Annotated in this window: 52 protein-coding genes; 28 read left to right on the forward strand and 24 right to left on the reverse strand. The window is 66.7% G+C overall.

The annotated features are described in order from the left end of the window. Together C7402_RS46995 and C7402_RS19245 are read left to right on the forward strand one after the other, a co-directional pair. The coding region (locus tag C7402_RS46995) for a beta strand repeat-containing protein (protein ID WP_165841921.1) at positions 1–2,076 on the forward strand (2,076 nt) is incomplete at its 5' end. A 104-nt stretch (positions 2,077–2,180) separates the two neighbouring features. After that, positions 2,181–2,378: a DUF6447 family protein gene (locus tag C7402_RS19245; RefSeq protein WP_112172420.1), complete on the forward strand. Its 198-nt coding sequence runs from the start codon at positions 2,181–2,183 to the stop codon at positions 2,376–2,378. Between the two features lie 599 nt (positions 2,379–2,977). On the opposite strand, the gene C7402_RS19250 is transcribed toward C7402_RS19245, so the two are convergent. The 4 genes from C7402_RS19250 to C7402_RS19265 form a co-directional block, all read right to left on the reverse strand. Continuing rightward, on the reverse strand, positions 2,978–3,307 hold the full coding sequence (locus C7402_RS19250; protein ID WP_112172421.1) for a hypothetical protein: 330 nt from the start codon (positions 3,305–3,307) through the stop codon (positions 2,978–2,980). A gap of 359 nt (positions 3,308–3,666) precedes the next feature. Further along, positions 3,667–5,151 carry a TolC family outer membrane protein gene (locus C7402_RS19255; protein ID WP_244314879.1) on the reverse strand — a complete coding sequence of 495 codons (1,485 nt, stop codon included), beginning with the start codon at positions 5,149–5,151 and terminating at the stop codon, positions 3,667–3,669. A gap of 1 nt (position 5,152) precedes the next feature. Beyond that, complete coding sequence (locus C7402_RS19260; protein WP_116611711.1) at positions 5,153–6,517, reverse strand: HlyD family type I secretion periplasmic adaptor subunit; 1,365 nt, start codon at positions 6,515–6,517, stop codon at positions 5,153–5,155. Between the two features lie 16 nt (positions 6,518–6,533). After that, positions 6,534–8,342, reverse strand: coding sequence for a type I secretion system permease/ATPase (locus tag C7402_RS19265; RefSeq protein WP_116611712.1), 1,809 nt, complete (start codon positions 8,340–8,342; stop codon positions 6,534–6,536). 225 nt (positions 8,343–8,567) lie between these two features. Between C7402_RS19265 and C7402_RS19270 the strand changes: the two genes are divergently transcribed. The 6 genes from C7402_RS19270 to C7402_RS19295 are packed head-to-tail and all read left to right on the forward strand — an operon-like array spanning position 8,568 to position 16,721. Continuing rightward, positions 8,568–9,797 (forward strand): glycosyltransferase family 4 protein, encoded by a 1,230-nt coding sequence (locus C7402_RS19270; protein ID WP_112172424.1) that lies wholly within the window; start codon positions 8,568–8,570, stop codon positions 9,795–9,797. Between the two features lie 57 nt (positions 9,798–9,854). After that, positions 9,855–10,637, forward strand: coding sequence for an ABC transporter permease (locus C7402_RS19275; protein ID WP_112172425.1), 783 nt, complete (start codon positions 9,855–9,857; stop codon positions 10,635–10,637). After that, positions 10,634–11,890 carry an ABC transporter ATP-binding protein gene (locus C7402_RS19280; protein WP_112172426.1) on the forward strand — a complete coding sequence of 419 codons (1,257 nt, stop codon included), beginning with the start codon at positions 10,634–10,636 and terminating at the stop codon, positions 11,888–11,890. Before C7402_RS19275 ends, C7402_RS19280 begins: the two co-directional genes overlap by 4 nt. Next, positions 11,887–13,212, forward strand: a complete 1,326-nt coding sequence (locus C7402_RS19285; RefSeq protein WP_116611713.1) for a methyltransferase domain-containing protein — start codon at positions 11,887–11,889, stop codon at positions 13,210–13,212. Before C7402_RS19280 ends, C7402_RS19285 begins: the two co-directional genes overlap by 4 nt. Next, positions 13,209–14,243 (forward strand): glycosyltransferase family 4 protein, encoded by a 1,035-nt coding sequence (locus C7402_RS19290; protein WP_116611714.1) that lies wholly within the window; start codon positions 13,209–13,211, stop codon positions 14,241–14,243. Before C7402_RS19285 ends, C7402_RS19290 begins: the two co-directional genes overlap by 4 nt. A 6-nt stretch (positions 14,244–14,249) precedes the next feature. Further along, positions 14,250–16,721: a glycosyltransferase family 4 protein gene (locus tag C7402_RS19295; RefSeq protein ID WP_116611715.1), complete on the forward strand. Its 2,472-nt coding sequence runs from the start codon at positions 14,250–14,252 to the stop codon at positions 16,719–16,721. A gap of 48 nt (positions 16,722–16,769) precedes the next feature. Here C7402_RS19295 and C7402_RS19300 read toward each other — a convergent pair whose 3' ends face one another. The 4 genes from C7402_RS19300 to C7402_RS19315 all read right to left on the reverse strand — a co-directional run bounded on the left by C7402_RS19300 (position 16,770) and on the right by C7402_RS19315 (position 21,831). Then, complete coding sequence (locus C7402_RS19300; protein ID WP_112172430.1) at positions 16,770–17,024, reverse strand: hypothetical protein; 255 nt, start codon at positions 17,022–17,024, stop codon at positions 16,770–16,772. 133 nt (positions 17,025–17,157) lie between these two features. Then, entirely contained in the window at positions 17,158–18,627 is a 1,470-nt protein-coding gene (locus tag C7402_RS19305; RefSeq protein ID WP_133254506.1) for a tetratricopeptide repeat protein, read from the reverse strand. Further along, a complete protein-coding gene (locus C7402_RS19310; RefSeq protein WP_112172432.1) occupies positions 18,614–20,500 on the reverse strand; it encodes a CHASE2 domain-containing protein in 1,887 nt (628 codons plus the stop codon). Before C7402_RS19310 ends, C7402_RS19305 begins: the two co-directional genes overlap by 14 nt. Beyond that, complete coding sequence (locus tag C7402_RS19315; RefSeq protein ID WP_244314880.1) at positions 20,488–21,831, reverse strand: FecR family protein; 1,344 nt, start codon at positions 21,829–21,831, stop codon at positions 20,488–20,490. The genes C7402_RS19310 and C7402_RS19315 overlap by 13 nt, the downstream gene beginning before the upstream one ends. Before the next feature lie 264 nt (positions 21,832–22,095). On the opposite strand from C7402_RS19315, the gene C7402_RS19320 reads away from it, so the two are divergent. The 3 genes from C7402_RS19320 to C7402_RS19330 all read left to right on the forward strand — a co-directional run bounded on the left by C7402_RS19320 (position 22,096) and on the right by C7402_RS19330 (position 25,781). Continuing rightward, positions 22,096–22,920 (forward strand): Crp/Fnr family transcriptional regulator, encoded by an 825-nt coding sequence (locus tag C7402_RS19320; RefSeq protein WP_112172434.1) that lies wholly within the window; start codon positions 22,096–22,098, stop codon positions 22,918–22,920. 117 nt (positions 22,921–23,037) lie between these two features. After that, on the forward strand, positions 23,038–24,258 hold the full coding sequence (locus C7402_RS19325) for a glycosyltransferase (protein ID WP_112172435.1): 1,221 nt from the start codon (positions 23,038–23,040) through the stop codon (positions 24,256–24,258). Positions 24,259–24,260: 2 nt separating this feature from the next. Beyond that, positions 24,261–25,781: a mannose-1-phosphate guanylyltransferase/mannose-6-phosphate isomerase gene (locus C7402_RS19330; protein ID WP_116611718.1), complete on the forward strand. Its 1,521-nt coding sequence runs from the start codon at positions 24,261–24,263 to the stop codon at positions 25,779–25,781. 84 nt (positions 25,782–25,865) lie between these two features. On the opposite strand, the gene kynA is transcribed toward C7402_RS19330, so the two are convergent. Genes kynA through kynB form a run of 3 tightly spaced genes read right to left on the reverse strand, consistent with a single transcriptional unit; the run spans position 25,866 to position 28,776 of the window. Further along, complete coding sequence (gene kynA, locus C7402_RS19335; RefSeq protein ID WP_112172437.1) at positions 25,866–26,816, reverse strand: tryptophan 2,3-dioxygenase; 951 nt, start codon at positions 26,814–26,816, stop codon at positions 25,866–25,868. Between the two features lie 10 nt (positions 26,817–26,826). Further along, positions 26,827–28,077, reverse strand: a complete 1,251-nt coding sequence (gene kynU / locus C7402_RS19340; RefSeq protein WP_116611719.1) for a kynureninase — start codon at positions 28,075–28,077, stop codon at positions 26,827–26,829. Positions 28,078–28,134: 57 nt separating this feature from the next. Beyond that, a complete protein-coding gene (gene kynB, locus C7402_RS19345; protein ID WP_116611720.1) occupies positions 28,135–28,776 on the reverse strand; it encodes an arylformamidase in 642 nt (213 codons plus the stop codon). Between the two features lie 131 nt (positions 28,777–28,907). On the opposite strand from kynB, the gene C7402_RS19350 reads away from it, so the two are divergent. Beyond that, positions 28,908–29,414: an Lrp/AsnC family transcriptional regulator gene (locus tag C7402_RS19350; RefSeq protein WP_112172440.1), complete on the forward strand. Its 507-nt coding sequence runs from the start codon at positions 28,908–28,910 to the stop codon at positions 29,412–29,414. 52 nt (positions 29,415–29,466) lie between these two features. Here the strand turns inward: C7402_RS19350 and C7402_RS19355 are convergent, their stop codons facing one another. Beyond that, positions 29,467–29,979, reverse strand: a complete 513-nt coding sequence (locus C7402_RS19355) for a flavin reductase family protein (RefSeq protein WP_112172441.1) — start codon at positions 29,977–29,979, stop codon at positions 29,467–29,469. A 402-nt stretch (positions 29,980–30,381) separates the two neighbouring features. Here C7402_RS19355 and C7402_RS19360 point away from each other — a divergent pair, with 402 nt between their 5' ends. From C7402_RS19360 to msrA, 3 genes are all read left to right on the forward strand, one after another. Next, positions 30,382–31,509, forward strand: a complete 1,128-nt coding sequence (locus tag C7402_RS19360; protein ID WP_116611721.1) for an acyltransferase family protein — start codon at positions 30,382–30,384, stop codon at positions 31,507–31,509. A gap of 77 nt (positions 31,510–31,586) precedes the next feature. Continuing rightward, positions 31,587–31,763, forward strand: a complete 177-nt coding sequence (locus tag C7402_RS47000; RefSeq protein WP_165841922.1) for a hypothetical protein — start codon at positions 31,587–31,589, stop codon at positions 31,761–31,763. Positions 31,764–31,875: 112 nt separating this feature from the next. Further along, positions 31,876–32,415, forward strand: a complete 540-nt coding sequence (msrA, locus tag C7402_RS19365) for a peptide-methionine (S)-S-oxide reductase MsrA (protein WP_112172661.1) — start codon at positions 31,876–31,878, stop codon at positions 32,413–32,415. A gap of 49 nt (positions 32,416–32,464) precedes the next feature. Here the strand turns inward: msrA and C7402_RS19370 are convergent, their stop codons facing one another. From C7402_RS19370 to pdxH, 6 genes are all read right to left on the reverse strand, one after another. Further along, positions 32,465–33,067, reverse strand: a complete 603-nt coding sequence (locus tag C7402_RS19370; RefSeq protein ID WP_116611722.1) for a DUF7024 domain-containing protein — start codon at positions 33,065–33,067, stop codon at positions 32,465–32,467. Further along, on the reverse strand, positions 33,064–34,254 hold the full coding sequence (locus tag C7402_RS19375) for a mannosyltransferase family protein (RefSeq protein ID WP_116611723.1): 1,191 nt from the start codon (positions 34,252–34,254) through the stop codon (positions 33,064–33,066). The genes C7402_RS19370 and C7402_RS19375 overlap by 4 nt, the downstream gene beginning before the upstream one ends. After that, on the reverse strand, positions 34,251–35,393 hold the full coding sequence (locus C7402_RS19380; RefSeq protein WP_116611724.1) for an acyltransferase family protein: 1,143 nt from the start codon (positions 35,391–35,393) through the stop codon (positions 34,251–34,253). Before C7402_RS19380 ends, C7402_RS19375 begins: the two co-directional genes overlap by 4 nt. Before the next feature lie 175 nt (positions 35,394–35,568). Next, positions 35,569–36,990 carry a DUF72 domain-containing protein gene (locus tag C7402_RS19385; protein ID WP_116611725.1) on the reverse strand — a complete coding sequence of 474 codons (1,422 nt, stop codon included), beginning with the start codon at positions 36,988–36,990 and terminating at the stop codon, positions 35,569–35,571. 118 nt (positions 36,991–37,108) lie between these two features. Then, positions 37,109–38,323 (reverse strand): SAM-dependent methyltransferase, encoded by a 1,215-nt coding sequence (locus C7402_RS19390; protein ID WP_116611726.1) that lies wholly within the window; start codon positions 38,321–38,323, stop codon positions 37,109–37,111. Between the two features lie 220 nt (positions 38,324–38,543). After that, positions 38,544–39,185: a pyridoxamine 5'-phosphate oxidase gene (gene pdxH / locus C7402_RS19395; protein ID WP_116611727.1), complete on the reverse strand. Its 642-nt coding sequence runs from the start codon at positions 39,183–39,185 to the stop codon at positions 38,544–38,546. Between the two features lie 236 nt (positions 39,186–39,421). Between pdxH and tcdA the strand changes: the two genes are divergently transcribed. Beyond that, the gene (tcdA, locus tag C7402_RS19400) at positions 39,422–40,297 is read left to right on the forward strand and encodes a tRNA cyclic N6-threonylcarbamoyladenosine(37) synthase TcdA (protein ID WP_116611728.1); all 876 of its coding nucleotides are present in this window, start codon (positions 39,422–39,424) and stop codon (positions 40,295–40,297) included. A gap of 113 nt (positions 40,298–40,410) precedes the next feature. Here tcdA and trxA read toward each other — a convergent pair whose 3' ends face one another. Together trxA and C7402_RS19410 are read right to left on the reverse strand one after the other, a co-directional pair. Further along, positions 40,411–41,259, reverse strand: coding sequence for a thioredoxin (gene trxA / locus C7402_RS19405; RefSeq protein ID WP_112172449.1), 849 nt, complete (start codon positions 41,257–41,259; stop codon positions 40,411–40,413). Positions 41,260–41,383: 124 nt separating this feature from the next. Then, on the reverse strand, positions 41,384–42,265 hold the full coding sequence (locus C7402_RS19410; protein ID WP_112172450.1) for a pirin family protein: 882 nt from the start codon (positions 42,263–42,265) through the stop codon (positions 41,384–41,386). A gap of 204 nt (positions 42,266–42,469) precedes the next feature. On the opposite strand from C7402_RS19410, the gene C7402_RS19415 reads away from it, so the two are divergent. Beyond that, positions 42,470–43,366 carry an EamA family transporter gene (locus C7402_RS19415; protein WP_116611729.1) on the forward strand — a complete coding sequence of 299 codons (897 nt, stop codon included), beginning with the start codon at positions 42,470–42,472 and terminating at the stop codon, positions 43,364–43,366. Between the two features lie 103 nt (positions 43,367–43,469). On the opposite strand, the gene C7402_RS19420 is transcribed toward C7402_RS19415, so the two are convergent. Together C7402_RS19420 and tsaE are read right to left on the reverse strand one after the other, a co-directional pair. Next, positions 43,470–45,053, reverse strand: a complete 1,584-nt coding sequence (locus tag C7402_RS19420; RefSeq protein WP_116611730.1) for an N-acetylmuramoyl-L-alanine amidase — start codon at positions 45,051–45,053, stop codon at positions 43,470–43,472. Then, positions 45,035–45,625: a tRNA (adenosine(37)-N6)-threonylcarbamoyltransferase complex ATPase subunit type 1 TsaE gene (gene tsaE / locus C7402_RS19425; protein WP_112172453.1), complete on the reverse strand. Its 591-nt coding sequence runs from the start codon at positions 45,623–45,625 to the stop codon at positions 45,035–45,037. Before tsaE ends, C7402_RS19420 begins: the two co-directional genes overlap by 19 nt. Positions 45,626–45,642: 17 nt before the next feature. Here tsaE and queG point away from each other — a divergent pair, with 17 nt between their 5' ends. From queG to C7402_RS19475, 10 genes are all read left to right on the forward strand, one after another. Next, complete coding sequence (gene queG, locus C7402_RS19430) at positions 45,643–47,031, forward strand: tRNA epoxyqueuosine(34) reductase QueG (RefSeq protein ID WP_116611731.1); 1,389 nt, start codon at positions 45,643–45,645, stop codon at positions 47,029–47,031. Positions 47,032–47,133: 102 nt separating this feature from the next. Then, positions 47,134–47,622, forward strand: a complete 489-nt coding sequence (locus tag C7402_RS19435) for a methylated-DNA--[protein]-cysteine S-methyltransferase (RefSeq protein ID WP_112172663.1) — start codon at positions 47,134–47,136, stop codon at positions 47,620–47,622. A 118-nt stretch (positions 47,623–47,740) separates the two neighbouring features. Further along, positions 47,741–48,679: a site-specific tyrosine recombinase XerD gene (gene xerD, locus C7402_RS19440; protein WP_373864440.1), complete on the forward strand. Its 939-nt coding sequence runs from the start codon at positions 47,741–47,743 to the stop codon at positions 48,677–48,679. A 63-nt stretch (positions 48,680–48,742) separates the two neighbouring features. Next, complete coding sequence (ybaK, locus tag C7402_RS19445) at positions 48,743–49,234, forward strand: Cys-tRNA(Pro) deacylase (RefSeq protein WP_116611732.1); 492 nt, start codon at positions 48,743–48,745, stop codon at positions 49,232–49,234. Positions 49,235–49,389: 155 nt separating this feature from the next. Then, positions 49,390–50,010, forward strand: a complete 621-nt coding sequence (gene plsY / locus C7402_RS19450; protein WP_112172456.1) for a glycerol-3-phosphate 1-O-acyltransferase PlsY — start codon at positions 49,390–49,392, stop codon at positions 50,008–50,010. 241 nt (positions 50,011–50,251) lie between these two features. Beyond that, a complete protein-coding gene (locus C7402_RS19455; RefSeq protein ID WP_116611733.1) occupies positions 50,252–52,051 on the forward strand; it encodes a methyl-accepting chemotaxis protein in 1,800 nt (599 codons plus the stop codon). Between the two features lie 261 nt (positions 52,052–52,312). Beyond that, positions 52,313–52,561 (forward strand): DUF4160 domain-containing protein, encoded by a 249-nt coding sequence (locus C7402_RS19460; RefSeq protein ID WP_116611734.1) that lies wholly within the window; start codon positions 52,313–52,315, stop codon positions 52,559–52,561. Continuing rightward, positions 52,548–52,988 carry a DUF2442 domain-containing protein gene (locus C7402_RS19465; protein ID WP_116611735.1) on the forward strand — a complete coding sequence of 147 codons (441 nt, stop codon included), beginning with the start codon at positions 52,548–52,550 and terminating at the stop codon, positions 52,986–52,988. The genes C7402_RS19460 and C7402_RS19465 overlap by 14 nt, the downstream gene beginning before the upstream one ends. Before the next feature lie 93 nt (positions 52,989–53,081). Then, complete coding sequence (locus C7402_RS19470) at positions 53,082–53,405, forward strand: ArsR/SmtB family transcription factor (protein WP_116611736.1); 324 nt, start codon at positions 53,082–53,084, stop codon at positions 53,403–53,405. Then, positions 53,398–53,886, forward strand: coding sequence for an SRPBCC family protein (locus C7402_RS19475; RefSeq protein ID WP_116611737.1), 489 nt, complete (start codon positions 53,398–53,400; stop codon positions 53,884–53,886). The genes C7402_RS19470 and C7402_RS19475 overlap by 8 nt, the downstream gene beginning before the upstream one ends. A gap of 107 nt (positions 53,887–53,993) precedes the next feature. Here the strand turns inward: C7402_RS19475 and C7402_RS19480 are convergent, their stop codons facing one another. Beyond that, a complete protein-coding gene (locus C7402_RS19480; protein ID WP_116611738.1) occupies positions 53,994–54,479 on the reverse strand; it encodes a YajQ family cyclic di-GMP-binding protein in 486 nt (161 codons plus the stop codon). A gap of 228 nt (positions 54,480–54,707) precedes the next feature. Here C7402_RS19480 and murB point away from each other — a divergent pair, with 228 nt between their 5' ends. Then, positions 54,708–55,763 carry a UDP-N-acetylmuramate dehydrogenase gene (murB, locus tag C7402_RS19485; RefSeq protein ID WP_116611913.1) on the forward strand — a complete coding sequence of 352 codons (1,056 nt, stop codon included), beginning with the start codon at positions 54,708–54,710 and terminating at the stop codon, positions 55,761–55,763. Positions 55,764–55,822: 59 nt separating this feature from the next. Here murB and C7402_RS19490 read toward each other — a convergent pair whose 3' ends face one another. Beyond that, a complete protein-coding gene (locus C7402_RS19490; protein WP_112172462.1) occupies positions 55,823–56,650 on the reverse strand; it encodes an EAL domain-containing protein in 828 nt (275 codons plus the stop codon). Positions 56,651–56,856 lie beyond the last annotated feature (206 nt).

Here is a 56,856-nt window from a genome sequence, read left to right on the forward strand (position 1 = left end):
TCGGCAGCTACGGGTGCAGTCAACCTGAGCGGCGTGGAACTCTCGTCGAACGGCTCGACCGTCACGGGCGGCGCTGGTCTGCTGACCGTTGCTGGTGGCGCGGATTCGGGTCACAGCGACGTGATCACCACGGGCACGGGTGGCGGCGTCATCACCATCGGCGACGGTGGCAACTGGACCGGCACCGCTTACGGCGCAGGTTCGGAAACCGTGGACCTCACGGCATCGGCTTCGGCAGTGGACACGCTGGTTGTCGGCGAAAACACCGTCGCAACGTTCAACGGTTCGACCGGTGGCGTGAAGGGCTTCGAGATCACCTCGAGCGCGAAGACGACCGACCGCCTGGCTATCGTTTCGTCGGGTAGCGCTGTGAACGTCGTGGCTAACGCCGCATTGCAGAACGCGTCGGTCGCTGGCCTGGCATACACGATCTCCAATGGCATCGTGACCTTCAGCGGCGCTGGTACGCACAACATCAACGAGTTCAGCGCAACGGATCTGATCGCAGCAGCGCAAGCGATCGCTTCGGGTGCTTGGGCGCTTGGTTCGGCTACGGTGCTCGCGTTTGTCGCAGGCGGCAACACGTACGTTGTTTCGGCAGAAGGCAATCTCTCGAATGACACGTCGGTGACCGAACTGGTCGGCGTGACGGGCGTTGCAGGCTTCGGTACGACGGCAGCTGGCAACACGATCGTGCTGGCCAACACTGTCACCTCCGAAACCAACGTGCTGGACGTGGCAACGGCCGGCGCCAAGACGCTGTCGTACGACGAAACCGGCTATGCGCGTGCAGTGCTGAACACGACGTCGGTTGACGTAGCGGCGGCGACCTCGGTTTCGCTTTCGAACCTGGCCGCATCGGCCGTGCTCGAAGTGAACGCCGATCTGTCGAACGTCGCAGTTTCGACGACGCAACTCGGTACCTCGGGTTCGGACAGCCTGTCGATCCAGTTCGACTCGGCCGAAACGATCAAGAGCCTGACCGTGAGCGGCGACAACGCCCTCGCGATCCACACGAGCGGTGCTGACGTCATCACGACGCTGACCGACGCGACCAACACCGTGGCGAGCATCACCGTCGACGGCGCCGGCTCGCTGTCGATCGCCACGCTGACCGACACGGCGCTCAAGTCGTTCGACGCAAGCCACCTCGTTGGCACGCTGGCCCTGACGGCTTCGCAAGACGGCCTGACGATCCTGGGTTCCGTCGCTGGCGACGTGATCAAGGCAACCGGCGCGGCGGATACGATCACCGTTGGTTCGGCGACTGCCGCGGCAATCGGTGCAGTATCGATCACCGCAAGCGGCGCAGCTGACGCGATCTCGCTCACGACGCAGTCGGCCGTGTCGACGAATCACGTCATCCAGGCGGCCGGTGCAGGCGACACGATCACGCTCAACGGCGGTTCGTTCGACAACGTCTACCTCGGCGGCACGGTCAACGGCAGCAATGTCGCGACCACGGCGCTTGGTCATGGCGATACGCTGAACCTGTTCGGCAGCGCCACGGATAGCGTGTGGCTCGGCGGCAGCTCGACCGTGAACCTTGGCTCGGCAACGAACCACTTCGGTGGCACGGCCAACCTGTCGGTGCAGGGCGATGTGACGGGTGCAGCGTCGAGCGGCAGCTACGCGCAAACGCTGATCAACGTGAACAACGCTGACGCGACTGTGAACCTGGCGTTCAACAATGCTACGACGTACGAAGGTCTGGCTGGCAACTCGGCAACCGCTGCACAGGTGAACGTCGCTTCGGCTACGTCGCTGTCGCAGGCTCTCGATCTGGCGATCAAGCAGGCGCTCGTGACGGACTACCAGGCGAACGGCTCGTCGCACGTTTCGCTGGTCAACGGTGTGCTCGAACTGAACGCCAACACGGGTCTCGTGTCGACGTTCCAGTACGCTGGCAACACGTACGTGGTGGAAGCGGTCAACAACACGAACGCGGCAGCTGCTCACGCAGCGCTCGGCGCGAACGACGTTGTGGTCGAAATCACGGGTACGTCGACGGTGTCGAGCGTGGGCTTCAGCGGTCACACGCTGAGCGCGCACCTCAGCGCTGGCTCTGCTGCCTAAGTCTGAGTAGCACTCCAGTCGTACCGTAGTGCCTCAAACCCCGCTCCCTCGCAAGAGGGGCGGGGTTTTTTCAAATCAGCACCCAACGTTTTGAGTATCCGGAAATGAGCACGATCATCATCGACGACATCGCTTACGATCTCACCGCCTTGAGCGAGGCCGCGAAGCAGCAACTCACGAACGTGCAGGCGGCCGACGCCGAAATCCAGCGCCTGCAAGCGCAACTGGCCATCGCAACGACGGCGCGCGCCGCTTACGCTCGCGCGCTCAAGAACGCGCTGCCCGCGGCGGTTTCGCACTGAGCCCGATCGAGGCTTCAGCGCCTCGATGCGACGCCCTGCAAGCAGATGCCGGCGGCCAAAAAAAGCCAGTTCGTGAACCGGCAATTGTGAGATAAATCACAGCGCTGAATTAAGGACGCCATGATAATCATGTGTGTCAACACCTCCCGGCCCCTGTACTTTTTAGTTCATCCGGGAGTTCAGCGCCGAGCATGGCTCGGCGCTGCTTTTCCATGCGCCATCCATTGAGCCCGGGGCACGCCACCATGCGACGTGTCGGGCCACGCGCGCTTCTCTCGGCTCTTCCGCACTGGCCTCGAGCACAATGGCGGAGGAGCTTTTGCGTCGGGCTTATGCCCGGCGCCTTTTCCCTTTGAACTGATCAGGTATGCAAAACGTTTGCGCGCGCTTAAGCGGCAAGCGTGGCGTCTGCGTATCGTCGGATGGGGTGGGGGAATGGCCGTAAGAGGCGGCGCAGCCTGCGTCGCTTAGGCCCGCTACGGCAGGTCGTAGGCGGCGTGCGCTTGCGCCCGCTCCGGGGCGCCGCGTGAACTCAAACGAGGGGTATTTGCTGCGGTGTGCCTGCGTTGCGCGGGCGCAATGTTGCGCGCCCGGGGAGATCAGTTGCCCACGAGCCCGTAAGCGCCCAATGCGAAATGATTCGACATCGGATCGGTGTCTTCGGCCTCGCCTTGAAACGCCGCATAGCCGCCAAAACCATCGGCGTTGTCACGCGCGGCAGCGCCACCGCCCAGGCTCGCGATCGCGGCGCAACCCTCCAGCGCTGCCTTCAGGTCCTCGATCAGTTCCGCCGCGCTCCCGCTTGGCAGCAGGAAGCGCCGGGTAATGCAGCGCGCTTCCTCGTCCTCGCTGTTCGACCGCATGACGAGCGAGACACTGACATGATCCGGCGTATGAGCCTGCTCGATCGTCCATTCTGCGACCAGCATTTCGGAGCCCGGCTTTCTGCTGCGTGCCGGCTTTCTCTTCGCGCGTGACCCGATCGTCATAGTTGTCGTTGCTTGCATGTGGTGGGCGCTCGCGGCGCCATGATAAGGACTACGCGGATATGCGCATTGGTGGGAAATTTATCGTAACCAGATCAGTGCGGCTGTGCGGTAGAGCACAATTTGAAGAATCGGGCGGCTATGGGGCAGGTTTTGGCGGTCTGCGCCAGCCAAAAGAAAATCCCCTGCAAACAGGACGTTTGCAGGGGATTGCGATGGAGCCGAGGGCTCCGGTCGTGCGGTCGGCGGGAGCGGCGCGTGGCTGAGCCTGGCGGCTCGCGAGGCGCCTTTGCCGCGCTAGATCACTTCACGCTGACGATCGTCGGCATATGCGCCGGGTTCGCTTTCGAGAGCGCGCCCGCGCCGTCCGGGCGGAACCAGTCCGCGAGCACGTACAGGTCCTGCTCGTTCAGGATGCCGGCTGCGCGCTTGAGTTGCAGGCTTGCGATCATGTACTGGTAGCGGGCTCTCGCCAGGTCGCGCTTGGACTGGTAGAGCTGCTGCGTGGCGGTCAGGACGTCGACGTTGGTACGCACGCCCGCGTCCACGCTCTTGCGCGTCGCGGTGATCTGGAGCGTGGCGGATTCCACCGCTTTTTCCAGCGCCTGGATACGCGTCATGCTGCTGTTGCACAGGTTGTACTGCTTGCGCAGTTCGAGCAGCACCTTGTTCGTCTTGTCGCGCAAGTCGTCCTGGGCGTGATCGTAGTTCGCGCTCGCCTGTTCGGTGCTCGCCTTGACCATGCCGCCCGAGTAGAGCGGAATCGTGATTTCGATACCCGCCTGCTTCGTGAAATAGCGCTGGCCGATCGTGTCGAGCGAGTTCGACTGGTTCTTGCCGATGCTCGCCACGAGGTCGACGTGCGGGTAGTAGCCCGCGCGCGCAACCTGCATCTGCTGGCGCGCGGCTTCGACCGAGTGGCGCTGGGCGATCAGGTCGGAGTTGCTGTCGAGCGCGATGTCGCGCCACTGGTCGAAACCGGCGGGCGAGGGCAGCGTCGGCTCGAAATGCTCGCTCAGCCGGTCGAGGCCCGCCACGTCGAGCGTCGCGCTCAGCCCCGTGATGGCTTCGAGCGCGTGCGCGCTGTTGTCCAGGTTGTCCTGGGCGTCGGCGAGGTCGGCGCGCGAGATTTCGAGCTTCGAGTTCGTTTCGAGAATATCCGTGCGCGTGCCCTGGCCGTTCTTGAACTGCGCCTCGTTGCTGGCGAGCTGCGCCTCGAAAGTCTTTTGCTGTGCGGTCGCGAGCGCCACCTGGTCGAGCGCGAACAGTGTGTCCGTGTACGCGCTCAGCACGCGCACCAGCAGGTCTTCGCTCTTGCCCATGAACACGGCGTCGCTGGCGAGCGCGGCGGCTTTGCCGTAGCGATAGCGCGCGATGCCTTCGAGGTTGATGATCGGCTGGCGCACCTGCACGCTGGCCGAATACGCGTGGTACACGTTGTACGACGACGGGGGGCCGCTGGTCTCCCCGAGGTAGGTCGTGTTGGTCCAGTCGCGATAGGTGCCATACGAAGCCGACAGGTTGGGCAGCAGGTACGAGCGGCCGATCGCCACGTTGGCGTCGCCGGCGCGTTTGTCCGCCATCGCGCCTGCGAACTCGGGGTCGTGTTCGAGCGCCGCCTGGTAGGCGTCGACGATGCCGATCGCGTGCGCCGCCTGCATCGCGCCGAGCGCGAGCGCGACGGCCACGCCGAGGCGCGCGAGCATCGGGCGGGCGCCGTTTGCCTGCGCGGCGCGCGCACGTTCCCTGCGGGCCGCGGCCCGCGTCTTGATTGCCTGGTCGCGCACGTCAGTCCTCCGAAAGTGCCGAATGGGCGCGATCGATGACCGGTTTGAGCAGGTAGCTCATCAGCGAGCGCTGGCCCGCGTTGATGAACACCTCAACGGGCATGCCGGGCCGCACGTCCAGGTGGCCGAGCATCTTCATGCCTTCGGGCGTCACCTTGGCGCGTACGCGGTAGTAGGGTTGTCCGGTGTGATCGTTCACAAGGCGGTCGGCCGAGATGAACGTGAGCTTGCCGGGGATGCGTGGGGTGCTGTTCTGGTTGAACGCGGTGAACATCATCTCCACGGGCAAGCCTTGCTTGACCTTGTCGACGAGGTTCACGGGCAGCTCGCCTTCGGCTTCGAGCGGCTCGCCGCTCGGCACCACTTCCATGAGCTTCGCGCCGGCCGCCACCACGCCGCCGTTGGTGAACACGTTCACGCCTACCACCGTGCCGTCCACGGGCGAGCGCACTTCGGCGTTCGCGAGTTCGAAGTCGCTCGCGTCGAGCTTGCTGCGCAGCGCTTCGGAGTCGCGCTGGATGTCGGTGAGCTGCGTGCGGACTTCCTTCATGTAGTCGTCCTGCTGCTGGAGCATGCGCAGGCGCGTTTCGGCGATCTGGCTCGCCAGTTGTCCGCTTGTGCCGACCTGGCCGGAGATTTCGCCGTCGAGGCGCGCGCTGTCGCGTTCGAGATCCTGCAAGCGCGTGCGCGGCGCATAGCCTTCGTCCGCGAGCTTGCGCATGCCGTCGAGCTGGCTCGTCAGCGCTTTTTGCTCGGCGAGCTTGTAGGTGCGGCTCTGGCCGTTCGCCGCGAGTTGGGCGCTGTAGCCCGCTGCGGTTTCGCGCAGCGCGGCGGTCGCCGATTGCAGCGCGAGGCGGCGGCTTTGCAGCAGTTGCGTTTGCAACTGCATGTCGTCGACGACCTGCTGGTTATGGTTCTTCGCGGCTTCTAGCAGCTCCGGTGCGAACGTGATGGTCTTCGCGCCCGTGGCCTCGGCGGTGAGGCGGCTGCGCACGGCCAGCTCGCTCAGGTATTGCGCGCGTACCGAGTCGGCCTGTGCGCGCACCTGCACGTCGTTCATCTTCACGAGCACCTGGCCGGCCTTCACCTGGTCGCCGTCCTGCACGAGGATCTCGCTGATGATGCCGCCGGTGGGGTGCTGGATTTCCTTGCGGTTGCCCGTGACCACCACGGTGCCTTCCACCGGCACGCCCTTGCTGAGCGGCGCGAACGTGGCCCACAGCAGCGAGCCGCAGATGCCTACGAGCACGATGGTCCAGCCAATCTTGACGTAGCGGGTTTCGTCGGTATTGAGCGTGGGCGGCAGCGCGGTGCCGAGCACCTCGAGCGCGGGCGCCGCGGCTTTCTTGTTTGCGGAATTGAACATGGAATGACTCTGCGGATCAGGCCGGGACTTCGGCGTCCTTGTCGATGGAGGCGTTGCCCGCGGGCTTGGCCTGCTGCTGGGCGGTTTGCGCGGCTTGTGCGGCCTGGGCCGCTTGTGCCGCCGCTGCCTGCGCGGCCGCCTGCGGCTGCTGGATCGCCGCGAGCACGTGCGCCGTCGGGCCGAAGAGGCGCAGTTGCCCTTCCACGAGCAGCATGAGCTTGGTCGTCGCCGCGATGATGTTGGTGCGGTGCGTGATCAGCACGACGGTGCGGCCGGCGGCGCGCAGGTTGTCGATGGCGTGCTTGAGCGCGGCTTCGCCGACTTCGTCGAGGTTGGAGTTCGGTTCGTCGAGCACGATCAGCGAGGGGCTGCCATACAGCGCGCGGGCGAGGCCGATGCGCTGCTTCTGGCCGCCGGAGAGGCCGGCGCCGCGGTCGCCCACGAGCGTGTCGTAGCCATTGGGCAAGCGCAGGATCATGTCGTGGACGCCCGCGAGCCGCGCGGCTTCGACGATCTTTTCCGCGTCGATCTGGCCGAAGCGCGCGATGTTCTCCGCGATCGAGCCGCCGAACAGTTCGATGTCCTGCGGCAGGTAGCCGATATGCGGGCCGAGCTGATCCTTGTCCCACTGGTAGATATCGGCGCCGTCCAGGCGCACGGTGCCGACGAGGGCCGGCCACACACCCACCATGAGGCGCGCGAGCGTCGACTTGCCCGAGGCGCTCGGTCCGATGATGCCGACGATGTCGCCCGCATCGATCGAGAACGTCAGGCCTTGCAGCACCGGTACGCGCGTGCCGGGCGGCGCGGCGGTGACGCCTTCGAAGTTCACGCGTCCTTCCGGCGCGGGCAGGCTCATGCCGATACGGCGCGCGGGATTCTCGTCGAGCAGGTCGACCAGGCGGTCGTAGGCGCTTTTCACGCCGCTCCACTGACGCCACACGCCAATCACCAGTTCGAGCGGGCTGAGCGCGCGGCCCATCAGGATCGAGCCCGCGATCATCATGCCGGGCGAGACCTTGCCGTCGATGGCGAGCAGCGCGCCCACGCCGAGCACGAGCGACTGGAGCGAAATACGCACGAACTTCGTCACGTTGCCGATCAGCGCCGCTTTCTCGCTTGCTTCGGCCTGCTGAAGGAGGAAGCCGGTGTTCAGCTTCGACCAGCGCGACATCAGCGTCGGCAGCATGCCCATCGCCTCGATCACTTCGGCGTTGCGCAGGTTGCTGGTGGCGAGCGCCGTGGAGCGCAGCGACATCTGCTGGGCTTCGGCGAGCGGGCGCTTCGTCATGCGCTCGTTCACGATCGCCAGCGCGACGAGCAGCGCCGAGCCGCACAGCGCGAACAGGCCGAGCCACACGTTGAAGATGAAGATGACGATCAGATAGACCGGGAACCATGGCGCGTCGAAGAACGCGAAGAGGCCGTTGCCGGTCACGAACTGGCGGATCGTCGTGAGGTCGTTGAGCGGCTGGCTTGCCGCCACGCCCTTTTGCTTGAGATTGGTTTCGAACGCCGCGGTGTAGACGCGCGCGTTCAGGTGCATGTCGATCTTGCCGCCCACGCGGATCACGACAAAGCTGCGCACGTATTCGAGTGCGCTCATCAGTGCGAACATGCCGATCATCATGAGCGTCAGCATGAGCAGCGTGATGCCGTTTCGGCTTGGCAGCACCCGGTCGTAGACCTGCAACATGTAGAGCGACGGCACCAGCATGAGCAGGTTGATGAGCATGCTGAAGACACCGACTGTGCGGAATACCTTGCGGTAACCGAGCAGTGCCTGGACGATCTCGTTCGTCGGTAGCTTGATCTTTTTATCCATCTTTCCGTTACCGATATCGCGCACGGCCCCCCGCCCGCGATTCAGCCCTAAAATTGCCCGCCCTGTGGTGCAACTGGTCTCTCAGGCGGTGTCGTCCCCGTGATGACGGCGCCCATTCTGAGTGATCGCCTGGCCGTCGAATGTGATGGCCGTCACATCAAACGGCCTAATCTCACCCGATACTGGCGCAGCCTTGGCGCACAGACAAAATCAGAAAATTCAGGTATGAGCGAAACATTCACGGCGGACGCGCCGCTCGAGATCGCGATGGGCGGGCGAGCACTGCTAACACCGCTTACGGGGATCGGGCAATACGCTTCGCATCTGGCTCGGGAGTTCGTGGAGCGCGGGCACAGCCTGCGGCTTTTCTACGGCACGCACTGGTCCTCGACGATCGCGGGCGGGCAGGCCCAGGCCCAAAGCACGGCCGCATCGGCCGCATCCGGCGCGCCGCTCGCCGGGGCCTCGGTGCGCACGTCGTTCGCGGGCGCAGTCAAGCGCTTTGCCCGCGCCTACGTGCCCGGCGTTTACCGCTTCATGCCGCATGTCGAGCAGTACCGCTTCGACTCGGGGCTGCGCCGCCAGCGCACGCCGCAGGTCTATCACGATCCGAATTTCATTCCGTTCCGTTTTCGCGGGCCGACCGTGACCACGGTGCACGACGTGTCGTGGGTGCGTCACCCGGAGTGCCATCCCGCGCACCGGCTCGCGCATCTGCGCGCGAATTTTCCGCGCGCGCTGCGTCACGCCGACCGCGTGATCGTCGTCTCGGAGTTCGTGAAGCAGGAGCTCATGGCGTGCTTTCCCGTCGATGAAAGCCGGATCGACGTGGTCTACAACGGCGTGACGGAGCGTTTCCGTCCGCATACGCGCGCCGAGACCGCCGACGTGCTCGCGCGCTACGACCTCACGCACGGCGGCTATTTCGCCGCGGTCGGCACGCTCGAGCCGCGCAAGAATCTCCAGACGGCGCTTGCCGCGCACCTGCGCCTGCCGCAGGCGGTGCGCCGCACGATGCCGCTCGCGCTGATCGGCGTGGAAGGCTGGCTCACTGACTCGCTGCACGCGGCGCTCTCGGCCTCGCTCGCCGACGGCACCGTGCGCAAGCTCGGCTACGTGAGCGACGACGACATTCCCGCCTTGACGGCGGGGGCGCGCGCCATTGTCTATCCGTCGATCTACGAGGGCTTCGGCCTGCCGGTGCTGGAGGCGATGGCCTCGGGCGTGCCGGCGCTGTGCTCGACGGCGCCCGCGCTGCGCGAAGTGGCCGGTCCGGCCGCGCTCTTTTGCGAGCCCGCCGACGTGGAAGGATTTACCGAAGCGATGCGCGAGCTGATCGACGACGACGCGCTCTGCGCGCGCCTGGGCGCCGCAGGCGCCGAGCGCGCGCGCCGGTTCAGCTGGTCGCGCACGGCAACCGAGACGCTGGCCGTCTACCGCAAGGTGGTGAACTGAAACTGCGCTGAAACCGCATGCGGTGGCGTTGTCGCCACCGCGCATCCGAACCAAGACATGAACGATTTCAGGACCCGTCTCGTCCACATCTGGCTGCTCTCGCGCCAGGACCTCGTGGACCGGCACCGCGAGAACGCGCTCGGCGCGGCATGGCTGGTGCTTCAACCGCTCGCGTTCATCGTGCTGTTCAGCACGGTGTTCTCGCGCTTCATGCGTGCGCGCCTCGGCGCGGACACCGATCCGTATCTCTACACCGTGTACCTGATCGGCGGCATGCTCATGTGGAACATGTTCGCCAATATCCTGAGCCGCGTGACGCCGGTCTACGGCGAAAAGTCGCATCTGATCCGCAAGATCTCCGTCGATCTCTGGACCATGCCGCTTCACGTGGTTGTGGCCGAGTGGGTGGTCTACGCGATCACGATGGCGTTCTTCACCGTGTTCCTGCTGATCGTCGGGCATCCCATCGGCGCGTCGTGGTTGACGCTGCCGCTCATCGCCTTGCTGCTGAGCGGCTTCGCCTACGGCGTGGGCATCGTGCTCGCCACGCTCAACGTGTTTCTGCCCGATATCCGCAACGTGCTCGGCATCGTGTTGCAGTTCGGCTTCTGGCTCACGCCGGTCGTCTATCTCGCGAGCATCCTGCCGCCGTGGGCGGCGCGCGCCATGCATCTGAGCCCGATCTTCTGGGCCGTGGACTCGGTGCACGGCGTCGTGGTCTGGGGGCAGTGGCCGCAGATCAAGGAGCTCGTCGCGCTGTGCGGCGCGGCGCTCGTCATGCTCGCCATCGCGCGCTGGATGCTTGCGCGACTCGAATCCGAAATGAGGGACACGCTATGACCACCGAGATCGCACAAGGCGCGCCGGTGCTGAAAGTCGAGCATGTCTCGAAGCAGTTCCGCATCTACAAGCGCACGTCGGACCGGCTCGTGGAGGGCCTGTTCAAGCGTCAGCGCCATCGCGTGCACAAGGCGCTCGACGATATTTCGTTCGAGTTGCGGCAAGGCGAGGCGATCGGCGTGCTCGGCCAGAACGGCGCGGGCAAGTCCACGCTGCTCAAGCTCGTGAGCGGCGTGCTCACGCCCGACGCGGGCACGATCGAGCGCAACGGCCGCATCACCGGCCTGCTGGAGCTGGGCACGGGCTTCGACGGCAAGCTCACGGGCCGCCAGAACATTGCCGTCAATGCGCGCCTTATCGGCATGACAGGCGAGGAGATCGCGGAGCGCTTCGACTCGATCGTCGCGTTCTCGGAACTCGGCGACTTCATCGACGCGCCCGTGCGCACCTATTCCTCTGGCATGGTGATGCGTCTGGGCTTCGCGGTGGCGATCCATGCCGACCCGGTGTGCTTCATCGTGGACGAGGCGCTCGCCGTGGGCGACGCGCGCTTCCAGCAGAAGTGCCTCAAGCGCATCAAGGAATTCCGCGACCGTGGCGGCTCGATCCTCTACGTCTCGCACGACATCAACTCGGTGAAGCTGCTGTGCGACCGCGCGCTGCTGCTCGCGCACGGCCGCATCGACTACGACGGCGAGCCCGACCAGGCCGCGCAGAACTATTACCGCCATATCGCGGGCGTGGAAGCCGACTCGCAGCGCGAGTCCGCGCTGCACGAGGGCGACTACGGCGCGCTGCGCACGCGCATCGCGAGCGTTTCGATGGCCAACCGTTTCGGCGCGGGCACGCGCTTCGCCTCGGGCGAGCCGGTCACGATCGACGTGGAGTGCGAATCGGACCAGGATGCGTCGCTCACCGTGGGTATCCTTCTGCGCGACCGTTTTGGCCAGGACGTATTCGGCACCAACACCGCGCTGCTCGAAGCGCCGGTGCGTTTCACGAGCGGCACGCGTGCGGTGTGCCGCTTCACGCTGCCGCTGAATTTCGCGCCCGGCAAATACACCTTGACCGTCGCCATTCATTCCGACGAAACGCATGTGCACGACTGCCAGCACTGGTGGGACAACGCCGCGAGCTTCGAGATCGCCGGTTTTCTCCACACGCAGTTCTCGGGGCTTTGCTATGTTCCGGTCGACTTCGAACAGCATGCCGCCGTGCCGGCCTCACTGAATCCAGTTGAAGAAATTCTATGACTAGTGCCGTACTCAACGATCTGATCGCGCGCGTCAAAGCCGAAGCGGCGGTGCACGCGCAACGCGCCGAAGCGGCGCAGCCGGGCGGCTCGCCCCATGCGCATGCGCAGGCGCCTGCGCACGGCGCTCACGCGCCCGCACCCGTCAGCCTCGGCGACGATCCGTTCATGATCGGGACCGACGACGAATTCATCGACAGCGTGTATCGCCGCGTGCTGCACCGCGAAGCCGACGATTCCGGCCGCGCCAACTACCGCAAGCAGCTTGCCGCCGGCGGCAGCCGTCTCGCCATTACCGGCAAGCTGCGATTGTCGGCCGAAGGACGACGCGCCGGCGTGCCGCTCGGCCGCGTGAAGCAGGGCGTGGCCGCCGCGCTCGTGCAGATCGGGCTCGGCAAGCTCGGCCTCGGCGCGCTGGGCGCCGCGCTCACGCGCCGCATGGACGCGCGCGCGACGAGCGCGGAGCTCGTGCAGGTCGGCCCGACGCTCTACCGGCACGCGAAATATCTCGAGCAGCACGCGCGCCACCTCGAACGCCGTTTGCAGCAGCACGACGCGGCACTCGCGGGGCACGGCCAGCGCATCGACGAACTGCAAGCGCTCGTGACACCCGTGCCGCCGGTGCCGCCCGAGGTCATCGACGAGTATTACCTCGCGTTCGAGGACGCCAACCGCGGCTCGCGCGAGGAAATCCTCAAGAAGCTTTCGATCTACGATTCGTGGGTCGGCCAGCGCGTGGTGTCGCGCGAGGGCCTGAAGCACGACGTGGTCGATGTGGGCTGCGGGCGCGGCGAATGGCTCTCGTTCGTGCGCGATCGCGGCAAGTCGGCGATCGGCGTGGACGCCAACCGCGTGATGACCGACTCGTGCCTGAAGGACGGCCTGAACGCGCGCTGCGTGGATGCGCTCACGTTCCTGCGCAGCTTGCCCACGGGGTCGGTGGGCGCCGTGACGGGCTTTCATATCATCGAGCACCTGCCGTTCGACTATCTCTACGCCGTGGTGCAGGAATGCCACCGCGTGCTGGCCGAGGGCGGCTCGGTGCTGTTCGAAACGCCGAACCCGGAAAACGTGCTCGTGGGCAGCCACACCTTCTATCACGACTTCACGCACCGCAATCCGGTCACGCCCACGGCCATCTCGTTCCTGCTCAAGCATCACGGCTTCGGCGACATCGACATCATCCGTAGCAGCCCGTATCCGCACGAGGCCAAGGTGCCCGGCGACGATCCGCTCACCGAGCGCGTGAACGGCCATCTGTGCGGCCCGCAGGACTACGCCGTGACCGGCACGAAGGGCGCACCGCAAGAGGCCGACGCGTGAAGATCCTCGTTACGGCCAATCTCGTGCCGTTCATGCACGGCGGCGCGAACTATCACATCGCCGGCGTGGTGAACGCGCTCCAGGCGGCGGGGCACGAAGTCGAGCTGCTGCGCCTGCCGTTTCGCTTTTCGCCCGAAGCGGACATCGTGCGCGCCATGACGCACGCGTGCGAAATCGACCTGATCCAGCCCAACGGCGTGACGATCGATCAGGTCGTGAGCCTCCAGTTTCCGGGCTATGGCGTGGCGCACCCCGATCATCGCGTGTGGGTCATGCATCAGCATCGCGCGGTGTACGAGCTGTACGACGCCGCCCAGGCCACGCCCGAGCTTGCGGACCTGCGCGAGCGCGTGATCGCCTTCGACAACCGCGTGCTGCGCGCGGCGAAGGCGGTGTTCGCCAACTCGCGGCGCGTGGCCGGGCGCCTGCGCGAATTCAACGACGTGGGCGCGAAGCCGCTTTATCATCCACCCACCCAGGCCGAGCAGTTCTACTGCGAAGACGCGCTCGACTATGTGTTCTTCCCGAGCCGGCTCGAAACGCTCAAGCGTCAGCACCTCGTGATCGAAGCCGCGCGCCACATGCGCTCGTCGCTGAAGATCGTGCTCGCCGGCGACGGCGGCCAGCGCGGCGCGCTTGCGCAGTTGATCGAGCGTCACGGCGTGGGCGACCGCGTCGCGCTGATCGGCCATATCAGCGAAGCCGAGAAGCGCGCGTTTTACGCGCGCGCGCAGGCCGTGGTGTTCCCGGCCTTCGACGAGGACTACGGCTACATCACGCTCGAAGCGATGCTCTCGGGCAAGCCGGTGGTCACCTGCACCGACTCGGGCGGCCCGCTCGAATTCGTGCGCCACGACGACACGGGCTGGGTGGAAGCGCCCGACGCGCAGGCGCTGGCCGCGCGCTTCGACTGGATCGCCGCCAACGCGCGCAAGAGCGCCGACGCGGGCCGCCGCGCCCGCGACGCCTATGCGAGCGCAGACATCACATGGGATCGCGTCGTCGAGACGCTGACCCGTTCATACGATTGATCAGCCATGAAAATCTGTGTCGTTGCGCCCAGCCCGGTCCCGTTCGTGATTGGCGGCGCGGAAAATCTCTGGTGGGGCCTCGTGGAGGCGCTCAACGCGCGCCCAGGCGTGCTCGCCGAACTGCTCAAGCTGCCGAGCCCCGAGCGCAACATGGGCGAGCTGCTGGCGAGCTACCGCCGCTTTTCGGAGCTGGACCTGAGCCACTTCGACATGGTGATCAGCACCAAGTATCCGGCCTGGGCGATCCGCCATCCGAATCACGTGGTTTATCTCCAGCACACGCTGCGCGGGCTGTATGACTGCTACCCGCCGGACATGCCGACGAAGGTCGATCCCGAAGCGCTGCGCGCGCTCGGCATGCCGCCGCGCATCGTCGAAGCGCTCGTGAACTATCGCGCGAATGATGTCGAGTTCGACGAGCTGATCGACGCGCTCGACGCCGCGTTCCGCCGCGACCCCGCCTCGCCGTGCTGGGCGTTCCCCGGCCCCGTGTCGCGCGCCGTGATCCGCCTGCTCGACGCGGTGGCGATGCGTACCGACAAGATCGCCCACTACGCCGCGATTTCCGACGTGGTGGCCGCGCGCGACGGCTATTTCCCGAAGAACGTGAAAGTGGCGGTTCACCACCATCCCACGGGCCTGAAGGGCCTGGGCGACGGGCCGCAGGAAACCATCTTCAGCGCGAGCCGGCTCGATCCGGCCAAGCGCATCGATCTCATCATCGAAGGCTACAAGGCGAGCGGCCTCGGCCCCGACGTGCCGCTGCACATCGCGGGCGGGGGCCCGGACGAGGCGCGCCTGCGCGCCGCGGCGGGCGACCATCCGGGCATCCGTTTCCTCGGCCGCGTGCCCGAGGCGCAACTCGTGCAGGAATATGCACGCGCGATCTGCGTGCCGTTCGTGCCGCGCGACGAGGACTACGGCCTCATCACGCTCGAGGCGATGCTGTGCGCGAAGCCCGTGATCGCCACGACCGATTCGGGCGGCCCGACCGAGCTGCTCGAAGACGGCAAAACCGGCCTCATCGTGCCGACCAGCGCGGCGGCCATCGGCCGCGCCATGCGCCGCCTGTGCGACGACCGCGCCGCCGCCGCCGAAATGGGGCGCCTCGCGCAAGCGCGCGCACGCCAGCTCGACTGGAACGCGCTGTGCGACGCGCTCGTGCTCGCGCCGCGCAATTCGCCGGGGTTCGCCGCCGCGCAAGCCGCGAACGCCGCGAACTTCGCGAGCGTCGAGGCGACCAGCCGCCCGGCCGCGCCCGCCGTGGTCACACAGCCCGCGAAGCCGCTGATCGGCGTGCTCAACACCTACCCGATCGCGCCCGTGGTGAGCGGTGGCAAGCTGCGCCTTTTCGGCCTCTATTCGCGTCTCGCCGATCAGTTCGACGTGCATTTCATCAATCTCACCGGCAGCCGCGACGCGGCGAGCGTGCGCACGCTCGCGCCGGGCTTCACCGAGGAGCTGGTGCCGAAATCCCCGGCGCTGGAGCGCGAAGAGTGGCACATGCAGGACATGCTCGGCGCGACGGTGGAAGACCTCGCGGCGGCACTCTATCCCGCGAGCGCGCCGCGCTGGCTCGAAGCGATCGACGCGCTCGCGCGCCGCAGCGACGTGATGGTGTGCTCGCACCCGTACACGCTGCCCGCGCTGCGCGAAGTGTTTTCCGGCCCGTTCGTCTACGAGGCGCACAACGTGGAGGCCGACCTCAAGGCCGACATCTACGGCACGCACCAGTGGGCGATCGACCGCGTGTTCGAACTGGAGCGCCGCGCGGTGCGCGAGGCCGCGCTCGTGAGCGCGTGCTCGCCGCAGGATCTCGCGCGCTTGCAGGCGCTTTACGGCGACGCTGACGACCCGCGCTTCGGCCAGGGCATCGTGGTGGCCAACGGCATCGACGTCGGCAACACGCCGTTTCGCGAAGCGGAGCGCGTGGCGCGCCGCCGCCGCGAGCTGGGCGTGGATCAGCCGCTCGCGCTCTTCATGGGCAGCGCGCACGGTCCCAACATCGACGCCGCGCGCGTCGTGATCGAGGCCGCCGCGCAAATGCCCGACGTGCATTTCCTGCTGCTGGGTTCGGTGTGCGGCGAAGTGCGCCAGTGGGAGCGCACGGCGAACGTCGGTTTCGCCGGCGTGGTCAGCGACGCGGAAAAGGCGGCCTGGCTCGACGTGTGCGACATCGGCCTGAATCCGGTCGTGTCGGGTTCTGGCACCAATCTCAAGCTGATCGAATACGCGGCGGCCGGCGTGCCCGTGGTGAGCACGGAGTTCGGCGTGCGGGGCATCGGCTTCGAAGACGGGCAGCAGTACGTGCGGGCCACGGGCGAAGATTTCGCGCTGGGCATTCGCACCATGCTCGGGCTGGCGGCGGACGACCGCGAGGCGCTCAAGCGCCGGGCGCGCAGCTGGGTGGAAGCGAACGGGGACTGGCAGTCGATCGCGCGCACTTACGCGCAATCGCTCACGCAACTGCTCGCGTGAGGATGACGCCGGGCGCGCCGCAACGGCGCGTCCGGCACACGTTGCGGATCAGAGGAAGAGGTGTGCGGGCAGCACCGCGTCGGTCTGGCCGACGATCGTGACTTCGGGCGCGCTGGCGGGGGCGGCCGAAGCGGCCGCAAGCTCGGCGGCGGGCAGCGCGGCTTCGCCATGCGTGAGGCCGTGCAGCAGCGCGTCGAGCGAGTCGTACGACTGGTTCAGGAACCCGTGGGCCTCGAAGCTGATCGATTCGTCCTGCGCGGCGGGCGCTGCCTGCGGCGTGGACGACGTGACGGGTTGGGTCATGGCTATTCGCTCCATTGAATCAGTCCGCGATTTTATCGCTTTACGGCGGTGCGCACACGCGTTTTCAATTCACCGCGCCCTTTGCCACATTCCGCGACCGGCGTTAGCCGCCACTCACTGCCACTCACCGCCGCTAGTACTTCCACGAGACGCCCACCGATCCTTCGCGCACGCTGTATGAAAACGGCTCGATCGAGTCGGAGATGCGCTGCGCGAGAAAGCGCGTGTAGAGCGACCAGTGCTGCGTGAGCGGATAGGCGTATTGCAGCGAGACGGCCTGCATCGTCTGGTTCTGGATCGTCGAGCCGAAAAATACCGGGTCGTAGGCGGTGGAGTCGATTAGCGTGCGGCGCTGGAGGACGGCCTCGAACTGCCCGTAGCGGCCGACGTCGTAGTCGAGCGCGAGCCACGCGGTGTAGCCGTGGCGCGCCGCGCCGGGGCGGCTGCCCGAGGGCGCTTCCCAAACCGGTCCCGCGAATAGCTGCACGGTCGTGCGCGCGCCGATGCGCGCCTGCATTGCCGCGCGCAGCTCGAAGCGCACGCCGTTGTAGAGCGAATTGCCGGGGTAGCTCGTGTAGGTCGCCGTGAAATCCACGCCCGCGCGCGCGAGCGAGCTACGGAACGCCGCCGGCGGCGTCCAGTAGCCGGTGTGCCAGGACACGTCGCTCTGGTAGAGCCGGGAGCCGAGCCAGAACACGTCGGCGGCGGCCTGGTTCTCGATGGTGCCGTGGCCGAACGTGTACTGGTGCGCCGCGCCGATGCTCGCAATACGCTGGTCATAGTCGTGCAGGTCGCGGTACTGGCGCTGCGTGAGCCCGGCGAACACCGTGAGGCCGGGCACGAAGCGCACCGGCAACTCGCCCTGGAGCGACGATTCGAGGAACTGGTCGCTGTGCGCGAGGCTGGAGGGCGCCAGGATGAGGGCGTGCAGGGGGGCGGTGTCGGCAAACGTGACGTTCGGGTCCGACGGGCCGAAATTCGCGTTGGACGTCACGCCCGCGCGCACGCTCGCGATCAGTTGCGGCTTGTGCGCGCTCGGCACGCAGGTGTTGGTCTTGTAGACCTGGATCAGCTTCTCGATGGCGGGCGGCACCTTGTAGCTCGATTCGATGCGCGCGAGCGTCTGGCGCGTCAGGTCGCGCTCGCCGAGCTGGCATTGAAGCAGGGCGGCTTCGAGCAGCGCGCCCGCGCGGCGCGGATCGCGCGCCACGAGTTCGTCGAGCAGTTCGAGCGCCTGCTGGGCGTGGCCCGCCGCCATTTCCGCATTGGCCTGCGCCTCCAGGTCGTCGTTGATGACGTCCTGCATGCCGGCGTCGGGCTGCGCGGCATCGGGTGGCGTTGCGTCCGCGGGCGCCGCCGCGACTGGCGGCAGCGCGGCCGGTCGCGCAATGGGCGGGGCGATCGGCGTGGTGATGGGTGGAGCCGGTGCCGGTGCCGGAGCCGTGATCTGGCCGGTGCCTGGCCCGGCGCCGGTCTGCTGCGCGAAGGCGTCCGGCGCACCGGCCAGCAGTGCGCCGCCGCCCAGCGCGAGCGCGGCGGCGAGGCGCACGGCGGGCGGCAATGCCCGGACACGCAAACGGTGGAACCGGTCAGCAGACGGCATCGAGCATCGCTTCGGCTTCGTCGAGGACGAACAGCCGCTCGGGGGCTTCGCGACCGCGCAGCGTCACTTCGGAGACCATCTTCAGCGGATAGCCGGCGGCGAGGCGCGCCGTTTCCTGGCCCACGAGCAGGTCGGTCTTCGCCGTGCGCGCGTATTCCTGAAGGCGCGCGGCCACGTTCACCGCATCGCCGATCACCGTATAGGACTGGCGCGAGGTCGAGCCCAGTTCGCCCGTCATCGCACTGCCGCTGTTCACGCCGATGCGCACGCGCAGCGCGCGCCCGTGCGGCAGCGCCGTCGCCTCGCGGTTGATGGCGGCCACTTCGCGCAGCATCGCCTGCGCGCAGTCGAGCGCGCGGCGCGCATGATCGGGCTGTTCGAGCGGCGCGCCCCAGAACGCCATCAAGGCGTCGCCCATGTACTTGTCCAGCGTGCCTTCGGTGTCGTACACGCATTGCGTGAGACGCGTGAGCACGACCTCGGTCATCGCGACGAGTTGCTCGGGCGGCATCTGCTCGGCCAGCATCGTGTAGCCCTCGATGTCGGCGAACAGCACGGTGATCTGGCGGCGCTGCGGCTTGAGCGCGTTCTGGTCGGCGCGGCGCATGATGTGGCGCAGCACCGACTGCGGCAGATACTGGCTGAAGCGGCGCTCGAATGCGCGCATCGCGACGAGCGAGGCGATCCATTCGAGCGGCGCCTGCACGAAGACGAACACGAACGCGGGGACGAGCGGCAGCGCGATCTGGTCGGCGGGCAGCTCGCGCAGCCAGAGCAGCGCCGCGAGCCACAACGCGGTGGTTGCGGCCGCAACGGGCAAGGTGAGCGCGGCGCGGCGCAGGCGCGAGAGCCCGGCGAGCAGCGCGAGCGTGACGACGGCCCAGGCGAGCGGCAGCCAGCGCGCGAACGCGAGGTGCGAAGCGGTGGGCGCCGCGTCCGTCAGGTCGAGCAGGGCGTCGAGCAACTCGGCGTGCACCACCATGGCGGGCAGCCACGGGTCGATGGGCGCGGCGATATGGTCGTTCAGGCCGAGCGCCGACGACCCCACCACCACATAGCGGCCGCGCAGCAGCGAAGCGGGCGCCTTGCCCGCGAGCACGTCGACGGCGGGCACGACATCGTAGGTGGCGGCGGTGCGCCGAAACGGCACGTGAAAGAGACCGTCCGCAACGCCGGGCAGCGCGGCGGGGTCGGGCGGGGTGGCGGCGCGCTTGCCGCCGCTGCCGCACGCGAGCAACTGCCACGCGAACATCGGATAGACGTGATCGCCATAGCGGATCAGCGGCGCGACGTCGCGCACGACGCCGTCGGGGTCGGTGTGCGGACTCACGTGGCCGACACACAGACCCGGCTCGGAAAAGAAGTTGCCCACGAAACCACTGGCAACGGGCATCGGCCCGGCAGGCTCGCGCACCGCCAGCGCGCCGCCGATCTGGCCCACGCGCGGCGGGTGATCGGTGGTCGCGAAGCTGAAGGTTTGCGCGAACACGAGCGGGTAGTGGCGCGCGACGTCGAGCAGGGCCGCGTCGTCGTCGGGCTGGCTCGCTTCGGGAAACAGGATATCGAGACCGACCGGGCGCGTGCCGTACTGCGTGAACAGCGTGCGCACGAGCTGTGCAATGAGCGCGCGCGGCCACGGCCACGGGCCGACCGCTTCGATCGAATGCTCGTCGATGTCGACCAGCACGACGCGCGTGTCGGGCGTGGCGAGCAGCGTGTGGGTCTGCCGCCAGTCGTCGAGCGCGTAGCCGAGCCGCTCATAGAGCGGCGGCGCGCCCACGCGCGCCGCCAGCAGGCAAATCGCCAGAAGGGTCAGTCCGAAAATCGCGAGGCGCAGGCGGTCGAGTCGGGAAAGGCGAACTACCTCGACCACAACGTGGCTCCCGCCAGCGACTGGTTGTTGCTCAGGTTCTGATTGAAGATGTAGCCCGCCTGCGTGACGTTCTTGCCGGCGAGCGCGCCGATCACGGCGGCGGGCGCGGCCACGTCCCAGTTGAGGATGCCGCCCTTGAGCACGTCGCCGTACGACGAAACCTTGTAGGTGCTGCCGTTCACGCTCGCTTGCAGGCTCGTGGTGAACCGGTTCGTGCCGAAGTCGACCGCGAGCGCGCCGTTGCTGAGCGATGCGGCCGTGGCGACGCCCGTCGTGTTGTTGATCAGGTAGGCCGCGGAATTGGCGGCGTCCAGCGTGAAATTGAGCACACCTTGCTGCGGCAGCACCATGTCGGTTTGCGGGGTGCGCACGAGCGTGAACGGCTTGAGATAGCCGATGTAGTCCTTGCCCTGCTCGAGCGTCGCGAGCGAGGAGTCCGCGGGCAGGTTCGCAAGCGGCGTGAAGCGGCCCCAGAAAATCTGCTGGGCTTCGGTCGTCTGCGCCGGCGGCGTGATCGAGGTGCTGGGCGAGGTCGGTGTCGTCGAGGGCGGCGTCGCGGGCGTCGAGGTCGCAGGCGCCGAACTCGATGAGTCGGTTGGCGTGGTCGCCGGCGTGAGCGGCAACGTCAACTCCACGGGCACGACGCCCGGATCGACGTGCGTCACCGCCACGGCCGCGCGCGCCGCGCTGTCCTCGGCCTTCTGTCCTGCGCCTTCGGTCGTGAGCGGCGTGAGCCGCGTGTCGAGCACGACGGGATGCGCGCTGCCGCGCGTGACCTGCAAGGCCTTGTCGCTCAGGTCCGCGAAAAGCTGCGCCGCGTTCGTGCCCTCGCAGGGGCCCGCGCCGCTCGACGCGCACGCGCCGCCAAGCGGCGTCATGACGATGCCGCCCGAGCGCACGGAAGCGCTCGTGACGTTCGCGTTGGTGAATACGGTGAAGTCGGTGCCGCGCACGCCCAGTGCTGCGACCGGCGTGTTCATGCGGTAGTGGTCGCGCGCGGCCTGCGCGCCCTTGCCGGAGATTTCGCGCACCACGCCGCGATGCAGCGTGAGCTTGATGACGGTGCGCTCGGGCGCGCTCGCGTCGTAGTCATAGCGCTCGATGCTCAGCGACGAATTCGGCCGCACGCTGATGAAGCCGTGATCGACGGTCGTGACATAGACGTAGCCGTCGGTGCCGGTTTCGATCGTGTCGCCCACCGCGAGGCTCGCGCCCGAGGCGAGCGCGCTCGTGCCGCGCGCGTTCGCGACGCTTGCGTGCCCCACGACGACGACGGCCTTGCCTGCCGCGCTTGCCGCGGGTACGGCGGCGCTCGCCTCTGGCGCCGGCAAGTTCGTCCTATCCCTCTGGTCCTTCTGGTCCGACTGGGTCGTTTGTGCTGCCCCCGCAGCGCAAACGACAGACAGCACTAAGGCCGCCAGCCCCCGCAAAGTTCTTGATGGCATTGGTCTTCGATCCGTTTTTCTCGCGCGCGCGCGATTTTTCAAGGATGGTACCCGCAGTGCCGGCGGGCGGGTTGTGACGGCTGTCACAGATTTTCACGTCGCGGGCGTCTATCGTGGCGCCGGATCACATAAAAAGGCTGCAACTCCAGGATGTCTACAGAAGAGTTCAAAGGCAGCTTCGGACCATTGAAGGCGATCGATCTGCTCAGGCAGCAAAAGCTCCTGCGCAACGTCGCCGATGAAGTGATTGAAGAGACCAGTCGGCATATTCGTTACAGGCGCTTCGGGAAGCGCGAATTCGTCGTCCACAAGGGGGATGCGGGGTCATCCCTGCTGATGCTCATGTCCGGGAGATTGCAGGTCATCGCGCTCTCGGAGGATGGACGCGAAGTGGGATTGAACTTCGTCGAGCCGGGGGATTACTTCGGCGAGCTGTCGATCATCGACGGCGGGCCGCGTTCGGCGTCGATCATTGCCACAAGCGAATCTGTTGTTGGTTTCCTGCCGAAGGCCCACGCGCAAAACCTTTTCTACCGCAACCCCGCGGTGGTCGAGGCCTTGTTGCAGCGGCTGTGCCGCACCATTCGTCAGGCATCGAACTACCGTTCGATGCTCGGGTTGTCGCGCGCGTATGCGCGGGTGTACTCGGTGCTCGAGGCCTCGATGAAAAAGAGCGCCGGGGACCTGCACACCATCGAGAACCTGCCGAACCAGCAGGCGATCGCGATCATGGCCAACGTGAGCCGGGAAACCGTGTCGCGCGCCATCCGCTCGCTCGTGGACGGCAAGGTGATCGAGCGCGATTACCGCCGCCTGATCGTGCGCGACGCGCAATTGCTCAAGAAGCTCGCCAAGGGCGAAGCGGAGCTGCAATTGCGCAAGAAGGCCGCGATCGGCCAGATGGAAGAGGCCGGCGATGAAGATGAAGGTCGCGACGTCGAAGCGGATGACGTCGAGGGTAGTGAAGTTGATTAATGAGGCCGCACGCGAAGTCCGCGCCGTCGCCCGCACTGCTGCCCATGCAGTTGTGCCGGCAACGACCTGCACGATCCCGGGCCGCTGAACACACATTCCAATTTCGGGTCATGCATCATGCGTGTGCTGCACTTCTATCGAACGTATCTGCCTGATACGGTCGGGGGCGCCGAGCAGTCCATCTATCACCTGTGCCGCGCGGGGGCGGACCAGGGCGTCGAGAACACCGTGCTCACGCTCACCGCGCAAAGCGGCGGCCCACGCCGCGTGAACCTGCCCGGCCACGTGGTGGAGCGTGTGCCGAGCGGCTTCAAGGTCGCCTCGGTCGAACTGTCGCTGCCGGCGATCCGGCGCTTTCGCCAGCTCGCGCGCGAAGCCGATGTGGTCCACTACCACTTTCCCTGGCCGATGGCGGACATCGCGCACCTGGCCGCGCGCGTGCGCAAGCCCTCGGTCGTGACGTATCACGCCGACATCCAGCGCCAGCCCACGCTGCTCGCGATGTACAAGCCGCTCATGCACCGCTTTCTCGGCAGCGTCGATCGCATCGTCGCGACCTCGCCGAACTACGTGGCGACGAGCGACGTGCTGCGCGCGCATCGCGACAAGGTCGAAGTCGTGCCGCTCGGTCTCACGCGCAGCTTCTATCCGAAGCCCGATGAAGCGCTGTTGCAGAAATGGCGCGAGCGCATCGGCGGGCCGTTCTTTCTCTTCGTGGGCGTGTTCCGCTACTACAAGGGCTTGAACGTGCTGCTCGAAGCGATCCAGCGCACGGGCTACCCGGTCGTGCTCGTGGGCGACGGTCCGCTCGCGCCGGAGTTGCGCGCCTACGCGCAGCAGCATCGCATCACGAGCGCGCATTTCACCGGTTTGCTGCCCGAAGAAGACAAGATGGCGCTCATCGAGCTTTCGCGCGCCATCGTGTTCCCGTCGCCCAACCGCGCCGAGGCGTTCGGCATGACGCTGCTCGAAGGCGCGATGCTCGGCAAGCCGATGATCACCTGCGAAATCGGCACCGGCACGAGCTACGTGAATCGCCACGGCGAAACCGGACTGGTTTGCGATCCTAACGATCCCGAAGACCTCGCGCGCGCGATGAAGGAACTGTGGGACGACCCGCACTGGTGCGAGCTGATGGGCCGCCGCGCCGCGCTGCGTTTCGAAGACCTCTTTACCGCGCATCGCACGGCGCGGGCCTACCGGCGCATTTACGACGCCGTGGTGGCCGAACACGCGAGCGGCACCGCGAAGGCGGGCGCCGCCAAGGCAGCCGATTTCAGGCGCGAGCCCGCGCCGCTTTCGGTCGAACGAGATCCGGTAATCGAAGAAAAATCCTGAACATGACGTTCCCCCAAACCATCGACACCACCGTGCAAGGCGCTCAAGCGGTTTCGCTCGCTGCGCCCGACATCCTGCCCGTCGTGCTCGCGGGCGGCTCCGGCACGCGCCTGTGGCCGCTTTCGCGCGAGGCGCATCCGAAGCAGTTGATCGGTCTGCTGGGCGACCGCTCGCTGCTTGAATCGACCGTCACGCGCCTCGATTCGCTCGCGCGGCCGGGCTCGAACGGCGGCCTGCTGATCTGCGCGCAGGAGCATCGCTTCATGGTGGCCGACCAGCTCAAGGTGAGCAGCCGCGACTGGCAGGTCATGGTCGAGCCGGCCGGGCGCAACACGGCGCCCGCGCTCACGCTCGCCGCCATGCGCGCGAGCGCGGGCGGCGGCGATCCGGTGCTCGTCGTCATGCCGGCCGATCACGCGATCTTCGACGCGCCCGCGTTCGCGCGTGCCGTGAACGCCGCGGCGCGTCTCGCGCAGCAAGGCCGCATCGTCGCGCTCGGCGTGGTGCCGCAGCGCGCCGAAACGGGCTACGGCTATATCGAAACGGGCGCAACGCTCGAAGGCGACGAGACGACCCGGGCCGCGCACGCGCGCGAGCTGTGCCGCTTCGTCGAGAAGCCGCCGCGCGAAGTCGCCGAGGCGTTCCTGGCGGGCGGGCGTCACTGGTGGAACAGCGGCATCTTCGTGATGCGCGCCTCGGTGTGGCTCGCGGCGATCCGCGCGCTGCGCGCGGACATCGCGCACGCCTGCGAGGACGCGTACCGCAAGGGCGGCGCGGAGGGCGCCTCGTGGCGCATCGACACGCAGTCGTTCCTCGGTTGCCCGTCCGACTCGATCGACTACGCGGTCATGGAGCGGCTCGCCGAAGGCGGCCTGCAAGGCGCGGTGGTGCCGCTGGAGGTGGGCTGGTCGGACGTCGGCTCGTGGGACGCCGTCTGGAACATCATGCCGAAGGACGCCGCGGGCAACGTCACGCGTGGCGACGTGCTGCTCGAAGATACGTCGGGCACCTATGTGCATTCGGAAGGGCGGCTCGTGGCCTGCGTGGGCACCCAGGACCTGATCGTGGTCGAGACCGCCGACGCCGTGCTGGTTGCCGACAAGAGCCGTGCGCAGGACGTGAAGGCGCTGGTCGGCCGCATTCGCGAAGGCGAGCGCACCGAGGCCGCGCATCACCGCAAGGTCGCGCGCCCTTGGGGCTATTACGACTCGATCGAGCGCGGCTCGCGCTACCAGGTCAAGCGCATCGTGGTCTCGCCGGGCGCGACGCTCTCGCTGCAACTGCATTACCACCGCAGCGAGCACTGGATCGTGGTGAGCGGCACGGCGCGCGTGACGCGCGGCGACGAAGTGTTCCTGCTCGGCGAGAACCAGTCGACCTATGTGCCGGTGGGCGTGAAGCACCGCCTCGAAAACGTGGGCCGCGTGCCGCTCGAAATGATCGAGGTGCAGTGCGGCAGCTATCTCGGCGAGGACGACATCGTGCGCTTCGACGACAACTACGGCCGGCACGTCGAGAAGTAAGCGGAAACAAGCGCAAACAAGCACGAACGGCGTGCAATAAAGAACGGCGGCGCGACCTCGCGGGGTCGCGCCGCCGTTTGCGCTTTACAGCACCGTGCGCACGTGCCAAAGCTCGGGAAACAGCACGACGTCGAGCATCTTGCGCAGATACGGCGCGCCGTTCGTGCCGCCCGTGCCCTGCTTGAAACCGATGATGCGCTCGACCGTCGTCACGTGACGGAAGCGCCATTGACGGAACGCGTCTTCGAGATCGACGAGTTCTTCGGCCATCTCGTACAAATCCCAGTACTGCGAAGGATTGCGATACACCTCGAGCCACGCCGCCTCGACACTCGCGTCGTGCGCCGTCGCCTGCGACCAGTCGCGGTTCAGGCGCTCGGGTGCGATCGCGAAGCCGCGCCGCGCGAGCAGGCGGATCACTTCGTCGTAGAACGAGGGCGCTTCGAGCGTCGCTTTCACCTGCTCGAAAATCTCGGGCCGGTGCTCGTGCGGCTTGAGCATCTGCACGTTCTTGTTGCCGAGCAGAAACTCGATCTGCCGGTACTGATACGACTGGAAGCCCGATGAAGCGCCCAGATACGGCCGCATGGCCGTGTATTCGGAGGGCGTAAGCGTGGAGAGCACGTTCCACGCCTGCACGAGCTGCTCCATGATGCGCGAGACGCGCGCGAGCTGCTTGAACGCGGGCGGCAGCGCATCGCGATGCACGTTGGCGAGCGCCGCGCGCAACTCATAGAGCGCGAGTTTCATCCACAGTTCGCTCGTCTGGTGCTGCACGATGAACAGCATTTCGTTGTGATCGGGCGAAAGCGGATGCTGCGCGTTGAGCACCGAATCGAGCGCGAGATAGTCGCCGTAGCTCATCGACTTCGAAAAGTCGAGTTGCGCGTCGTGCCAGCCGTCGCCTTTATCGGCCGAGGTCGAGGGTTGTGCCGTGGGCGCCTGCGCGCCGTGCCCGAACGGGCAGCCGCCGCGCGGTGCGTTGGCGGTTTCGTCGGTCTCGGGCACGCCGGGAATCTGCATGTGATCGTTCATGTGCCGCTCCTCAGGTCACCGCGCCGCGTTCGGCGAATTCGGGCTTGCGCCAGGACTCGGTCGCGAGCACGTCGCGCAGCGTCTCCACGGCGTCCCACACATCGACGTGACGCAGATACAGCGGCGTGAAGCCGAAGCGCAGCACGCGCGGCTCGCGATAGTCGCCGATCACGCCGCGCGCGATCAGCGCCTGCATCACCTCATAGCCGTGCGGATGCTCGAAGCTCACGTGCGAGCCGCGTTGCGCATGCTCGCGCGGCGTCGCCAGCGTGAGGCCGTATGCCTTGCAGCGCGTTTCGACCAGTTCGATGAAGAGATCGGTGAGCGCGAGCGACTTGCGGCGGATCGCCTGCATGTCGGTTTGCAGGAACACGTCGAGGCCGCATTCGACGAGCGCCATCGAAATGATCGGCTGGGTGCCGCAGAGGTAGCGGGCGATGCCGTCGTCGGGGCGGTACTCCGGGTTCATCTCGAACGGCTTCCTGTGCCCCCACCAGCCCGAGAGCGGCTGCGAGAACGCGCTCTGGTGGCGCCTGGGCACCCACACGAAGCCGGGCGAGCCGGGGCCGCCGTTCAGGTACTTGTACGTGCAGCCCACGGCGTAGTCGGCGTTCGCGCCGTTCAGGTCCACGGGCACCGCGCCCGCCGAATGCGCGAGATCCCACAGCGCGAGCGCGCCCTGCGCGTGGATGTGTTCGGTGAGCGCGCGCATGTCGTGCATCTCGCCCGTGCGGTAGTTCACGTGCGTGATCATCGCCACGGCCACGTCGTCGCGGATCGCGGCGGGCAGCTCGGACGGATCGTCGACGAGGCGCAGTTCATAGCCGCGGTCGAGTTGTTCGATGAGGCCTTGCGCGATGTAGAGATCGCTCGGGAAGTTCGAGCGCTCGGACACGATCACGCGGCGCTTCGGGTCGCGCGCGTTCTGCACGCGCAGCGCGGCGGAGAGCGCTTTGAAGAGGTTGATCGAAATGGTGTCGGTGACGACGACTTCGTCGTCGGCCGCGCCGATCAGCTTCGCGAGCTTGTTGCCGAGGCGCTTGGGCATGGCGAACCAGCCCGCCGTGTTCCAGCTGCGGATGAGGCCTTCGCCCCATTCGGCGCCGATCACGGCCTGCGCGCGCGCGGCCGAGGCCGACGGCGGCACGCCGAGCGAGTTGCCGTCGAGATAGATGGTGCCGGCTGCGAGCGTGAATTGCTCGCGCAAGGCGGCGAGCGGATCGGCGTGATCGGCGGCCAGGGCTTCGTTGCGGTCGTTCATGTCTGCGTTTCGGTGTTGGGCGGTGTTGGGCGCAATGAGCGGGATAGCGGTTTCTTTTCAGCGAGGGCTCGCGGGCAGCGCGCGCAGCACGGCGCGCACGGGGCTCGCGTCGAGCGTTGCGAACTTCAGCGGCAGCGCGATCAGTTCGTAGTCGCCGGGCGGCACCGCGTCGAGCACGACGCCTTCGAGGATCGCCATGCGGTGCGCGCGGATACGGTGATGCGCGTCCATCGTCTTCGACTCCTGCGGGTCGAGCGAGGGCGTGTCGATGCCGATGAGGCGCACGCCGTGCGCGGCGAGCAGGTCGACGGTTTGCGGCGCGACGGCGCAAAACGCGCTGTCCCAGCGGTCCTGCGGCGCGTGCAGGTAGGTGCGCAGCAGCACGCGCGGCGGGATGCCTTGCAGCGCGCCTTGCACATGCCCGGGCAGCACGAGGGGCGCGGCGCCCACGCAATGAATCACGCGGCACGCGCCGAGATACGTGTCGAGCGGCACCGCGCCGATCGGCGCGCCTTCGGCGTCGTAGTGCAGCGGGGCGTCGGTATGCGCGCCGGTGTGTGGCGAAAGTGTCACGCGCGCGACGTTGACCGGCGAGCCGGCCTCCATGCGCCAGACGCGTTCGACGCCAACGGGCGTATCGCCCGGCCAGACGGGCGTTTCAGGGTGGATGGGCGGGGAAATGTCCCAGAGGTCGTTCATCTCGTTGAGCAGGTTGTCTCCGTATTTTTCGAATGATAGGCAACCCTGCGTGAAATGTGCTTGCGAAAAAAACGCCGCAAACTACAGTTGTTGGCACATAATTTGTTACAAGACGGGAATGGAGACCAAATATGAACGCAATCTCGCTGGATGCTACCGATTGCCGTATTCTCGCCGTGCTGCAAAATGAGGGGCGGATCAGTAATCTCGACCTGGCGGAGCGTATTTCGCTCTCGCCGTCGGCGTGCCTGCGCCGTTTGCGGCTGCTCGAGGATCAGGGTGTGGTGGAGCGTTATCGAGCCAGTTTGAACCGGGAGATTCTCGGCTTCGAGATGGAGGCTTTCGTGCAGGTGTCGATGCGCAACGACCAGGAAAGCTGGCACGAGCGCTTCGTCTCGGCGCTGCGCGACTGGCCGGAGGTAGTGGGGGCGTACGTCGTCACGGGCGAGACGCACTACCTGCTGCGCGTGCTCGCGCACAACCTCAAGCACTACTCGGACTTCGTGCTCAACAAGCTGTACAAGGCGCCGGGCGTGATGGACATCCGCTCGAACATCGTGCTCACGACGCTCAAGGCGGAAGCGGGCGTGCCGGTGGACCTGATCGCCCAGCGCGAGCCGAAGACCGCGCAGGTGTAGGGGCGCGGGCCCGCACCTGGGCTCACGACCGCGCGGCTGACAACCTCGGGGCTTACAACGATTGAAGCTGGTGGAACGCGCCGCCGTGGAACACGAGCGGCGAAGCGTTCGCGCCGTCCTCGCGCACGCCGCAGCGCTCGACCTCGCCCACGAAGATCACGTGGTCGCCTTCGTCGTAGCGGCTGCGGTTGTGGCACTCGAACCACGCGATCGCCCCGTCCAGCACGGGCATGCCGGTGTCGCCGGCCGCGTGCGAGACGCCCTCGAAGCGGTCGCCCTTCACGGTCGCGAAGCGCTTGCACAGGTCGAGCTGCGACGCCGCGAGCACATTGATCACATAGTGAGGGTTCGAGCGGAACACGGGCATGGAAGCCGAGCGCGTGGCGAGGCTCCAGAGCACGAGCGGCGGGCTGAGCGAGACCGAGTTGAACGAGCTGGCCGTGATGCCGATGAGCTGGCCGTCGGGCGCGCGCGTCGTGATCACGGTGACGCCGGTGGCGAACTGGCCGAGCGCGCGGCGGAATGCGCCGTCGTCGAAATTGGGCGGGCTGGCGCGGCGGGTCATCGGGGCAGGCCTTTGCGGGCCGCGCGCGTGGCGGCGGGAGCGGAAATCGGGATCAACGTCATGTGGAAAATCGGCGAATTGTCACAATTTTAGCGGAAGCGGCGGATGGCGGCTCGCGCGAGCCGCAGTGCAGTGCGCAGCGCAGTGCCCGGTGCAGTGCGCCGTGCAGTGATTTCCGCGACTCATCCGAAAGGAGCGGAGCAGGACCCGGACGGTCGAAACGGCCATCCGCCGGTGTGATGTCGTGACGGACCCTGGAAGTCCGGGCCGCACGGGAGGTCGGAACTCCCTTGAATCCGGACTCGGGAGTGACTTTGTGTCTGTCAACACACAAACTCGCCACCCTCGCGCAGGTTACCTTCTTGGCGGGAGCCACGATAGAGAGCAGCCGCGGAGCGCGACATGGGACAGTCGATTGCAGACTCGAGATACGCCACCCTCGACGGCTTACGCGGCATGGCGGCGATGGTGGTTGTCTTCGCGCACTTCCAGGGGCTGTACCACCTGCCATACATCGAGCACGGGTATCTCGCGGTCGATCTCTTCTTCGCGATGAGCGGCTTCGTCATCGCCAATGCTTACGACCGGAAGCTTTCGTCAGGCGAACTAAACTGGCAGCAGTACTTCACATTGCGATTGTTCCGCCTGTATCCGCTTTACCTCGCCGGTCTCGTACTCGGCGTCGTTGCCCTGGCGTACCGGCTGCCTGCATCCGACTGGTCCGACATCGCCTCCGCGGTCCCGGCCGGGTTGCTCATGATGCCCTCGCACACGCCCCTGCGGACCTACTACCCGGTCCAGTGGACGATCGACTTCCTCTATCCGCTGGATCATCCTGCGTGGTCGCTGTTCTTCGAACTGATCGCGAGCCTTGCGTATGGCCTGTTCTTCCGCTACCTGACCACACGGCGGCTCATCTTCATCATGTGCGTGTCGGCTGTCGCGCTCGGCACAGCGGCTTATACCGTGGGCCTGTGCAACGGGTTTGTCTGGCAATCGTTCTATGTGGGCTTTGCGCGCCTCGGCTATGCCTTTCCCGCCGGTCTGCTGTTATACCGGCTCCAGCAGCCCGCGCGCAGGCGTGAATCGCGTTCGGCGATCTTGATCGTCGCGCTGGCGTTCGGCCTGCTCTTCATGCCCTGGCCGATGCACAACCAGCCCGCGGTCGCGGTCGACCTGCTGCTCGTGCTCGTCGCGTTCCCCGCCATTGTCTGGGCGGCATGCCGGGTGGAGCCCCCCGCGCGCTGGCTGCGGCTCTTCGCTTTTTCGGGGGCGATCTCGTATGCCGTCTATGTCCTCCATGTGCCGTTCGGGTTCCTCCTGGAGGACCTCACCCGCAACAGCCACTTTCTGCGCCATCCGGCCGGCGTGAGCGCGGCGCTCCTGTTCCCCGGCGTCGTGCTGCTGACGTGGTGCGTCGACCGCTACTACGACACGCCCGTGCGCCGGGCCCTGCTCGCGCGCTCGCGCGGCTGGCTCGCGCCGCGTCCGAAACGCACCGACACCGCGGACGCGACCATGCCGCAATAAGTCCGGATCCCTGCGTCCGTTACTCGGGCGCAGGTTTTGCCCGGCGGGCGCGCCAACATCCGGTGCCCGAGGCAGGGTTGCCAGCCGCGGCCAATCTCGAAGAGGATTTGCTTTCGCTTCTTCCGCTTGCGGAGGGCACGGCATTCTTTGGCTTCGCTGAATTTGGCTTCGCTGAAGTCATCGAAATCGCGGCCTGCCTTGAAATCCGTCCTGACGATCCGCATACCACAAAGGTTTGGGGAGACCACGATTAGTCGTCATCCTGCAAAACGGGTTGACGGGTAAACTGGACCCGAACGGACCCGCCACGGCTGCATTACAAGCCTCCCGGATCTTGGATAACCTATTGATTTCATGGTGATTGGTATGAGTGAAATTGCAACGTTGGGCGGCGGATGTTTCTGGTGCCTCGAAGCGGTGTATTTGCGCGTGGACGGCGTGGAGGCGGTGGAATCGGGCTACGCGGGCGGCCACGTCGCGAACCCGAGCTACGAGCAGGTGTGCGACGGCGAGACGGGCCACGCGGAGGTCGTGAACGTGCAGTTCGACCCCGCGAAGATCGGCTACCGCGAGATTCTCGACATCTTTTTCGCGATTCACGATCCGACGCAACTGAACCGCCAGGGCAATGACGTCGGTACGCAGTACCGTTCGGTGATCTTCACGCATTCGCAGGCGCAGCGCGAGACGGCGGAGCAGGCGATTCGCGAGATCGCCGCCGAGGGCGTGTACGAAGGCAAGATCGTCACCCAGGTGCTGCCGCTCGACGGCAACTACTTCCCCGCCGAGGCCTATCACCAGAACTACTTCGCGCAGCATCCGAACCAGGGCTATTGCTCGTTCGTGGTCGCGCCGAAGGTCGCGAAGTTCCGCCAGAAGTTCGCGCACCGGCTGAAAGCGGAATAAGGCGGAATAAGGCGCAAGGCGCGCGGACGCGGCACGACGGGCCGCGCGCCTAGCCCGGCAGGAGTTCGATCGAGGCGACGCCGAGTCCGAGGCGCCGCGTGTCTTGCGAAGCGCCGCCTTCCGAAGGCTTGGCGGGATTGGCGGGAATCAGGTTGATTTCGACGTTGCTGCCCGAAAACGCGCGGTTGGGAATCGTCAGCGTTTGCGTTTTCGCGTCTTGCGATGCGTACGCGAGTGCGCCCACCGCAATGCCGTTCACCACGACGCGCACGGACTGCACGGGATGCCGCGCATCGACGAAACCACGCCCTTGCACGCGCAACGTCATGTTGCCGGCCGGTCTGCCGGGCAGCGTCAGGTAGAGCGAGGCGCTGTCGCTGTCGGTCCAGGTGCCCCAGCCTTCCGGATCGGACCAGCCGGTGCGGGACAGCCAGGGCAGCGTGCGGGAGAAGTCGATGCGCTCGCCCGGGCGATAGGCCAGCCCGCCGTTGCCGGGCCATGTCCGGAGCTGGTGCTTCAGGTAGTACAGGTCGTATTCGCGGCTCACGGCCGGATGAAGCGCGTACCAGGCCGTCGCGCAGTACAGCGCGCCCAGCGCCAAAGCGGCGCCCGGCAGCAGCGCCCGCATTGCCGTGAAGCGGCGCGCCTTCATGCCATGAACCAGTATTGTCCCAGCCAGGCCCGGCATGCCGCGGCCAGCAGCGCGACGCACGCGGCCAGGAGCGCGATGCGCGTTCGCGGCATGTTCTGCGTCGCGAGGCCGATCGCCAGGGGAACCGGGTAGAGCGTGAGGACATAGCGGGGAATCGAGACCACGCCCGCGGCAAGTGGAATGAAGATCCCCGTTACGAGGATGAGCGCTTCCGCGTACATGGACCGCGCCGCGAGCCAGATGCACGCCACGATGCCGAACAGCGCCACGCTCGCGCAGTAGAGCGGATAGGTCTGAGCGCTCGTCAGCGCCGTCCATAGCTGGACGAGTGGGTTGCCCACTTCGCGATGCCAGGCGATCTGCACGTTTTTGAACGCGAACGCGTCACCCGTCGTGTGGTGCAGGAACAGCATGAACGCGGCGAGGCCGGCGGGCGCGAGCAGCATGGCGACCCAGGCCCGATCGGCTTCGCGACGAAGGGTCAGCACGGCGCGCCAGCCGTATTGGCTGATTGCGATCGCCAGCATCGGCGCGAGGATCGTCACCCCGAGGTTGCGCGTGGCCGAGAGCGCTGCGGCGGCCATGCCCGCCATCAGCCAGCGGCCGCTGCTGGCGGCCGACACCACGGCCAGCATGAGCAGCAGGTAGAGCGCCTCGGTGTAGGCCAGCGAGAAATACAGGCTGGCCGGCGAAAAGCTCGCAAGAAGGACGACGAAGCGGGCCGTGCCCGGCGTGGTCCATCGTCCGGCGTACTGCCTGAGCAGGAGGAGTGCGGCAAGGAAGGCCAGATTCGACACCACGTAGGCGCCGACCAGCGGCGCCGCGCCTGTGACCAGCGCGGTCCACCGTGCGAGCAGCGGGAAGAGGGGAAAGAACGCCCAGTTGGCCGCGTCGCCGTGTTGATGGGCGAACGGCGACAAAGGACCGCCTGGGCCGAAATTGGGCGCGAGGTCGTAGCCGTGGTCGATGATGGCCCGGTACCAGAGGCAATCGAATTGACACAGCAACTCGGGCACGGAGCCACGCGCGTCGAGCAGATGCGCGCCGATCAGGGTGGCGGCGACAAGCAGCAACCGGCTCGCCGCGTAGACCGCCACGACAAAAGCGAACTCGCGCACGGGCGTTGCCGCCGCCGCGCCCGGCCCTTGCGGTGCGAGCAGCAGGGTCCGCCCGTGGCCCGGCATCATTGCGACACGGAAGAGACGGAAGACGCGGAAGCCGCAACGGATGCGGGTTGCAGCTTGCCGTGGTATCGGCCGCGCATTTGCAGCCACGGGCGCTCGATCACCTGGTAGCTCAGCCGCGCCACGAAAAGACACAGTGGCAGCAGCGTCACCATGACGAGCATCATGCCGACGCGCCAGTTCAGCTTCTCGAAATACGGCAGCGTGAAGTGCGCGAAGATGAAAAGCACGACGCCATGCAGCAGGTAGAACGAATAGCTCACTTCGCCAATGCTCGAGAACAACGAGGCCGCCGGTTTTGGCAGGCTGCCGCGCCAGCACGAATAGCAGATCACGAAGCCGCCCCACATGAGCGCTTCCAACGTGCCCCAAACCGCCCAGACCGGTTGCTTGGGCACCGGAAGCTGATAGCTGGCCTTGCTGCCGAGCAAGCCGAGAATCAGGACCACGGCGCATGTCGCCGCGAGTGGCCAGAGTATCGAGAGTCGGCGCTCGTGCAGCACGGGCATGCGCTTGACGAACATCGCGCACAGCATGCCGATCAGGAACTGGTCGAAACGCCCGAGCAGCGTCGAGTAATACATGTGCGTGGCCTGCTCGGTCACGAAGTACGCCCCGCAGCGCAGCAGCACCCAGAGCGCGATCAGGCGGATCAGCCAGCCGGCGCCGTACTGGATCGCAAAGCGGGCCAGGTACGGAAACACCATGTAGAAGGTGAATTCGATCGAAATGGACCACGCCGCGCCGGTAATGAACGAGTTCGACGTGGGCGCTTCGCCGAGATTGGAGAACAGCAAATAGAAAAGATCGGCGGGGCGGAACGCGTCGCGGCCCACCGACGTGGCCACGACGTACATCACCACGAACAGCGGGAAAATGCGCAGGAGACGATTGCGCATGAACGGCACCCATTCGATGTCCGGCGCCGCGAGCGCGATGTTCATGAACAGGAAGCCGGACAGCACGAAGAACAGCCCGACGCCGGTGTGCCCCTCCACGAGCCAGCCCGCCCAGAACGCGCCCGGAAAGGCGTGCCAGTGTCCGTAGAAGACGTGGAATGCGTGATAGAGAAAGACGAGGAGCGCGGCGCTCCCGCGCAACTGATCCAGGCGGGGATCGTACGAAAAATTAACTGAGCGCATGCAATCGTGGATTCAGGACGGCGATTTCACGCGCCGTCGGCAATGGCGGCCGGGTGCCGGTGCATCGATGCACGGCATCGTGACGGATTTCGGGCTGTATTCGGACTCTATGGGGCCGTAGGTTAGCGCCCGGGCATGCGCGAAGATGTGATCGCCGTCACATTTTGCCGGTGCGTCAGTCGTCGTCAGCGCCCGCTGTCGCGGCATCCTGGGCCATTTCCGCGCGCAGCCGCGCCATCTCTTCGGCAATCGCCCGCGCGAGCTTCGCGCAGGTGAGCGGCGCCGATCCTTCCGCCTTGTTGTTCGTCGTGATCAGCACGGGCTGGCCCGCGATCGCGTAGCGCGCGGCCAGTTCGGCGAGCGTGTCGCGGGTGTGCGGGTCTTCGTCCACGAGCTTGTCGAACGGCTCGTAGCGCGCTTTGGCCTGCTCGTACTTGAAGCCGCTGTGCAGGCTCCAGCGCACGATCAGCGGGCCGGCCGGGGCTTCGCCGTCCATCAGCGCGAGCGCCGCGGCCTGGCGCAGAGGGTCCGGCATGCGCGCGTGCAGACCCACGCAGTAGCGCACGCCCGCCGCGCGCAGCGTGCGCACGAAGCGCGGCGTGAGCAGGATCGCGTCGCGAATTTCGACGGCGTAGCAGGGGCCGTCGCCGGCCTCGGATGCTCCGGTCGTTTCGGTAGGCTTGGGCAGTGGTGGCAGGGCGGCGAGAAATGCGGCGAGGCGCTCGACGAAGGCCGCCGGGTCGGCCAGCAGCTGATCGGGCAGCGGCGGAAACTGGAACACGAGCGCGCCCGCCTTGTTGCCGAGGCCCGTGAGACACGGTTCGACGAATTCGCGCGCGGCCAGCTCCGCGTTGAGGAAGCAGGGGTTCGCCGAAACGGGCTCGCCGCGATCGCCGCGCACGCTGGCGTCGGTGACGAGGGCGGGCGCCTTGACGATGAAGCGGAAGTGCTCGGGCGCCTGCTGCGCGTAGCGCAGGTAGTCGGTGACGGTGAGCGGCGCATAGAACGAGCGGTCGATGCTCACCGAGCGCAGCAACGGATGCGCGCCGTAGGCCGCAAGGCCGTCGCGGGCCAGTTTGGACTGGCTGTAGTCGTCGCCGTAGACGATGCCGCGCCAGCCCGGAAACGACCACGACGAGGTGCCGAGGCGCACGCTCGCGGGCAGTTGCGCGGCGAGGTCGAGCGTTTCCTGCGTGGCCACGGCGGGCAACACGCCACGGCCGCGGCGTTTGGGCGGCGAGCCGGGCTCGGCTTGCTTCGGCGGTTTCGAACGCGGTGCGCCGGGGGCGCGCGGGTTGTCCTCGCCTTGGGCGGGCGCTGCGATTTCGGCCTCGTTGATGCTGTCTTCGGCGGCGGCGCGGGCGGGGCGCTTCGCGGCAGCGGGCCTGGGCGCGCTCGCGGGCGCGGTGAAGCCGAACAGGTCGGGCTGAGGCTCGGCGCGGGGCGCGGCTTTCGGCGCAGTGCGGCGCGCGGCCTCGCGGGCGGCCTGGTGAGCGTTCTCGCGGGCACCTTCGCCGGGCGCATCGAGCGGCCTCGCGCTGCGTGCTTCATCCGAGGCGGCGCCGAACAGGTCGTGGCCGTCGTCGCGTTCGTTCATGCGGTTGCGTCGCGCAGTGGCGTCATTAGTGGCGGTCGTGGGGCGAAGCCGCCCGCCTGACAGGCGACGCGGGCGCAACGGCGGCGCGGCGGGCCATACCCTTGCGCCGCCGCCTGCCTCAGAGCGGCTTCTCGTACATATACCGGCGCGACCACGGCAGCGTTTTTGCGCTGCGGCCGGCCTTGCGGCAGACGATCTGGAAGATCGACACGTCGTCGTGCTCGAACGCGTACGCGCAACCCGCCAGATAAACGCGCCAGATGCGGAACTTCTCGTCGTCGACGAGCTTTTTCGCCTCTTCGGCGCGCGCCTCGAAATTCTCCGCCCAGATATCGAGCGTGTGCGCATAGTGACGGCGCAGGCTCTCCACGTCAACCGCTTCGAGGCCGCCGCGCTGCGCCGCTTCGAGCGCCAGGCCAATGTGCGGCAGTTCGCCGTCGGGGAACACGTAGCGGTCGATGAACTCGCCGCCGCCGAGCGGCGCTTCGCCCGATTCGGCGTCCGACGAGGTGATGCCGTGGTTCATGGCGACGCCGTCGTCGGCGAGCAGGTCGTGCACCTTGCGAAAGTAGCCCGGCAGATTCTTGCGCCCGACGTGCTCGAACATCCCCACGCTCGTGATGCGGTCGAACTGGCCTTGTATGTCGCGATAGTCCTGGAGGCGGATCTCGATGCGCTGGTCGAGCCCGGCGGCCCTCACGCGCGCCGTGGCGAGATCGAACTGGTTCTGCGAGAGCGTGACGCCCACGCAGCGCGCGCCGAACTTCTGCGCCGCGCGCAGCACGAGCGCGCCCCAGCCGCAGCCGATGTCGAGCAGCGTATGCCCCGGCTGCACCTGGATCTTCGTGAGGATGTGGTCGATCTTCTTCAACTGCGCGGTGGCGAGGTCTTCGTCGCCGTTCTCGAAGTAGGCGCACGAATAGACCATGTTCTCGTCGAGCCACAGCTTGTAGAACTCGTTCGAGACGTCGTAGTGGTACTGGATGGCCTGCTTGTCCGTGGACTTCGAGTGCGTGAAATAGCGGCGCACGCGGGCGAGCTTGCCGGCGCTCGTGACGGTATTGCGCGCGAGCGAGTAGCTGATGTTGATGATGTCGGCGAGCTTGCCTTCGATGTCGATCTTGCCCTTCACGTAGGCTTCGCCGAGATTGTCGAGGCTCGGCTCCAGCAGCAGCGGCAGGGCGGCGGCGCTATTGACCTTGAGCGTGACCTGCGGCGCGGCGAAGTGCCCGAAATCGTACTGCTGGCCGCTCCAGAGCACGAGACGGGCGGGCAGATTGGCCTTGTTGCGCACTTCCTCTACCCATTGCGCGAGTTTCTTCTCCCAGAACATGCGTTTCTCTCCCTGTCGAATGAACGGTTCCAGACCCACGACAAAAGCGAATTGCGATGCGTGCCAGAGGCGGCGAGACAAAAAAACCAGCGGCGCGGCGGCGAGAGGGGCTGCGCCGCGCGCGCGTGTTGCCAATCAAGCGGGTGATGCCAGTGATGCGAGTGCAGCAGATAAAACCGTTACGGTAAAACAACCAGGGTGCAGCCGCGCGCGAACGCGCTCAAGGCGCGAGCCGCTCGATGCACCAGGCCGCGGCGCTGCTCTCGCGCGTATAGCGGATGCGGTCGTGCAGCCGCGAGGGCCGGCCCTGCCAGAATTCGATGGCGTCCGGCACGAGCCGGTAGCCGCCCCAGTGCGGCGGGCGCGGCGGGTGCTCGCCGTACTGCGCCGTGACTTCCTGCTCGCGCACTTCGAGCTGTGCGCGGCCGGCGATCACGCTGCTCTGCTCCGAGGCCCACGCGCCAATGCGCGAGCCGAGCGGGCGCGAGTTGAAGTAGGCGTCGCTTTCCTCGGCGCTCGTGAGTTCGACCTTGCCTTCGATACGCACCTGACGCTCCAGCTCGATCCAGTGAAAGAGCAGCGCCGCGTGCGGATTGGCGGTGAGCTCGCGCCCCTTGCGGCTTTCGTAGTTCGTGAAGAACACGAAGCCGCGCTCGTCCACGCCCTTGATGAGCAGGATGCGAGCGGCGGGGCGGCCTTGCGCGTCGACGGTCGCCACCGTCATGGCGTTGGGCTCGGGCAGCTTCGCGTCGAGCGCCTGGGCGAACCAGGTCTGGAACTGGCGGATCGGATCGGGATTGACGTCGGCGGCGTCGAGCGAGCCGAGCGAGTAGTTCTTGCGGAGATCGGCGAGAGAGGTCATCTTTTATGCAGACGCTTCATTGCGGACAAGTATAAGGGAGAGGCGGCAATCAGGTTGCGAGCGCGCGGCGCACGGGCGGCAAGCCCTGCAAGTACGCACCGGTTCGCGGTGTACGGCTCGCGAAGCGGGGCGGCGCCAGGTCCTGCTTCACGCGATCAGGCAAAATACGGGTCTTGCCAGGACCGTGAGCGCCGTGTGGAAGCGCTCCGTGGTCCGCTTACCGATTGCCTACCGTCATGTCCAGTATCCCGAATTCCCCTGTTGCCGCCGGCTCCGTCGATCTTACCGCGAGCCCCGCCGCCGATGTTGCCGACCGGGCCCGCCGATTCGGCGGAATCGCGCGGCTTTATGGCGCACCCGCGCTCGATGAGTTCGAGCGCGCCCATGTGGCCGTGATCGGCATTGGCGGCGTGGGCTCGTGGGTCGCCGAGGCGCTCGCGCGCAGCGCGATCGGCAAGCTCACCTTGATCGATCTCGACAACGTGGCCGAGAGCAACACCAACCGCCAGATCCACGCGCTCGACGGCAACTACGGCAAGCCCAAGGTCGAGGCCATGGCCGAGCGCATCAAGCTCATCGACCCGGCTTGCGAAGTACGCCTCGTCGAGGATTTCGTCGAACCGTCGAACTTCGCCGAGCTGCTGGGCGGCGGCTTCGACTACGTGATCGACGCCATCGACAGCGTGCGCACCAAGACCGCGCTGATCGCCTGGTGCGTCGAGCATCGCGTGCCGCTCATCACGGTGGGCGGCGCGGGCGGGCAGCTCGATCCCACGCGCATTCGCATCGACGACCTCGCGCTCACGATCCAGGACCCGCTGCTTTCCAAGGTGCGCGGCCAGTTGCGCAAGCAGCACGGCTTTCCGCGCGGGCCGAAGGCCAGGTTCAAGGTGAGCGCCGTGTATTCGGACGAGCCGCTCATCTATCCCGAAGCGGCCGTGTGCGATATCGACGCCGAGGCCGAGCATCTGACCACGTCGCCGGGACATCACGGCCCGGTGGGGCTCAATTGCGCGGGCTTCGGGTCGAGCGTATGCGTGACCGCAAGCTTTGGCTTCGCCGCCGCCGCGTATGTGTTGCGCGCGCTGGCGCATCGGGCGACGACCGGCTGACCCCGCGCGGGATCGCATCGGCGAAAAAAAACGCACGGCCCGTGAAGGCCGTGCGTTTTGCTTTTTTGGGCGCTGAATCGAAGCCGAATCGGGCAGATTCGCGCCGCGTGCGATCAGTTCAACGCGGAACTCAGCTTGCGCCGCCACTCGCTCACGAGCTGCGGCTGGTGTGCCGCGAGATCGAACACGGAAAGCATGGTCTTGCGGCCGATGTCGTCGCGAAACGCCCGGTCGCGCTTGACGATCTCCAGCAGGTGCTCCAGTGCCCCCGCATACTTGCGCCGCGCGATCAGCGCGTTCGCCAGATCGAAGCGCGCTTCGAGGTCGCCGGCGTTGGCGGCCACCTGGGCTTCGAGCGCGTCGGTGGGCGGCAGGTCGGCGGCGGCGTCGAGCGCGTCCAGGCGCGTCTTGAGCGCGTTGAAGCGCGCGTCGATGCCCTGCGTGGTCTTGGGCGAAAGCAGCTCGACTTCCTTTTGCGCGTCGTCGGCGCGGTTGTCGGCGAGCAGCATCTCGATCAGGTCCATGCGCACTTCGTCGTTGCCCGGATCAAAGGCGAGCGCGGCCTGTAGCGCTTCGTAGGCTTCGTCGCGGCGGCCATCGGCGAGCGCTTCCTGGGCGGCGCGGCGCGCGGCGTCGGCGCCATCGGGAATCAGGCCGTCGAGGAACTGGCGCAACTGGCCTTCGGGCAGCACGCCGATGAACTGGTCGACAGCCTGGCGATCGGCGAACGCCACGACGTGCGGAATGCTGCGCACGTTGAAGTGCGCGGCCAGTTCCTGGTTCTCGTCGACATTCACCTTCACGAGCTTCCATTTGCCCGCGTACTCGGTTTCGAGCTTTTCGAGCATCGGCCCGAGCGTCTTGCACGGGCCGCACCAGGGCGCCCAGAAGTCGACCAGCACCGGCGCGAGCGCCGACGCTTCGATCACGTCTTTTTCGAAAGTGGCGAGAGTGGTGTCCATTGCGTCCTCGTTTGGGATATCCGTTACGTCGCTAGTTGGGGACGAAACGCGCGGGTTTCAACCGGTTTCAACCGCTTGAAACCGGCCGCGGCGCGCGTGTTTCCTTGGCGCTGGCTTCGCCCGATCAGCGCGGCTTTTTCTCCGGCAGCGGAATCCATTCCGTTTCGCCGGGAACATGCCCCATTTCCTGGCGCGTCCAGGCCGCTTTCGCGGCTTCGATCTTTTCGCGCGAGCTTGCCACGAAATTCCATTCGATGAAGCGCTCGCCTTCGAGCTTCTCGCCGCCCAGCAGCATCACGCGCGCCCCGTTCGCGCTCGAAAGCGTGACGGTTTCGCCGGGCACGAGCACGGCCATGGTGTGCTGTTCGAGCGGCGTGCCGTCGATGGCGAGGTCGCCTTCCACGAGGTAGACGCCGCGTTCCTCATGCTCCGCGTCGAGCGCGACGGCGCTGCCCGGCGCGAAGTCGGCGGCCACGTAGAGCGTGCCCGAGAAGGTCTCGACGGGCGAGGTCGCGCCGAACGCCGTGCCCGCGATCACGCGCATGGCAACGCCGTTGCGCTCGATTTCGGGCAGCGTGTCGCCGGCGTGATGGAAGAACGACGGCTCCGTGTCTTCGTGATCGAAGGGCAGGGCCACCCAGGTCTGGATGCCGTGCATGGTGAGGCCGGTGGCGCGGTCTTCCTCCGGCGTGCGCTCGGAGTGGACGATGCCGCGCCCGGCCGTCATCCAGTTCACGTCGCCGGGCACGATCTTCTGGCTCGAACCGATGCTGTCGCGATGCATGAGCGCGCCGTCGAACAGATACGTGACGGTGGCCAGGCCGATGTGCGGGTGCGGGCGCACGTCCACGCCCGCGCCCGGCGCGAGGGTGGCGGGGCCCATGTGGTCGAAGAAGATGAACGGGCCGACAAGGCGCGCCGCGAGCGCGGGCAGCACGCGCCGCACATACAGATTGCCGATGTCGCGTTGATGAGGCTTGAGTACCGCTTTGATCGATGAGGACATGGACGCTTCCTTGATGAGTCGTACGGCACGGATGTCGTGGCGGAATCGGGTGCCGGAATCGGCGCGCGGGCGGGCCGCGCGCGCAGCAGGCGCTCATTCTAACGCCGGGCTTCGCGGTGCGTGGCTAACGCGTGGAGGCCCGGCGCGTTGCGGCGCGAGGCGGTAAACTCGCAAATTCGACGAAAAAAATGGGGAGAGCAGGAGATGTCGCCGAAGGACTTGTTGCTCGCGCTGGTGGTGGTGCTCGCGTGGGGCGTGAATTTCGTGGTGATCAAGGTGGGGCTGCACGGCGTGCCGCCGCTCCTGCTCGGCGCGCTGCGCTTCATGCTGGCGGCGTTCCCGGCGGTGCTGTTCGTGAAGCGCCCGCAAATGCCGCTGCGCTGGCTGCTGGCCTATGGCGCGACGATCTCGCTTGGCCAGTTCGCGTTCCTCTTCACGGCGATGTACGTGGGCATGCCCGCGGGCCTCGCCTCGGTCGTGTTGCAGGCGCAGGCGTTTTTCACGCTCGGTTTCGCGGCGTTCTTCCTGCACGAGCGCTTTCACGCGCAGAACGTGATCGGCTTGTTGATCGCCGCGGGCGGGCTCGCGCTGATCGGCATGCAGTCGATGGGCAGCGGTGCGGGCGGCATGACCATCGCCGGTTTCCTGCTCACGCTGTGCGCCGCGTGCATGTGGGCGCTCGGCAATATCGTCACGAAGAAGGTGGGCAAGGTGGATCTCGTCGGCCTCGTGGTGTGGGCGAGTCTCGTGCCGCCGCTGCCGTTCCTCGTGCTGTCGTACTGGATGGAGGGGCCGCAGCGCATGGGGCAGGCGCTTGCGGGCATCGGCATGGCTTCGGTGGGCGCGATCGTCTATCTCGCGTTCGTCGCGACGCTGGTCGGCTATAGCCTCTGGAGCCGCCTGCTTTCGAAGTACCCCGCAAGCCAGGTCGCGCCGTTCTCGCTGCTCGTGCCGATCGTCGGGCTGGCTTCGGCGTCGCTGCTGCTCGGCGAGCAGCTCACGGCCGCCGAGATCGGGGGCGCCGTGCTCGTGATGGGCGGGCTGGCCGTCAACGTGTTCGGCGGCTGGGTCAAGCAGCGTCTGGGCGCCGTGCGTTCCTGAAGCCGCGCCCGAGTCTTCGATTCAGGCTGCAAACGAAAACGCCGCGCAAGCCTTCGGGCTTGCGCGGCGTTTTCGTTGCGGCGCGCAGTGAGGCTTCGCGGCCTCAGGTCATGCGGCTCTTCGCGAGCGGCGGGTTGGCCGCGAAATAGCGCTTGATGCCCTTCATGATGGCGTTGGCCATCTTGTCGCGATAGGCGTCGTCGTTGAGCTTGCTCTCTTCCTCGGGATTGCTGATGAAGGCCGTTTCCACGAGGATCGACGGAATGTCGGGGGCCTTGAGCACAGCGAAGCCCGCCTGCTCGACCGAGCCCTTGTGCAGCTTGTTGATCTCGCCGACCTCGTTGAGCACGAAGCCGCCGTAGCGCAGCGAGTCGCGGATCTGCGCCGTCGTCGACATGTCGAAGAGCGCGCGGTTCACAGCGGCGTCGGCCGTCTGCACGCTGATGCCGCCGATCTGGTCCGACGAGTTTTCCTTGTTCGCCATCCAGCGCGCGGCCGCGCTGGAAGCGCCGTGCTCTGACAGCGCGAACACCGACGAACCGCGCGCGGCGGGTGTGGTGAACGCGTCGGCGTGAATCGAGACGAACAGGTCCGCACCCACGCGGCGCGCCTTCTGCACGCGCACGTTCAGCGGCACGAAGAAGTCGGCGTCGCGCGTCATCATCGCGCGCATGTTGGGCTGGGCGTCGATCTTCGCGCGCAGCTTCTTCGCGATGTCGAGCGCGACGTGCTTCTCGTAGGTGCCCGCGCTGCCGATCGCACCCGGATCTTCGCCGCCGTGGCCGGGGTCGATCGCGACGGTCAACAGGCGCGTGGTGCCGCGCTTGCCGGGCTTCGGCGCGGTGAAGCCGTAGTCGTCGCCGCCTGTGCCGTCGTCGCTTCCGGTGTTCGCGCTGTTTGCGTTGTTACGCTGCGCAATGACGGGCGGCTTCGGCACAGCGGGCTTCGGCGACGGCGGCACGACCACGGCCGGCGGAACCGGCGGCGCGGGACGCGGCGCGCCGGACGAGGCATTCGCGTCGTTCTGCGCATAGCGCTCGAAGAAGGCGTCGCTGTTGTCGTGCGCGGGCGGCGTGTTGGGCCCGGCCAGCGTCGACGGCGTGGAAGGCTGCGCGCTGTCCTTCATTGCCTCGCGGGCGTCGAGCTGCTGCTGCTTGCGCTCGGTCTGCGCGAGGAGGTCCATGAGCGGGTCGGGCGCGACCGCCGGATAAAGGTCGAACACGAGCCGGTACTTGTAGGAGCCCACCGGCTGGAGCATGAACACCTGCGGCTTGACCGAGCCCTTGAGGTCGAACACCATGCGCACGACGTGCTGCTGGTACTGCCCCACGCGCACCGCCTGGATTTGCGGATCGTTCGGCGTGATCTTGGAGACGAGATTCTTGAGCGCGTCGTCGAGATCGAGTCCGCTCAGGTCGACGACGAGACGATCGGGGCCTTGCAGCAGTTGCTGCGAGTTCTGGAGCGGCTGGTCCGACTCGATGGTCACGCGCGTGTAGTCGCGCGCGGGCCACACGCGCACGCCAATTACGGAGGTGGCCCACGCGAGGCGCGGCGCCGCGACGGAGAGGCCGAGCACGAGCGTGGAGGCGCCCGCCTTCAGAATCTGCCGGCGACGCCAGTTGTGCGTGGCGGTGGCGGCCGATTCGATCGAGCGGAACGGTTTGATCAACATCTTTCTAGACATGCCTTTCCTGATGCGCTGTATGCGTAGGCGGTGAGCACGCGGCCTTCGCCGCTTGCATCCGGCTCGAGCGAGAACACGAGATCGGGTACGCCCAGCAGGCCGCCCGCGCGTTGCGGCCATTCGACGAGGCACACCGCATCTTGCGCGAAGTATTCGCGAAAGCCCGAGTCGGCCCATTCGGCCGGATCGCTGAAACGGTACAGATCGAAGTGGTAGAGCTGGAGTTCCCCATTCGGCGCTGCAACCACGTAGGGCTCAACGAGCGTGTACGTCGGGCTGCGCACGCGGCCCGTGTGACCGAGCGCGCGCAAGGTGGCGCGCACGAGCGAGGTTTTGCCCGCGCCGAGGTCGCCGTGCAGTTGCACGTGCAGGCCATGAAAGGGCGGGGCGCCGTGGTTTTGTACGCTGTTTCGCGCATCATTCGCGCGCAGCGAGTCCAGCGCATGCGCGAAGCGTGCGCCGAAGGCGTCGGTGGCGGCGGCGTCCGCGAGATCGAAACGGCGCTCGAGAAGAACGTCGACTGACGGATCAAGCGGAAGCGGCGCGTGGTCGTGACCGGGCGTGTCGGGCATTCTCGTAAAATGACGTAATGAACCCCACGCATTCCTCTTCCCACCGCGCGCAGGATGCGCGCGCGTCTTCGGAGGCGCTCGACCCAACGTCCGCTCAGGCGCGTGCTCAAGCGCAGGCTCAAGCTCAGGCGCTGCGAGATTCGTCTGCGCCTGCCAGCGGGCAGGCCGCGCCGCTCGATGAGGCGGCGCTTGCCGCGCTCGCGGCGCGTATCAGGACGTGGGGGCGCGAGCTGGGGTTCGGTGCGATCGGTATCAGCGACACCGACCTTTCCCATGCCGAGGCGGGCCTCGCCGCGTGGCTCGAAGCGGGCTGCCACGGCGAGATGGATTATATGGCCAAACATGGGATGAAACGCGCGCGGCCCGCCGAGCTTGTGGCCGGCACGCGACGCGTGATCTCCGTGCGCATGGCCTATTTGCCCGCCGATACGCTCGCGCCGAATGCAACGGGAAAGACACACGAAAGTGCTTCGCAAGGCGGCGCCGAGACAAGCGCCGTGCCTGGCACGAACGTTGCCCGCGAGACCATCCACGCCGACTGGCGCTTGCGCGAACACGCGCGCCTCGCCGACCCGCACGCGGCTGTTGTCTCGATCTACGCGCGTGGCCGCGATTATCACAAGGTGCTGCGCGCGCGGTTGCAGCAGCTTGCCGATCGCATCGAGGCCGAGATCGGCGGCTTCGGCTATCGCGTGTTCACCGACTCCGCGCCCGTGCTCGAAGTCGAGCTTGCGCAGAAAGCCGGAGTGGGCTGGCGCGGCAAGCACACGCTGCTCTTGCAGCGCGACGCGGGCTCGCTGTTCTTTCTCGGCGAGATCTACGTGGACGTGCCGCTGCCCACCGACGCCGACGACCCGGCGAGCGCCGCGCCCGAGACGCCGGGCTCGCATTGCGGCAGTTGCACGCGCTGCATCAGCGCGTGCCCGACCGGCGCGATCACCGGGCCGTATCGCGTGGATGCGCGCCGCTGCATTTCGTACCTGACGATCGAACTCAAGGGCAGCATTCCCCTGGCATTGCGCGAGCTGATCGGCAATCGTGTGTATGGCTGCGACGACTGCCAGCTCGTGTGCCCATGGAACAAGTTTGCGCAGGCCGCGCCGGTCGCCGACTTCGACGTGCGTCACGGACTCGATCGTGCGAGCCTCGTCGACCTGTTCGGCTGGAGCGCGGCGCAGTTCGACGAGCGCATGCAGGGCAGCGCGATCCGGCGCATCGGTTACGAGTGCTGGTCGCGCAATCTCGCGGTCGCGATGGGCAATGCGTTGCGCGCCACGCGCGACGACGCGCAACCCGTGCAACACGCTCCCGAGCGCGCGGCCATTGTCGCGGCATTGCGCGCGCGCGAGCACGATGAGTCTGCGCTCGTGCGCGAGCACGTGCTGTGGGCGCTGGAGGCGGCGTGAGAAGACAGGGCGAGAGAGGTGGAGATGAGCGATGACGTGCTGGAAATCGCGCGCGCAACGCGGCACCATGGCGTGCAACGCTCGCGCACGAAGGAGGCAACGATGTTCAACGCGGTGATCGCCGCGCCGTTCGGCAAGGTCGGCATACGTGCGAGCGGCGAAGCGCTGCGCGAGATCGTGTATCTGCCCGCGCAGACGGCCGGCGTCGAGCCCGATTGCGAACTCGCCGCGCGCGCGGCCGGGCAGATCGAGCGCTATTTCGAGAACGCCGACGCCGCCTTCGACCTGCCGCTCGCCTTGTCGCAGGGCACGGCGTTCCAGCGGCGCGTGTGGGACGGCATCTGCTCGATCGCGGCGGGCGACATGCTCACCTACGGCGAGCTCGCGAAGCGCATTGGCAGCGTGAGCCCGCGCGCCGTGGGGCAGGCGTGCGGCGACAATCCCTTTCCGATCGTGATTCCGTGTCATCGCGTGGTGTCGGCGAGCGGGATCGGCGGATTCGCGCATCACGGCGGCGAAGGCTTCTTTCGCGACGTGAAGCGCTGGCTGCTCGCCCACGAATGCACCGCCAACCGATTTGAGCTGCGATAAACCGATGACGATGACGACGAATCCGCCGCCGCTCGCCGCGAGCGACGCAAACGACGAGGCGCATGACCAGGTGCACGACGAGGCACACGACGAGGCACACGACGAGGTGAACAACGAGCTGAACAGCGCGGACGACGAAGCCCTCGACCCCGCCGCGGCCGAAGCGCTCTCGGCGAGCCTCACCTGCATCGACACGTTCTGCGACGCCATGTGGCTCGAGCACGGCCTCTCGCGCAACACGCTCGATGCGTACCGGCGCGACTTGCGCCTTTTCGCGCAGTGGCTCGCGCGCGAGCGCGCCAACGCGCTCGACACGACTCACGAAGACGATCTGCTCGCCTACAGCGCGTGCCGCAAGGACGACAAATCGACCTCGGCGAACCGGCGTCTTTCGGTGTTTCGCCGCTACTACGGCTGGGCGCTGCGCGAGCAGCGCGTGCATGCGGACCCGACCGTGCGGATTCGCTCGGCAAAGCAGCCGCCGCGTTTTCCGTCCACCTTGAGCGAGGCGCAGGTCGAGGCGCTGCTCGGTGCGCCCGACGTCAATACGCCGCTCGGCCTGCGCGATCGCACGATGCTCGAACTCATGTACGCAAGCGGCCTGCGCGTGACCGAGCTGGTCACGCTCAAGACCGTCGAGGTGGGCCTGAACGAAGGTGTCGTGCGCGTGCTCGGCAAGGGTTCGAAGGAGCGGCTCATTCCGTTCGGCGAAGAGGCCCACGCGTGGATCGAGCGTTACCTGCGCGAGTCGCGGCCCGCGCTGCTCGGCGCGCGCACGGCCGACGCGCTCTTCGTGACCGCGCGCGCCGAAGGCATGACGCGCCAGCAGTTCTGGCACATCATCAAGCGTCACGCGGCGGCGGCGGGCGTGCACGCGCCGCTTTCGCCGCACACGATGCGCCACGCGTTCGCCACGCACCTGCTCAATCACGGCGCCGACCTGCGCGTCGTGCAACTGCTGCTTGGCCACAGCGACATCTCCACCACGCAGATCTATACGCACGTCGCGCGCGAGCGGCTGCGACTGCTGCACGCGAAGCATCATCCGCGCGGCTGAGCGGCCAGGCGCGGTTGGCCGGGCCCGCGCGGGCCCGGCGGTTAGTGCGTTTACAATGCGCCGATGAGCAAAACGAAACACGTGTCCGAAACGCCCGCCACGCAGATGCTGCGCCGCGCGGGCGTCGCTTTCGGCGAGCATCCCTATGAGTATGTCGAGCATGGCGGCACGGAAGAGTCCGCGCGCCAGCTCGGCGTGGACGAACATCGCGTCGTGAAGACGCTGGTGATGGAAGACGAGCACGCCAAGCCGCTCATCGTCCTCATGCACGGCGACCGCAAGGTTTCGACCAAGAACCTCGCGCGGCAGATCGGCGCGAAGCGCGTGGAGCCGTGCAAGCCCGAAGTCGCGAATCGCCATTCGGGCTATCTGGTGGGCGGCACGTCGCCGTTCGGCACGAAGAAAGCCATGCCCGTGTACGTCGAATCGACCATACTCGAACTCGATGAAATCTGGCTCAACGGCGGGCGGCGCGGCTATCTCGTGAGCCTCGCGCCCGCGGTGCTCACCTCGCTGCTCGGCGCGAAGCCGGTGCAGTGCGCGAGTGTGGAGTGAGGCGCGCGCCTGCGCGTGAGCTTGCGTTGTTTCCCTGATTTACCCTGGTTTTCCCTCGTATGTTCCCGGCGCGCGGGCAAGGGCTGCCCGCGCTTCGGTAGAATGGGCGCCTTCGCGCATCGCGCACCGCTTTCCACTTCCACCGGGTTTCGTGCATGTACAACCTGTTCGTCGCCGTTCTTGCCTATCTGATCGGTTCGGTTTCGTTCGCCGTGATCGTGAGCCGCCTCATGGGCCTCGACGATCCGCGCTCCTACGGCTCGGGCAATCCCGGCGCGACCAACGTGCTGCGCAGCGGCAACAAGAAGGCCGCGATCCTCACGCTGATCGGCGACGCGTTCAAGGGCTGGTTCGCCGTCTGGCTCGTCGTGCACTTCGGGCCGGGCTACGGACTCGGCGATCCGGCCATCGCGCTCGCGGCCATCGCGGTGTTCCTGGGTCACCTTTATCCCGTGTTCTTCCGCTTCCAGGGCGGCAAGGGCGTGGCGACGGCCGCCGGCGTGCTGCTCGCCGTGAACCCGATACTGGGCGCCGCCACGCTCGCCACCTGGCTCATCGTGGCGTTCTTCACGCGCTATTCGTCGCTCGCGGCGCTCGCGGCCGCCGTGTTCGCGCCGCTCTACTACGTGTTCATGTTCGGCCCGCGTGTTGTCGCGCTCGCCATCCTCGCCATGAGCGTGCTCCTCTTCTGGCGGCATCGCGCGAACATCTCCAAGCTCATCGCCGGCAAGGAAAGCCGTATCGGTGAGAAGAAGGCCGCCGCCACGGGGAAGTAATCCGGGAAAGCGGTCGGGGAACCGGGCCGGTGCGCCCGGCCCGGTCAGTTATTTGTCTGATAATTTCGCTTATCGCGCGCCGAATCGCATGTAATGCGCATCTAAAACGCAACTGAGGCGCAACTGAGGCGCATTGTCTGCGATCCGCCCTCAAGAATGCCGTGTGACCTGCCGTAAACCCTGGTAGTTCCAGACCAGGTTGCGCAGGATTCCCCTCATTTCCACACGGCTTTCCCCTCCCATGTTCTCTACCATCCGCGCGCGCATCGTCGCGCTTTGCGTCGTCATCGTCGTGGCCGCGCTCGCCGTGAACGCGGCGCTCAACTACTTCGTTGCCAACTCGCACAACAAGGATTCGATCGACAGCACGCTCAGCGCCGTCGAAGACAGTCATGAGCAGGGCATAGCCGAATGGGTGGCCACGCATACGCGGATGATCGGCTCGTTGCAGGACGCCGTGCTCGGGCCCGACCCGCTGCCGGCGCTCAAGCAGGTGGCGGCGGCGGGCGGCTTTACGAACGTGTACGTGGGATATGCCGACCGCACGGCGAAGTTCTCGACCTCCGACGGCATTCCGCCCGATTACGATCCGACCGGGCGCCCCTGGTACAAACAGGCCGTGGCGGCGGGCAAGGCCGTCGTCACGCCGCCTTATCTGGACGTTGCGACCGGCAAGCTCGTGGTGGCCTTCGCGCAGCCCGTGATCCGCGACGGCGCGGTGAAGGGCGTCATCTCCGGCGACGTGACGATGGACAGCGTGCTCGACAACGTTCGCTCGATCCATCCCACGCCCGCGAGCTTCGGCATGCTGGTGGACGCAAGCGGCGCGATCGTCGCGCACCCGGACCCGAAGCTCACGCTCAAGCCCGTTGCGGAGCTCGCGCCCGAGCTGGCCGGCGACCGGCTCAACGCGCTGTACACCGCCAGCGCGCCGCTCAAGGTCGACGTGAACGGCGACATCAAGCTGATGCGCGCGCAAACGATTCCCGGCACCGACTGGCGCCTGATCGTCGCGCTCGACCGCTACGACGCGACGGCGGCCATGCGTTCGCTCCTGACGGCTTCGCTCGTCGCGCTCGTGGTGATCGCGCTGGCGGCGGCGCTAATCGTGGCGGGCGCGACCGCGGTGTCGTTCCAGCGCCTCTCGCGCGTGCGCGACGCGATGGACGCGATCAGCGCCGGTGAAGGCGATCTCACGAAGCGTCTGCCCGCCGTGGGCAACGACGAAGTCGCGCAGATCGCGCGCTCGTTCAACGCATTCATGGACAAGCTGCGCGACGTGATGCGCCACATTCGCGAGGCGAGCGAGTCGGTGCGCACCGCGAGCGACGAGATCGCGGCGGGCAACGTCGATCTGTCGGGCCGCACGGAATCAGCGGCGGCGAGCCTCGAAGAAACGGCCGCTTCGATGGAGGAGATCACGGCGACGGTCGCCCAGTCGGCAAACGCGGCGCAGCAGGCCGACGTGACGGCGGCCACGGCATCGCAGGCGGCTTCGCGCGGCGGCTCGGTGATCGGCGACGTCGTGCACACGATGGGCGACATCGAGAAGGCATCGGTGAAGATCGCGGACATCATCGGCGTGATCGACGGCATTGCGTTCCAGACCAACATCCTCGCGTTGAACGCGGCCGTGGAAGCGGCGCGTGCGGGCGAGCAGGGCCGGGGTTTCGCGGTGGTGGCGGGCGAGGTGCGCAGCCTCGCGCAGCGCAGCGCGCAGGCCGCGCGCGAGATCAAGGCGCTGATCGAATCGACGGTGTCGAGCGTGAGTTCGGGCTCGCAACTCGTGCGCCGCGCGGGCGAGACGATGGACGAGATCGTTTCGAACGTCTCGAACGTGACGACCATCATCTCGGAAGTGACCAATGCGGCCGGCGAGCAAACGCGCGGCATCCAGGAAGTGAACCGCGCGGTGAGCCAGCTCGACGAGATGGTTCAGCAGAACGCGGCGCTCGTCGAGCAGTCGACGGCCGCTGCGGCGGCGCTGCGCGGTCAGGCCGCCAATCTCGCCGATGCGGTGGGGCAGTTCAAGCTCGATTGAACGGAGCAAGTGGGTTGCGGGAAAGCGGCGCTGCGGCGCCGCTTTTTTTTCGCCGTGCGTTTGCGCGGGAATGCGCGTTTGCCGGGACCGCCGGGATCGTGGCTCGGAATGCGCCTATGTCGAACGGATGACGTTCGCGTCGCACGCCCAGTCGATATGCTGAATTCGTGCGGATACCGAAGTTTGTCCTGCGACAAATGCAGTGCACGCACGCTTCGACAAGATGCCCCATAAACCCAACGTTAGGTTAGTATCCGAACCATGCCCACTGTTCTTCGCGTACCCGGTTATCGCGTGGCGATTTTTCCGCACGACCATCGTCCCGCTCACGTTCACGTCGCAAGTCCGCAAGGATCGTGTGTGCTCAAGCTGAATTGCCCTGACGGTCCGCTCGAATTGCGCGAGCTTTACGAGCTTGCGGAGCAGCAGGTCATGCGTCTCGCGCGCGTGCTCGAGCCGGAAATCAAACTGTTGTGCATGGCATGGTGGAGGATCCATGGATTCCATTAGCAAGAAGCAGATCGCGGCGGCGCGCAAGGCGGGCGCGCAGAGTCCGGTTGCCGTGGCGGCGCGCTACAGTCGCGCCCACACGCGGCTCGAAATCGAGTTCGCCAACGGCGTGGGACTGGCCGTTCCCGTCGCGCTCATTCAGGAACTGCAAACCCTCGAGCGGCCGCCCACGGCCGCGCAACTGGCGCAGGTCGAGATCTGGGGCGGCGGCCAGTCCCTCTACTTCCCGCGGCTCGATCTGCTGCTGTGGGCGCCGGGGTTGCTGCAAGGCGTGTTCGGCACGCAGGAATGGATGAGCGAGCTCGCGCGCGCCATGGGTTCGGCCACCTCGCCGGCCAAGGCGGCGGCGGCCCGCGCCAATGGTCGCAAGGGCGGCCGCCCGCGCAAGCAGCCCGATGCAACCGATCAGGCGACCGACGGGGAGTGATCGCACGTGACGGCGGCTGGGCACACCTCACCCCGCGCATCGCCCCCCGTTTTCTCGCCTTGACATGCAACCAATGGGTTGCATAATGGCCACATGAACGACGACGCCGTATTCCGTGCGCTGGCCGACGCGAGCCGCCGCCAGTTGCTCGACCGCCTCCATGCGCAAAACGGGCAGACGCTCACCGATTTGTGCCAGGGGCTGACCATGTCGCGCCAGGCGGTGACGAAGCATCTCGCCGTGCTGGAGGAGGCGAATCTCGTCGCGACAGAGCGGCGTGGCCGCGAAAAGCGGCATTTCATCAATCCGGTGCCCATCGGCGAGATTGCCGCGCGCTGGATCGGCAAGTTCGAACGCGAGCGCGTGGGCGCGCTCGTCGACCTCAAACGTTCGCTCGAAGGAGGCAGTCATGAGTAGCGAAAAGCGCACGGAAAGCAGCGCCGCCGGCGACTCGACGTTCGTCTATGTCACGTTCATCCGCACGACCCCGCAGGCACTGTGGGAGGCGCTCACGCGCCGCGAATTCACCGAGCGCTACTGGTTCGGCATGCATCACGAGTGCGACTGGCAAACTGGCTCGCCGTGGTCGCTGCGTTTTGCCGATGGCCGCATCGCCGACTCGGGCGCGGTGGTGGAATCGGACCCGCCGAAAAAGCTCGTGCTGCGCTGGCGCAACATGTTCCTGCACGAACTCAATGCAGAAGGCGATTCGTTCTGCACGATCGAGATCGAGCCTGTCGAGCATGCGGTCAAGCTCACGATCACGCATCGTGTGGCGCGGCCCGGTTCGAAGTTCATCGAGAAGGTGTCGGGCGGCTGGCCGCGCATCGTCTCGAATCTCAAAACGCTGCTGGAAACCGGTGAGGTGCTGATGCCGCTCGTGGTGATGGCGGATTGAGCGCTGGAAGGGCGGGGCGGCAATGAAAAGGGGCGGCCGAGGCCGCCCCGTAATGCGCTGTAGCCGCGAACTGGGTCGCGAACCGAGTCGCGAACTGAATCGCGAATTCAGTCGCGGAAGTTGTTGAAGTCGAGCGGCGTGTCGGTCACGTCCTTGCGCAGCATGGCGATCACGCTTTGCAGGTCGTCGCGCTTGGCGCCCGTCACGCGTACGGCGTCGCCCTGGATGCTTGCCTGGACCTTGATCTTGCTGTCCTTCACGAGCTTGACGATCTTTTTCGCGAGGTCGCCCGAGACACCCTTTTTCACGGTGATGACCTGCTTGACCTTGTCGCCGCCGATCTTCTCGATCTTGCCGTAGTCGAGAAAGCGCACGTCCACATTGCGCTTGGCCATTTTCGAGACCAGCACGTCCTTCACCTGGCCGAGCTTGAAATCGTCGTCGGCGAACGCGGTCAGCTCGCGCTCCTTTTGCTCGACGCGCGAATCCGAGCCCTTGAAGTCGAAGCGCGTGGAGATTTCCTTGTTGGATTGCTCGACGGCGTTCTTTACTTCGATCATGTTGGCTTCGCTGACGACGTCAAACGATGGCATTGTTTTCTCCCAAAAGTGCGAATTGCGTAAACAGCGGCGCAAACGGTGCGCCCGAGGGCCGCAGCCGCATTTTCAGGCAGCGGTTCGCGCACTCGCTATAATCACGGACCGACGCCATTCTACCGGCGCCGTTGCGTTTGCCCAAGGCTGGGCAGCAGTCCGGCCCAACGTCTTCTGGCGGCTTTTTCGGCCTTTTTCCATCTGTTGTCCGTGTTCCGTTCCGCTTCGATGTCCCAGTTCCAGACGTCCGTCGATCTGTCGCCCACGTGGTTCGCCGCCGGTTATCCGCTGCGCGCGCACAACACGTTTGGTTTCGATGTGCGCGCGCGCTATGCGTGCCGCGTCGAAAACGAGGCCGACCTCGTCGCCGCCGTGCGCGACCCGCGCGCCCGCGGCCTGCGCACGCTCGTGCTGGGCGGCGGCAGCAATGTCGTGCTCACGCGCGACTTCGACGGTCTGGTGCTGCTCGTGGCGCTGTGCGGCAAGCGGCTCGCGCGCGAGGACAGGCACGCGTGGTACGTGGAGGCGGCCGCGGGCGAGAACTGGCACGAATTCGTGGCCTGGACGCTCGAAGCGGGCATGCCGGGTCTCGAAAATCTCGCGCTGATTCCGGGCACGGTGGGCGCCGCGCCCATTCAGAACATCGGCGCTTACGGGCTCGAAATGGCCGAGCGCTGCGATTCGGTGCGCGCGATCGATCTGGACACGGGCACGCCGGTCGAATTCGACGCCGCCGCCTGCCGTTTCGGGTATCGCGACAGTTTCTTCAAGCGCGAAGGGCGCGATCGCTTCGTCATCACCTCGGTCACGTTCCGTCTGCCGAAGCTGTGGCAGGCCAACGCGGGCTATGCCGATCTCGCGCGCGAACTCGCCCGGCATGACGCTGTCGAGGCGCCGCAGGCCCGCGCCGTGTTCGACGCCGTGGTGGCGGTGCGGCGCGCGAAGCTGCCCGACCCGCTCCAGCTCGGCAATGCCGGCAGTTTCTTCAAGAATCCCGTGATCGGCGCGCCGCAGTTCGATGCGCTCGCCGCGCGCGAACCGCAGATCGTCTCGTATCCGCAAGCCGACGGGCGCGTGAAGCTCGCGGCCGGCTGGATGATCGACCGCTGCGGCTGGAAGGGCCGCGCGCTGCGCGCGGCGGCCGTGCACGAGCGTCAGGCGCTCGTGCTCGTCAATCGCGGTGGGGCGACCGGCGCGGACATCCTCGAACTGGCGCAAGCCATCCAGCGCGACGTGCTCGCGCGCTTTGGCGTGGCGCTGGAGCAGGAACCCGTCTGCCTCTAAGGCTCAAATTCAGGGTCTAAGGCCTCCTCCAGGCCCGCTGGCGGCTCACCGCCGCTCCCTCACACCACCTTGTCCTGGGCCGCGAACACCGGCCCTTGCACGAAGCGCACGTCGTACTGCTGCAACTGCTCGAACTGCGCCGCGTCGGTCACGCGGTTGAAAATGAGCGGAATGCGCAGCCGCGCCGCATAGCTCACGAGCGGCTTCACCATCGAATCGCGCAACGCGGACGCCGCGTCCATCTTCACGAAATCGGGCCGCGCCATGTCCGACACCGAAAGAATCTGCCCCGCATTGGGCAGATTGCCCGCCACCTTGAACCCGTAACGCTGATAGCTCTTCGTGAGATAGCCGAGGAACGTGCGGTGCGCGACCGCCGCGGCCGGCAGCTCGATCACGATGCGCCCCGGATTGAGCCCGAACGACACCAGCACGTTCGAAAAATGCCGCCCGTGGTCGTATTTCACGCTTTTCAGGAGCCGCTCGTGCACGCGCAGGAACAGCAAGCCGTGCTGCTGGCCGCCCAGAAAATTGATGGTGTGGAGCGCGCGCACCATGCGGTCGAGCGCGACCAGTTCAGGGTCGTCGAGCGCGTCGCCGAAGGCGTCGCAGGGCGCGAGCACGCCGTCCTGCTCGCGCAGCGTCACCGCCTGAAAGCCGAGTTCGTCGCCAAAGCGCGACGCCGCCGCGAGATCGGCCGTGAGCGACTGCGCGCCGCTGTGCACGCTGATGTCGTAAATCGGCTCGTAGGCGCTCAATAACTCCACGCCGCGCCGCCGCGCCACGGCTTCTTTGGCGTGCACGCCGCTGCCCATCGCCAGGTGCTCGCCAAGAAACGGATGGTCGGCGGAACGAGCGACGAGCTCGGGAATGGTCGGAGCGATCATGGTGACGTTGTGGGGTGCGGTGCGCGGTGAATGGCGCGGGCCCGACTCGGGGCCGCATGACTCGATGGTAGCAGTCCACGGCCGCGCCGGATGGACTGATTGGTCATAACGTTATCGACCGTGCGAGCGGGTTCTGGAGGCCATCGGGCGTCCGTCAGGGTTTACACGTAATTTCACTATTCGTAATTCGTTTTACCATCCGTAAA

Source organism: Paraburkholderia unamae (assembly GCF_003096875.1).
Lineage (GTDB): Bacteria > Pseudomonadota > Gammaproteobacteria > Burkholderiales > Burkholderiaceae > Paraburkholderia > Paraburkholderia unamae.

Coding starts and splice junctions, on each gene's coding strand:
- C7402_RS19245 (WP_112172420.1), top strand. CDS start 2,181: ATGAGCACGATCATCATCGACGACATCGCTTACGATCTCACCGCCTTG.
- C7402_RS19250 (WP_112172421.1), bottom strand. CDS start 3,307: ATGCTGGTCGCAGAATGGACGATCGAGCAGGCTCATACGCCGGATCAT.
- C7402_RS19260 (WP_116611711.1), bottom strand. CDS start 6,517: ATGTTCAATTCCGCAAACAAGAAAGCCGCGGCGCCCGCGCTCGAGGTG.
- C7402_RS19265 (WP_116611712.1), bottom strand. CDS start 8,342: ATGGATAAAAAGATCAAGCTACCGACGAACGAGATCGTCCAGGCACTG.
- C7402_RS19270 (WP_112172424.1), top strand. CDS start 8,568: ATGAGCGAAACATTCACGGCGGACGCGCCGCTCGAGATCGCGATGGGC.
- C7402_RS19275 (WP_112172425.1), top strand. CDS start 9,855: ATGAACGATTTCAGGACCCGTCTCGTCCACATCTGGCTGCTCTCGCGC.
- C7402_RS19280 (WP_112172426.1), top strand. CDS start 10,634: ATGACCACCGAGATCGCACAAGGCGCGCCGGTGCTGAAAGTCGAGCAT.
- C7402_RS19285 (WP_116611713.1), top strand. CDS start 11,887: ATGACTAGTGCCGTACTCAACGATCTGATCGCGCGCGTCAAAGCCGAA.
- C7402_RS19295 (WP_116611715.1), top strand. CDS start 14,250: ATGAAAATCTGTGTCGTTGCGCCCAGCCCGGTCCCGTTCGTGATTGGC.
- C7402_RS19300 (WP_112172430.1), bottom strand. CDS start 17,024: ATGACCCAACCCGTCACGTCGTCCACGCCGCAGGCAGCGCCCGCCGCG.
- C7402_RS19305 (WP_133254506.1), bottom strand. CDS start 18,627: ATGCCGTCTGCTGACCGGTTCCACCGTTTGCGTGTCCGGGCATTGCCG.
- C7402_RS19320 (WP_112172434.1), top strand. CDS start 22,096: ATGTCTACAGAAGAGTTCAAAGGCAGCTTCGGACCATTGAAGGCGATC.
- C7402_RS19325 (WP_112172435.1), top strand. CDS start 23,038: ATGCGTGTGCTGCACTTCTATCGAACGTATCTGCCTGATACGGTCGGG.
- C7402_RS19330 (WP_116611718.1), top strand. CDS start 24,261: ATGACGTTCCCCCAAACCATCGACACCACCGTGCAAGGCGCTCAAGCG.
- kynA (WP_112172437.1), bottom strand. CDS start 26,816: ATGAACGATCACATGCAGATTCCCGGCGTGCCCGAGACCGACGAAACC.
- kynU (WP_116611719.1), bottom strand. CDS start 28,077: ATGAACGACCGCAACGAAGCCCTGGCCGCCGATCACGCCGATCCGCTC.
- kynB (WP_116611720.1), bottom strand. CDS start 28,776: ATGAACGACCTCTGGGACATTTCCCCGCCCATCCACCCTGAAACGCCC.
- C7402_RS19350 (WP_112172440.1), top strand. CDS start 28,908: ATGAACGCAATCTCGCTGGATGCTACCGATTGCCGTATTCTCGCCGTG.
- C7402_RS19355 (WP_112172441.1), bottom strand. CDS start 29,979: ATGACCCGCCGCGCCAGCCCGCCCAATTTCGACGACGGCGCATTCCGC.
- C7402_RS19360 (WP_116611721.1), top strand. CDS start 30,382: ATGGGACAGTCGATTGCAGACTCGAGATACGCCACCCTCGACGGCTTA.
- msrA (WP_112172661.1), top strand. CDS start 31,876: ATGAGTGAAATTGCAACGTTGGGCGGCGGATGTTTCTGGTGCCTCGAA.
- C7402_RS19370 (WP_116611722.1), bottom strand. CDS start 33,067: ATGAAGGCGCGCCGCTTCACGGCAATGCGGGCGCTGCTGCCGGGCGCC.
- C7402_RS19375 (WP_116611723.1), bottom strand. CDS start 34,254: ATGATGCCGGGCCACGGGCGGACCCTGCTGCTCGCACCGCAAGGGCCG.
- C7402_RS19380 (WP_116611724.1), bottom strand. CDS start 35,393: ATGCGCTCAGTTAATTTTTCGTACGATCCCCGCCTGGATCAGTTGCGC.
- C7402_RS19385 (WP_116611725.1), bottom strand. CDS start 36,990: ATGAACGAACGCGACGACGGCCACGACCTGTTCGGCGCCGCCTCGGAT.
- C7402_RS19390 (WP_116611726.1), bottom strand. CDS start 38,323: ATGTTCTGGGAGAAGAAACTCGCGCAATGGGTAGAGGAAGTGCGCAAC.
- pdxH (WP_116611727.1), bottom strand. CDS start 39,185: ATGACCTCTCTCGCCGATCTCCGCAAGAACTACTCGCTCGGCTCGCTC.
- tcdA (WP_116611728.1), top strand. CDS start 39,422: ATGTCCAGTATCCCGAATTCCCCTGTTGCCGCCGGCTCCGTCGATCTT.
- trxA (WP_112172449.1), bottom strand. CDS start 41,259: ATGGACACCACTCTCGCCACTTTCGAAAAAGACGTGATCGAAGCGTCG.
- C7402_RS19410 (WP_112172450.1), bottom strand. CDS start 42,265: ATGTCCTCATCGATCAAAGCGGTACTCAAGCCTCATCAACGCGACATC.
- C7402_RS19415 (WP_116611729.1), top strand. CDS start 42,470: ATGTCGCCGAAGGACTTGTTGCTCGCGCTGGTGGTGGTGCTCGCGTGG.
- C7402_RS19420 (WP_116611730.1), bottom strand. CDS start 45,053: ATGTCTAGAAAGATGTTGATCAAACCGTTCCGCTCGATCGAATCGGCC.
- tsaE (WP_112172453.1), bottom strand. CDS start 45,625: ATGCCCGACACGCCCGGTCACGACCACGCGCCGCTTCCGCTTGATCCG.
- queG (WP_116611731.1), top strand. CDS start 45,643: ATGAACCCCACGCATTCCTCTTCCCACCGCGCGCAGGATGCGCGCGCG.
- C7402_RS19435 (WP_112172663.1), top strand. CDS start 47,134: ATGTTCAACGCGGTGATCGCCGCGCCGTTCGGCAAGGTCGGCATACGT.
- ybaK (WP_116611732.1), top strand. CDS start 48,743: ATGAGCAAAACGAAACACGTGTCCGAAACGCCCGCCACGCAGATGCTG.
- plsY (WP_112172456.1), top strand. CDS start 49,390: ATGTACAACCTGTTCGTCGCCGTTCTTGCCTATCTGATCGGTTCGGTT.
- C7402_RS19455 (WP_116611733.1), top strand. CDS start 50,252: ATGTTCTCTACCATCCGCGCGCGCATCGTCGCGCTTTGCGTCGTCATC.
- C7402_RS19460 (WP_116611734.1), top strand. CDS start 52,313: ATGCCCACTGTTCTTCGCGTACCCGGTTATCGCGTGGCGATTTTTCCG.
- C7402_RS19465 (WP_116611735.1), top strand. CDS start 52,548: ATGGATTCCATTAGCAAGAAGCAGATCGCGGCGGCGCGCAAGGCGGGC.
- C7402_RS19470 (WP_116611736.1), top strand. CDS start 53,082: ATGAACGACGACGCCGTATTCCGTGCGCTGGCCGACGCGAGCCGCCGC.
- C7402_RS19475 (WP_116611737.1), top strand. CDS start 53,398: ATGAGTAGCGAAAAGCGCACGGAAAGCAGCGCCGCCGGCGACTCGACG.
- C7402_RS19480 (WP_116611738.1), bottom strand. CDS start 54,479: ATGCCATCGTTTGACGTCGTCAGCGAAGCCAACATGATCGAAGTAAAG.
- murB (WP_116611913.1), top strand. CDS start 54,708: ATGTCCCAGTTCCAGACGTCCGTCGATCTGTCGCCCACGTGGTTCGCC.
- C7402_RS19490 (WP_112172462.1), bottom strand. CDS start 56,650: ATGATCGCTCCGACCATTCCCGAGCTCGTCGCTCGTTCCGCCGACCAT.